The following is a 57,671-nucleotide window of genomic DNA, read 5'->3' as shown; positions in this document are numbered from 1 at the left end:
GTCGCGCCCCGCCCGTCGGCCGTCACGTTGGCGGCCGGTCAGCTCCAACAGGACGGCCAGCAGCACACCGCAGACCAGCGAACTGTCCGCCAGGTTGAACACCGGCCAGACCTGACCGTACGGGTCGAAGAGGCTGATCATGTCGACCACGTGCCCGTGGAACGGGGACGGCGCCCGGAAGATCCGGTCGACGAGGTTGCCCAACGCGCCACCCAGCACCAGGCCGAGCGAGACCGCCCAGGGCAGCGAGCGCAGCCGCAGTGCCATCCAGACGATCCAGCCGACCACACCGATGGTGATCAGTGGGAAGACCCAGGTGTGGTCCGCGCCGATGCTCCAGGCCGCGCCGCTGTTGCGGGTCAGGCTCAGGTAGACGAACCCGCCGAGCAGGCGGACCGGCTCCCGGTCGGTCAGCGCGGCCAGCGCGAGGTGCTTGGTGACCAGGTCGGCCACCAAGGCCACCAGGGCGACTCCGGCGAGAATCGCGACGGCCCGGGGCCGGCGGGTCCCGCCGCCCGGATCGGTGCGGCCGGGTTCGGCGGACGGTACTGCGGTCATGCGCTCCCCATCGACAGTCTTGGCGGTGATCGCTCACCGTCTCATCGCCGCCGGGGAACGGACCTCAGCGCCGCTCCTCCAGCTGCTTGCACGTCACACACAGGGTGGCCGACGGGAAGGCGGCGAGGCGCTCGACCGGGATCGGGTTGCCGCACCGCTCGCACCAGCCGTAACCACCCTCGTCGAGGCGCTCCAGCGCGCGCTCCACCTGCGTGATCCGTTCCAGAATGCTGTTGGCGAGAGAGATCTCCTGCTCCCGCTCGAGCGTCTTGGTGCCCGTATCGGCCTGGTCGTCCCCGGCCGAGTCGGTCAGCCGATCGCGCTGCAGCTCGGTGATCTCACTCAGCGTCTGATCGTACTCGGCGCGAAGCTCGTCCCGCCGCGCCGCCAGCGCCGCCCGGATCTTCTCGGTCTCCGCGGTGCTGCGGGTGGCCTTCGCTGCCGGCTTGCGCCCGGCGGTCCTGGTGTCGGATGGCTTCGCCATGGGTCGCTCCCTCGGCCGGGGAGCCGCGCGGTCCGCGGCGCCTGGTCAGGGGGCGCCGACCAAGGCGTCCCCTATGTACGAAAAGGGGCGCACGGCGACGATGGCCGCGCACTCCGGAGATTGGCAAGAATACGGAACGTACAGGCGTCCGACAACGTGCCGCACCGTCGCTCCGTCTAACAGCCCCTAGCCCTGCCTAACTGGGGCAAAGGGAACGCTAGCAGATCAGTTGGGCACCTCATCCCCGTACTCACCAAACCATCGGGCCAGACGACCCCGCCGACTGACCGCCCGCAACCGCCGTTCCGCCGCGTCCCGCACCCCGGCGGTCGCCACGATCAGCAGACTGTCGCCGGTCTTCAACCGGGTGTCCGGCGCGGGCACGAAGCCCACGCCGTCGCGCAGCACCAGGGTCACCGACGCGCCCAGCGGAAGGCGCAGCTCGTCGACGTGCACGCCGGCCAGCCGCGAGCCCGTTGGCACCTCCACCTGGAGCAGGTCCGCCCGCATTCGCTCCAGCGGCGCGGTCTCCACGTGGATCTCGGCGGCCTCGGCCGGCGCTGTCACCCGCAACCGGCGGGCGAACGGCCCCAGCGTCCCGGTCTGCACCAGCGTGAAGATCACCACCAGCACGAAGACCACATCGAAGAGCCGCTCCGCGCCGGGCACCCGTTCGGACAGCGGAATGGTGGCCAGCACGATCGGCACCGCCCCGCGCAGCCCGGCCCAGGACAGGAACGCCTGTTCTCGTAGGCCGACCCGGAACGGCAAGGCCGACACGGCCACCGACAACGGCCGGGCCAGGAGCACCAGAGCCAGCCCCGCGACCACAGCGGGCAGCACCGCCGCGTCCAGCCGGCCCGGCGAGGCCAGCAACCCGAGCAGCACGAACAATCCGATCTGGGCTAGCCAGGCCAGCCCGTCCGCGAAACCGAGGATCGCCTGCCGGTGCGACAGGCGGGCATTGCCGAGCAGCACCCCGGCCACATAGACGGCGAGGAAGCCCGAGGCGTGCAGAACGGCCCCCGCCGCGTACGCCAGCACGGTGATGCCCACCGCGGCGATCGGGTAGAGCCCGGCCGAGGGCAGCGCCGCCCGACGCAGCGCCCAGGTGCCGGCGACACCAGCGGCGACGCCCACCGCCACGCCGACGCCCAGCTCGTAACAGACCAGCGCGGCCTCGTACCACCACGGGTGCGCGAAACCCTTGTGGGACAGCAGCACCACCAGCAGCACCACCGGGGCGTCGTTCATCCCCGACTCGGCCTCCAGGGTTGCCACCAGCCGGGGCGGCAACCGCAGCCGGCGCAGGGTGGCGAAGACGGCCGCCGCGTCGGTGGACGAGAGCACCGCGCCGTAGAGCAGCGCCAACCGCCAGTCCAGCCCCAGCAGCAGGTGCACGGCCACGCCGACCACCACGATGCTGACGATCACGCCGACAGTGGAGAGCGCGGAGGCCAGCCCGAGCACCGGGCGCAGCGTGGTCCACCGGGCGGTGAGGCCGCCCTCCGCGATGATCACGATCAGCGCGCAGAAGCCGAGAGTCCGGGTCAGCTCGACGTCGTCGAAACGGATGCCCAGCCCGCCCTCGCCGATCGCCACGCCCAGGGCCAGGTAGACCAGGAGGCTGGGCACACCGAGCCGGGTGGAGAGTCGCACAGCACCGACAGCTACCAGCAGCACTGCCGCACCGAGCAGCAGCGCGATGTCCAACCCGGGCGTCACGGCTGCCTTGCCTGGGCTGTCCTCACTCGGCGGATCCGTCGCGCAGGCGGCGCAGCACCTCGGGCAACTCCGGGCTGGGCCGATCGACGAGGAAGAGCTTGTCCCGGCTGGCCGCGCCGGCACGCAGTGACACCGCTGCCGGTCGGACGCCCAACGCGCCGGCCAACGCCCGGCGGGCGGCCTCGGTTGCCCGACCGTCGACGGCCGGGTCGTGGACCGCGATCACGAGGGCGGGCCCGTGCGGGCCGTCGAACCGGCCACCCACCCGGTCGCGGGAGGCGCCGGGCTTCACCCGTACCGCCACGGTGAGCGTGTCCTGCGCGGGCACCGGCAACGCTTCAGATCGGCCGGGCGTCGGCGAGGAGAGCGGTCGCCGGCGCGCAGTGCGCGCACGGGGTGAAGCCGAGTTCCACGGCCTCGGCGACCGGCAACGTCTCGGGCTGCCAGCCGATCAGGTGGGGACAGCCGTCCAGGTGGTAACGGGGGCGGCCGTCGACGACCTCGACGGCGTCGAGCAGTCGGGCCACCCGGGCCGCCTCGGCGGCCGTGAGCTGCTGGGCGGCCGGCTCGTCGACCGCCGCGACCGCCGGGTCGAACACGTCGTCGGTCGACGCCGCGAACGGCGACGCCGGGCTGACCGGCCGGGCCCGCGCGGGTGCCTCGTCCGCCGCACTCACCAACGGCGTCGCATGGTCGACCGGCGTCGCATGGTCGACCGGCGGCGCATGGTCGACCGGCGGCTCGGGTGGTTGCCGCCACCCGGTGCCGCCGGTACCAAACGTCGTGGGCACGTGCTGGACCGGCACCTCCGGCTCGACCAGCGGCGGCCCGTACGCGACACCCGGTGTGGCCTGGCTGGCCGTGTGGGGTGCGTCGGGGTGCCGTCGGTCGGTCCGGCCGGGATCCGCCATGGCGCGGTTGGCGGCTGCCTGGCGGGCGCCCACCACCAACGCCACGGCGGCCAGCAGACTGGCCGCGATGGAGATGACCAACAAGAAGCTGGAACCACCGGCCAGGCCGAGCACCAGTAGCACCACCGCGACGAGGATGAGTAGGAGACTTGCGACTATCACGGCTCACCCCCGCCGCGTCGAACCGTCCAGGCCGGGCCGGCGACCGTCACCATTGGCGGACAGCGATCGCCGGCCGGTGCTCAGCGTCCGGCTTCGAGGGCGCCGGAACGCCCGCCGCCGCCGTACGAACCAGCGAGACCTGCTGCGGCCAGCCCGTTGCCGCCAGCGACCCGGCCGGCTTCGGAGCGGGTCATCTCGGCCTCGAGGCCCTGGCCACGACCGTCGAGGTCACGCAGCTGGCTCTCCAGGTACGCCTTGAGCCGGGTGCGGTACTCGCGCTCGAACTGCTTGAGCTCCTCGATGTGCTTCTGCAGAGCCGTGCGCTTGGCGTCCAGGCCGCCCATGGCCTCCTGGTGCCGCTGGCGGGCGTCCCGCTCAAGGGCGTCAGCCTTGGCGCGCGCCTCCCGGGTCACCTCCTCGGCCTTGCTGCGAGCCTCGGACAACAGCGAGTCGGCCTCGCGGCGAGCGTCGGACACGTGGTCGTCGGCGGTGCGCTGGGCCATCATCAGCACGCGCAGGGCCTGCTGCTCACCGTCACCGGTGACGCCGCCGGCCGGGCCGCCGGTCGCGCGGACCTGCTCCAGCTCGGCCTGCATCGCGCGGGCAGCCTGCTCGGCCGCCGACTTGTCGCGCTGCACCCGGTCCAGTTGGGCCTTGACATCGTTGAGCTCCGCCGCCAGTCGGGCGTCGCCGCCGGGGCCGGCGGGGGCACCGCCACGGCCGCCGCGCTCCACCTGGGCGCGCAGCTCGTTGTTTTCCTCGATGAGACGGGCGAGCTCGCGCTCGACCTCATCGAGGAAGGCGTCGACCTCCTCCTCGTCATACCCCCGTTTGCCGATCGGCGGCTTTTTGAAGGCGACGTTGTGGACGTCGGCCGGGGTCAGCGGCATCGAAACTCCTCGGGTCAGTTGCGGCCGCGAAAGCGCGTCGGTCATCAGGCAGATGCCCTGATCGACGGCCCTAACACGAACTCCATCAGCACGAACAGGATAACCAGGAGCACAAGGGAGGCCAGGTCGATGCTCACGGTACCAATTCGCAGCGGAGGGATCACACGCCTCAACGCGTTGAGAGGGGGATCAGTGACGCTCCACACGGATTCCAATCCTGCCGATGCTCCACGCCCCGGTTGCCAGCGACGGCCGTACTGCAGGACGGCGCTCAACACGAACCGGGACAGAAGAAGGAGCAGGAAGACATAAAGGATCAGATACAGCACTTGCAGTAAGATCGACAACACGGTCAGCGACGTCCCTCGGGTCGGGCGGGATCAACTCAGACTGAAAAAGCCGCCCTCAGCGATCTTGGCTTTGTCCTCTGCGGTGACCTGGACGTTAGCCGGTGAGAGCAGGAACACCCGATTGGTCACGCGCTCGATCGTACCGCGCAGGCCGAACGCCAGTCCGGCGGCGAAGTCCACCAGACGGCGGGCATCGGCCTCATCCATCTCGGTGAGATTGATGATCACCGGGACGCCGTCGCGGAAGTGCTCGCCGATCGTGCGCGCCTCCCGGTAGGTGGTGGGGTGCAGCGTGGTGATCTGGTAACGCTGCTCCTCCTCGGGCAGGGCCCGCTCACGCGACGTGACCTGCGGCGCGAGGGCCAGGTTGTCCCGAGTGTGGTAGGTCAGCGCACCGGAGGTGTCGCCCGCCGACGACCGGGTGATCGACCGGACGCTGGACCGCTCGATCCGCTCCGGCCGCTCGCCGTCCCCGCGCTCGGACTCGCTCAACCGCCCGCTCGACCGCTCGGAGAGTCGACCCCGCCCACTGTCGCGCGGCCGGGGAGCCGGCGGCTCCTCGGCGTCATCCTCGTCGTCGTCGGCGAACTCCTCGGCGTACCGGCTCTGCCGGTAACGCGAGTCGCGGTAGCCACCCTTGTCGTAGCCACCGTCGTCGTAGGCCCGCTCGTCGTCTTCTTCGACCAGACCGAGCCAGACCCCCGCCTTGCGCAGTGCACCCATCCCGCGCCCTTCCGTCCGCCGTGCGGCACGCGCCCCCGTGCCATGTCGCCCGTCGCGAGTGGACAACCATGCCCATCGGACCGGAACGGCAATCCCCCAGGCGCGCGATTCGCGTCGCGCGCCACTACCCCCGACTAGGAGACGCCCGCCCCTGAAACAACACTGATGTAATTTGCTTGTCTCGCGGTCAGGCTACCGCAGCGTGGGACGCATTCCGAGCAACGCGCTACCGACGCGGACATGTGTCGCGCCGTAACGGATCGCGATGTCGAAATCTCCGCTCATACCGGCGGACAGCGCGGTGGCTCCCGGATGGACGGCCCGAAACGCGTCGGCGACCTCCGCGAGCCGGGCGAACGCCCGCTCCGGCTCCCAGCCCAGCGGAGCGACCGCCATGAGACCGACCAGACGCAACCCCGGCGCGTCGGCCACCGCCTCGGCCACCGGCTCCAGGCCGGCGGCCGGATCCGCCGAGCCGGGCAGGGCTCCGCCCCGGGCCGCGTCGCCGTCGATGCTCACCTGGACCAGAGCGTCGAGCGGCTCCTGCCGGTCGGCGGTCGCGGTGGCCAACGCCCGGGCCAGCCGGACACTGTCGACGGAGTGCACCACGTCGGCGTAGCGGACCACCGAGCGGGCCTTGTTGCGCTGCAACTGGCCGATGAAGTGCCAGCGGGGACGCACCCCGGCGGCAGCCACCTCGGCGGCCTTGCCGGCTGCCTCCTGGTCGCGGTTCTCCCCCATGTCGGTCACCCCGAGCCCAGCCAGCGCCAACACGTCGCTGGCCGGGTAGGTCTTCGTCACCGCGATCATGGTTACCTCGGCACGGTCCCGGCCGGCCTGCGCGCAGGCGTCATCGACCCGGGACCGAACCTGAGCCAGACCGGCGGCGAGTTCGGCGTGCCGATCTGGACGTACCGTGGCTGAGCTGTCGGTCATCGGCGGTGCTCAGGACCCGTTCTTGAGGAAGTCGGGAACGTCCACGTCATCGAAGAGCACGCGACGCGGCGACTGGGCCGGAGTCGGGTTGGTGGCCGGCGTCGGCGCCGGGCTGCTCTGCGGTGCCGGCTGGTTGGTGTTGGACTTGCGGGTCGGCTCGGCCGCCTTGTACGCGGGCGTGCCGCCGTCGAAGCCCGCCGCGATGACGGTCACCCGCACCTCGTCACCGAGCGCGTCGTCGATGACCGCGCCGAAGATGATGTTGGCGTCCGGGTGGGCCGCGTCGGTGACCAGCTGGGCGGCGTCATTGATCTCAAACAGGCCCAGGTCGGAGCCGCCAGCGATGGACAGCAGCACGCCCCGCGCGCCGTCCATGCTCTGCTCCAGAAGCGGGCTGGAGATGGCCGCCTCGGCCGCCTCGACCGCGCGGTTCTCGCCGCGGGCGCTGCCGATGCCCATCAACGCGCTGCCGGCGCCGCTCATCACGCTCTTGACGTCGGCGAAGTCCAGGTTGATCAGACCCGGGGTGGTGATCAGGTCGGTGATGCCCTGCACACCCGAGAGCAGCACCTGGTCGGCGGTGCGGAACGCGTCCATCATGCTGATGTTGCGGTCGCCCAGGGCCAGCAGCCGGTCGTTCGGGATGACGATCAGCGTGTCGCACTGGTTGCGGAGTTCGTCTATCCCCGTCTCGGCCTGCACCTGGCGACGCTTGCCCTCGAAGGAGAACGGCCGGGTCACCACGCCGATGGTCAGCGCGCCGAGCTTGCGGGCGATGTTGGCCACCACCGGCGCGCCGCCGGTGCCGGTGCCGCCGCCCTCGCCGCAGGTCACGAAGACCATGTCGGCGCCCTTGAGCACCTCTTCGATCTCGTCGCGGTGGTCCTCGGCGGCGTTCTTCCCGACGTCCGGGTTGGCACCGGCCCCCAGGCCACGGGTCAGCTCCCGACCGACGTCGAGCTTGACGTCGGCGTCGCTCATCAGCAGCGCCTGCGCATCGGTGTTGATCGCGATGAACTCGACGCCCTTGAGCCCAACCTCGATCATCCGGTTGACGGCGTTGACGCCGCCACCCCCGATGCCGACGACCTTGATGACCGCCAGGTAGTTGTGCGGAGGTGTCATCTCCGGTCCTTTCCTTCGAGATTGGCTTCGGCCGACCGGTTACGGCGTGGCCAGACCAGCGGCCGACGACAGCTGTCACCAACGAGGATCAGGGGTAAACCCTAACCCTCTACTAGAGGCTTACAGTTATGTCAACCACTGAAGCTCTTCGAGGCAACGTAAGCGCCACTACGCGATGAGCCAAGGACCCGGACGGCGTGTCGCCGCGCGGAGCGCCACGGGTCACGTCCGCGCACGCTCACCGGTCAACGAAAGGTCACCACATCCGGCGCGCTCACGTCGATGCGGTCGGTGTCCTCGTCGAGCAGCGCGGTGGCCACCCGAGCCTTGTCCGTACCCCGGGTGGCGTCGCCCCAGACCACCGTCCGGTCGCCTCGCAACCGCAGACTGATCCGGGCCAGACCCGCCACGTTCACGTCCACCAGCTCCGCGCGTAGCTGCGGCGTCAGCGCGACGAGCACCTCCAGCGCGGCCCGGGTGCCCGGGTCGTCGGCGGCCGGTCGGGCCACAGTCACCTGTGGCAGGTCGGCGGGGCGTCGCTCCACCGTCCGAAACGCCACTCCGCTCCGGTCGATCAGGGCGAACACCTCGCCCTGCGGCACCATCGCCACAGCGGTCCGCTCGGTCACCCGCACCACCAGCGCGCCGGGCCAGTCCCGGGAGACGGTGGCCCGTTCCACCGCCGGCAGCGCGCCGACCCGACGGGCGACGGCGGCCAGGTCCACCCGGGCCAGCGGCACACCGTCCGGCACCCCGACCGCGTCGTGCACCTGCACCGGAGTGACCAGGTCGGCACCCTCCACGCGCACCTCCCGCACACCGAACAGCCCAGTGCCGAGCACCGTCCACGCGACCAGCCCGGCCAGGGCGAGCACCCCGGCGGCCACCGCCCACGGCAGCGCCGCACGCATGCGACGCTGCCGGGCACGAGCCATGAACCGGCGGGTCGAGGGCGGTACCGCGTCGCGGCCCGCCCGGACCAACTGCCACCGCCGGGCCGGACCGCGGCGCGGGGCGCCACCGTCGGCGGCGCTGGTCCGCCCTCGAGCCGGACCGGGACTCATCCGGCCGCGGGCGCCGAGCCGCCGGGCACGGCGGTGCCACCGAGAGCCGCGCCGTCGCCGCCGGCCGTCGCCCCACCCGGCACCGGATCACCGATCGCCGGGGTGGTGGCCACCGGGTCGACGGTCGCGGTCGGTGTCGAGCCGGCCGAACGCTCACCCAGGGCGGCCAGCAGCTCGTCGCCCATCAGCGAGATCGGCGGGGCGCCCATGGTGACCACCACGTCCCCGGAGCGGGCGCGACGGGCCACCTCGACCGGCGCCTGCTCCCACGACTCCACGAAGACCTTGCGGTCGGCGGGCAGATCCACCGCCGCGATCAGCGCCGCCGAGCCCTCGCCGGGCTGACGCAACTCACCCGGCCCGAAGACCTCCAGGAGCACCACCTCGTCGGCGATGGCCAGCGCCTCGGCGATCTCCGCCTGGTTGTCGCGGGTGCGGTACAGCCGGTACGGCTGGAAGACAACGATCAGCCGGCCGTCCCCGGCGACCTCGCGCAACGTCTGGTTCGCCAGGGTCATCGAGGTCGGGTGGTAGGCGTACTCGTCGTAGACCAGCACGCCGTCCGCGACACCCTTGCGCTCGAAGCGCCGTCGCACCCCGGGGAAGACCGCCAGCGCGGCCTCCGCCGCCTCCAGCGGCAGTTCCAGCAGGTACGCGGCCAGCACCGCGGCGGCGCTGTTCAGCCCCATGTGCCGTCCCGGCACCGGCAGCCGGAACTCGCCCAGCGACCGGCCGTCGATAGCGGCCAGGTAGCGCACCCCGCGCGCGGAGGACACCATCTCGGTCAACCGCAGGTCGGCGTCGGCAGCCTCGCCGTAGGTGAACACCCGTCGCCCCTCGGACCGCAGACTCTCGGCCAACCGTCGACCGCCCGGGTCGTCGGCGCAGGTGATGATGAACCCGTCCGGGTCGGTGAGGCGGGCGAACTCCACGAACGCCGCCTCCAGCGTCGCGTAGTCGCCGTAGGTGTTCAGGTGGTCCGCCTCGACGTTCGTGATGATCGAGACGTACGGGCGGTAGATGAGGAACGAGCGGTCGCTCTCGTCCGCCTCGACCACGAAATGCTCGCCGGTGCCGTGGTGGGCGCCCGAGCCGACCTCGGAGATCTCCCCACCGATCACGAAGGACGGGTCCACACCTGCCTGCTGGAGCACCATCGTCACCATCGACGTGGTGGTGGTCTTGCCGTGCGTGCCGGCGACGGCCACCGCCCGACGGCCGGTCATCGCCGCGGCGAGCGCCTCCGAGCGGTGCAGCACCCGCAGGCCGCGCCGACGCGCCTCGACCAGCTCCAGGTGGTCCTGGGGGATGGCCGACGAGTAGACGACGGTGTCGACGCCGTCCAGGTTGGTCACCTCGTGGCTGAGGTGGATGGTGCCGCCGAGCGCCCGCAGGCCGGCCAGCGAGGGCCACTCCCGCAGGTCACTGCCGGAGACCCGGATGCCGCGGGTGAGCAGCAGCCGGGCCACGCCGAGCATGCCCACCCCACCCACTCCGATCAGGTGGACGGCGCCCAGGTCCTCGGCGGTGAGCGTGCCGGCCGGGGTGAACTGCGCGGTCATCGGGCCACCGCCGCCAGCACGAAGGACCGCAGCGCCTCGTCGCCGTCGCGCCGGCCGTACGACCCGGCGGCGGCACCCATGTTGTAGAGCCGCTGTGGGTCGCGGATGAGGGGGATGACCGTGCGCTCCAGCCAGTCCGGGGTGAGCTCCGCGTCGTCGACCAACAGACCACCGCCGGCCTCCACCACCGGCAGCGCGTTGCGCCGCTGCTCCTGGTTGCTGTGCGGGTACGGCACGTAGATCGTGGGCAGCCCGATCGCGGACACCTCGGCGACGGTCATCGCCCCGCCCCGGGCCAGCATCAGGTCGGCGGCGGCGTAGCCCAGCTCCATCTCGGACAGGTACGGCAGCGTCACGTACGGCACCGGCAGGTCGGTGGGGATCGGCACCGGCTCGTTGCGGGCACCCATCACGTGCAGCACCTGCACGCCGTTGCGGGCCAACTCCTTGGCCGCCCCGGAGACCGCCAGGTTGATCGAACGGGCGCCGGACGAGCCGCCGGACACGAAGAGCACCGGCAGGTCCGGGCGAAGCCCGAAGTGGGCGCGGGCGGCGTTGCGCAGCGCGTACCGGTCCAGACCGGCGATGCTGCGGCGCAGCGGCACACCGACGACTGTGGCGTCCCGCAGCGACTCGGCCTGGCTCGGCTGGTTGGGGAAGCCGACGGCCACGTTCTTGGTGAACTTCATGCCCAGCTTGTTGGCAACGCCTGGCGGCACGTTCACCTCGTGGATCACCATGGGCAGCTCACGACGCCACGCGGCCAGGTAGGCCGGCACCGAGACGTACCCGCCGAAGCCGACGACCACGTCGGCGCGCACCTCGTCGATCACCTTGCCCGCGGCGCGCGCCGCGGTCCACATCCGGCCCGGGGTGCGGACCAGGTTCATGTTGACCGAGCGGGGCAGCTGGTACGCCGGGATCTGCCGCAGGTCGTAGCCCTGCGGCGGGATCAGGTCGTTCTCCATGCCCCGGGGTGTGCCGAGGCAGGTGATCCGGACGCCCGGGTCGTGTCGGCGCAGGCAGTCGGCGAAGGCGAGCAGCGGGTAGACGTGCCCCCCGGTGCCACCTCCCGCGAGCACCACCGAACGCAGCGGACCCATCAGCGTCTCCTCTCGCTCGCCGTACCCTTGCGGCTGCGGTCCTGTCGGACCTCGCGCGGCGCGGCCTGATCGTCATGGCGCCGCTCGCGGGACCGGGGCACGGACCCTCGGCCAGCGGGTGGCGTCGCCGGTCGGCGACGCCGGCCGGGAAGCGGCGGCAACGGGGCCCAGAGTAGTCGGACCCACCGGGCCGGCGGACGGGCATGCAGTGCTCTGGCCGCATCGGGTTCGGCGCGGGCGAAGGACGCCAGCATGCCGATGCCGGCCAACGTCACCACCAGGGCACTTCCGCCGTCGGAGATGAACGGCAGCGGCAGACCGGTGATCGGCAGCAGCCCGACCACCCCACCGATGTTGATCACGGCTTGGCTGACCAGCCAGGTGGTCACGGCGGTCGCGGCGAGCCGGCGGAACGGGTCGTCGACCCGCCGGGCGATCCGGAACCCGGTGTACGCGATGACCGCGAACAGGCTGAGCACCACGACGCACCCGATCACGCCCAACTCCTCGGCGATGATCGCGAAGATGAAGTCGTTGTGCGCCTCGGGGAGCCAGTCCCACTTCAGGCTGCCCTTGCCGAGCCCGACACCGAACCAGCCGCCGTGCTCGATGGCCAGCCGTCCCTGGTAGAACTGGAGGCAGTCGTTGAGTTTGCAGGTCTCCGGGTCTGGTGGGTTGAAGAACATGTCCAGCCGGGCGAGGCGGTAGTTGTCAGCGCCGCGCTCGCCGGAGCCGGCGCCCAGCGAGGCCACAGCGACGAGCAGGCCGATCCCGATCAGACCGGCCGTGGCGAGGGCGCCGAAGACCCGCATCCGCACCCCGGCGGCCCAGAGCAGGCCCACGACCAGGGCCAGCAGACAGAGCATCGTGCCGGTGTCGTTGTAACCGACCAGGACGAAGAGCAGGCCGACCACCGGGAAGAGCGGGGTGGCCAGTTCGCGCCACCAACCCAGCGCGGCACCCTTACGGGCGACCAGGTGGGCACCCCAGAGCACCATCGCGAACTTGGCCAGCTCGGATGGCTGAAGCTGGATCCCGCCGACGAACAGCCAGTTCAGCCGCGCCTCGACCGGCCCGATCCGCCCTGAGTCCTGATGGGTCAGCCTGGCGTAGGCGACCAGCAGGTTGAGCACCACCAGCAGGGCGACCGAGGTGAACAGCAGCGGCCGGCCCAGCGATCGGTAGGTGCTGGCCGGCAGGCGCTGGCAGACCCAGAACGCGCCGATGCCGATCACCGCGAAGATGGCCTGCTTGGTCACCGAGGCCGAGGCGTTGCCGTCCTCGGCGTAGTCCTTCACGCTGGTCGCCGAGAAGACCATGGTCAGCCCGATCAGCAGCAGCAGGCCGGCGCAGGACAGCAGCAGGAAGTACGAGGTCAGCGGCCGGTCCAGCAGGCCGCGCAGCGCGGCGAGCCCTCCGGCCGCGTCGATGCCGCGCAACGGGGTCGACGCCACGGCCTCCGGCTCGCGTCCCGCCGGCCCGGGCTCCCGCGCCCCCGGCCCGGATTCGCGGGCCGCCGCGCCGGGTTCCGGGCCGCGCGCCCCGGTGGCCAACGGTGTACGTCCCGACGCGCCCGGCGACCGACGCGCCCGCCCGCCTGTCCTGCCCTCAGTGCCGATGTCCTCCCCCACCCCGACATCATCACCGTTGAACACGCCCCACCGCCCCACAACGCCCCACCGGGCGTGTCGAACCCGTCCCCGCGCCGCCCTCCCGCCGCCCCCACGCCGCCCCACGCCGTCTTCCCGCGTCGATCTTGCACTTTCCGTGCCGGCAAAACACCCACAAAGGGACGTTTCGCCATCCGAAAGTGCAAGATCGACGGATGAGGGGGTGGGCGCGGGGCGGGCAGGCCCTGCGGATCAGGTCATGTTGGCGAGGAACTCGCTGTAGAACAGGCCCAGGGCGATGGCGACGCCGATGCCAGCGATGATCCAGAAGCGCACCACGATGTTGACCTCGCTCCAGCCGGCCAGCTCGAAGTGGTGCTGGAGCGGAGACATTCGGAACACCCGTTTACCGGTGGTCTTGAAGGAGATGATCTGGATCACCACGGACATCGTGATGATCACGAAGAGCCCACCGATGATCGGCAGCAACAGGATGGTGCGGGTGGACATCGCCATGCCGGCGATCAGACCGCCCAGCCCCAGCGCCCCGGTGTCGCCCATGAAGATCCGCGCCGGGGAGGTGTTCCACCAGAGGAAGCCCACACAGGCCCCCGCCGCCGCCCCGGCGATCAGCGCGATCTCCAGCGGGTCGCGAACCTCGTAGCAGTACGGCTGGGTGTAGTTCGGGTCGGCACACCAGTGCCGGTACTGCCAGAACGCGATCAGCGCGTACGCGGCGAGCACCATGACCGACGCGCCGGTGGCCAGACCGTCCAGGCCGTCGGTGAGGTTGACGCCGTTCGTCGCGGCCATCACCACGAAGATGAAGATGATCACCGCGCCGACCTTGCTGACCTCCAGGAAGTCGATGTCCCGGATGAAGCTCAGCGTGGTGCTGCCCACCGTCTCGGTGTTGGTCGCCAGGCCCGAACCGTTTGTCATCGTGCTCGGGAACCACAGCGCGATCACCCCGAAGACCGCACCGACCAGGATCTGGCCGAGCAACTTGCCGCGCTTGTTCAGCCCGGCGCTGTTGCGCTTGCGCACCTTGAGGAAGTCGTCGAGGAAACCCACAGCGCCGGAGAAGACCATCAGCCCCAGCAGCACCAGCGCCGTGATGGTCGGCTCCACCTGGGCGATCTGCTGGTCCGGCAGGGTGGTCAGGGCAAGGTGCCCGGCCACGTACGCGATCACAGTGGCCAGGATGAAGACCACGCCACCCATCGTGGGCGTGCCCTTCTTGCCCTGGTGCATGGCGGGGCCGTCGGACCGGATCGGCTGACCGGCCTTGAGCCGGGTGAACACCTTGATCGCGATCGGGGTGCAGAAGAGCGAGACGAGGAAGGCCACCCCGATGGCGACGATGACCGCCCTCATCGGGTCGGCTCCCCACCGGCGTCGGCGCGCAGGGCGTCGGCCACCTCCCAGGTGCGGTACCGGGAGCCCTTGACCAGGACGACATCACCCGGTCGTAGTTCGCTCCGCAGCACCTCGACGGCCGCCGCCTGATCGGTGAGCAGCACCGACTCTCCTCCCCAGTTTGCTACAGCTGTCGCGCCTTCGTGGATCGGCGCGGCCGGCTCACCCACCACGAGCAGCCGGTCGACACCCAGCTCGGCCGCGAGTTGGCCGACCTCGGCGTGGCCGTCGTACTCGAACGGGCCCAGCTCGGCCATGTAACCAAGCACCGCGACGGTACGCCGCCCCTGACCCATGCTGGCCAGCGCCCGCACCGCGACCGCCATCGAGGCCGGGTTGGCGTTGTACGAGTCGTCGATCACTGTCACCCCGTCGGGGCGGTCGAAGACGTCCATCCGTCGGGTCGAGACCAGCCCCAGCTCGCCGAGGGCCGTGGCCAGCTCGGTCAGTGGCATGCCCAGCTCCCGGGCGACCGCCGCCGCCGCGAGCGTGTTCCCGACCTGGTGGCGGCCGGCCAGCCGCAGCCGCACCGGCGCGCGCCCCTCCGGGGTGACCAGTGTGTACGACGGGTGCCCCCGCTCGTCGAGCGTGACGTCCTCGGCGCGCACGTCGGCATCGGGCGCCTCGCCGTAGCGGACCACCCGGGCCTGGGTGCGGCTCGACATCGCGTCCACCCGGGGGTCGTCGGCGTTCAGCACTGCCAGCCCGTCCGGCGGCAGCGCCTCCACCAGCTCGCCCTTGGCCAGGGCGATGGCGTCCTGCGAGCCGAACTCGCCGATGTGCGACGTGCCGACGTTGAGCACCACGGAGATCCGGGGCGGCACCAGCTCGCACAGGTACCGCACGTGCCCGACCCCGCGCGCGCCCTTCTCCATCACCAGGTAGCGGGTGTCCGGGTCGGCCCGCAGGGCGGTGTACGGGTGTCCCAGCTCGTTGTTGAACGAGCCGGGTGGCGCCACGGTGGCCCCGAGTCGGGCGGTGAGCTGACCGATCAGGTCCTTCGTGGTGGTCTTGCCGGACGAGCCGGTCACTCCGATCACGGTCAGCCCGGGCAGCCGGTCCACCGCCGCGCGGGCCAGTCGGCCCATCGCCGTCAGGGCGTCGTCGACCAGCACCATCGGCACCCCGGGCACCTCTCGGCTGCCGAGCACCGCCACCGCGCCGGCCTGGATCGCCGTCGCCGCGTAGTCGTGCCCGTCGACCTTCTCTCCCGGGAAGGCCACGAAGAGCGAACCGGGCCCCACCTTGCGCGAGTCGAACTCCACCGATCCGGTGACGGTGGCGGCCGGGTCGGCTGCCACCAGCCGCCCGTCGACCGCCGCGGCCACCTCGGCCAGGCTCAGCGTGATCACCGCTGACCCGCCAGGTCCCCGAAGCGGGCCCGCAGCGCCTCGGCCAACTCGATGCTGTCGTCGAACGGGAGCACCTGGCCCGCCACCTCCTGGCCGCGCTCATGGCCCTTGCCGAGCAGCGCGATCACGTCGCCCGGCTCGGCCAGCCGCACCGCCTCGTCGATCGCGGCACGGCGGCCCGCCACCTCGATGATCCGAGCGGCGGTGCCGGCCCGGTACGCCCCGGCCAGCACCTCGGCGCGGATCTCCCCCGGGTCCTCGGTGCGCGGGTTGTCGTCGGTCACCAGCACCACGTCGGCTCCCTCCGCCGCGGCGGCGCCCATCACCGGCCGCTTGCCCCGGTCCCGGTCCCCACCGGCGCCGATCACACAGATCAGTCGGCCGGCACTCAACTCACGCAGCGCGGCCAGCGCTGCCACTATCGCGTCAGACTTGTGGGCGTAGTCGACCACCCCGCGCACCGGCGCGGCCACGTCGACCAGCTCCAGCCGGCCCGGGACGCCTCCGCAGGCGGCCACACCTGTCGCCGCGGTCACCGGGTCCACCCCGGCCCCGACGAGTGCGGCGATGGCCAGCAGCGCGTTGGCCACGTTGTGCCGGCCGGGCAGCGCGACACCGGCGGACACTGCCACGCCGTTCGGGCCGTGCGCGGTGAACCGCTGCGCGTACCCCTCGCCGCCCACCCCGTCGGCCCACCAGGTCGCGCCCTGCTCACCGGCCGCCGAGTAGGTGACAGTGGTCGGCTTGAGCAGCGGCTTCAACGCCGGGTCGTCGTGGTTGAGCACCTCGACCGCGCAGCGCCCGTCGAAGAGCTGGGCCTTCGCGGCGAAGTAGTCGTCGCTGTCGGCGTGGAAGTCCAGGTGGTCGGAGCCGAAGTTGGTGTAACCACCGACGGCGAACCGCACACCGCCCACCCGGCCCATGGCCAGCGCGTGGCTGGAGACCTCCATGACCACGGCGGTGACCCCCCGCTCGCGGGCGGTGGCCAACATGGCGTGCAGGTCGGTCGCCTCGGGGGTGGTGCGGACACTGTCGATCACCAGATCACCGAGCCGGGTCTCCACGGTCCCGACCAGCCCGGTGGTGTGCCCGGCGGCCCGCAGCCCCGACTCGATCAGGTACGCGGTGGACGTCTTGCCCGCGGTGCCGGTCACCCCGATCACTGTGAGATCGGCGGTCGGGTCGCCGTAGACGGCCGAGGCCAGCTCGCCGAGCACGGCGCGCGGGTCGGGCACCACCAGGGTGGGCAGGCCGGTTCCCGCCGCCAACTCCGCGCCGGCCGGATCGGTCAGCAGCGCCACGGCACCCGCCTCGACGGCGCCGGTGGCGAACTCCGCACCGTGCCGACGGGCACCGGGCAGCGCCGCGTAGAGGTCGCCGGGGCGAACCTCCTGGCTGGCGTGGGTGACCCCGGAGACGACCACCGCGGCGGCGTCCGCCGGAAGGTCGACGGCGAGCCGGACGGCGAGATCACCGAGCCGGACTCCGGTCACGGTACGTGGACGTGGATTGCCGGGCACGGCGTCAGACCCTACCCGGTCGTCCGGTTCCGGCCGCACAGCCGCCCCGGTGGTTCGTCGGCACTCACCGATGATGTCCCGCCGTTGCTGCTCAGCGCGGATAGACCACGAACTTGGGCGCGGATCCGCCGGTCGACGGCGGCACCCGGTAGTGACGCAGAGTGAACTGCATCATGTCGCGGAACGCCGGATTGGCGATCGCCGCGCCCCCACCGTTGGGCGCGTAGACGAAGACGGCGATCACGTACCGGGGGTTCTCAGCGGGGGCCATCCCGATGAACGAGGACACCTCGCCGGGCTGCTTCTTGCCGTTCACCAGTCGCCACCCGGTGCCGGTCTTGCCGGCGACCCGGTAACCGGGGACAGCGGCGGTGACGCCGGTGGCGTGGTCGACGGTGGTGACCGCCTCCAGCATGGTGCGCAGGGCCGCGGCGTTCTGCGGGCTGAGCACCGACCGGGTCACCGGGGCCGGCCCGGGGGTGCGCTTGCCGTCCGGGCCGATCACCTCCTTGACCAGGTGCGGCTGCACGTACGTGCCGTTGTTGGCGATGGCGGCGTACGCGGCGGCCATCTGCAGCGGGGTGGCGTCGACGCTGTGCCCGATCGGCACCGACCCCTGCGAGGATTCGCTCCACTCGTCGGCCGGCAGCAGTCGCCCGCTGGCCTCCCCGGGCATCCCCTCGCCGGTGGGCTTTCCCAGCCCGAACCGCTTCTGGTAGTCGATCAGCCGGTCCGGACCGAGCTCGTCGGCGATGGTGATCGTGCCGACGTTCGACGAGAAGGCGAGCATCCCCGGCACGCTCATCCGTTTGCCGTTGGCGGGGTGCGTGTCGGAGAACCAGGTGTCGCCCTTCTTGATGCTGTTGGCGATCGGCAACGTGGTGTCCGACGTGATCACTCCCTCCTGCAACGCCGCGCCGTAGGTGATCGCCTTGTGCACCGAGCCGGGGTCGACCACGAAGCTGGTCGCGGCGTCCTCCCGGGCGACCGGGTCGCTGGGCGTCGGCTTCGCCGCGTCGTAGGTGGGGTTGCTGGCCTGGGCCAGCACCGCGCCGGTGGGAATCTCCATGACCACGGCGGCGCCGGTGCCGCCCGGCGCCTGGGCCATGCCCGCGCTGAGGATCTGCTGCGTCCGGAACTGCAGGTCGCGGTTGAGGGTGAGGGCGAGCGAACTACCCGGCTTGGCGGGAGTGGTCCGGCTGTAGCCACCCGGGATGGGCGCGGCGAGGTCGCCGAGGCCGGCCTCGTACACGCGCTTGCCGTCCTGGCCGGCGAGCACGTCGTCGTAGCGGGCCTCCAGCCCCTCCAACCCGTCCATGTCCTGGCTGGTGAAGCCGATCAGGTTGGCCGCCAGGTCACCGCCGGGCACCTCGCGACGCTCGTCACGGTGCACCCCGATGCCGGGCAGCTCCAGCGCCTGCACGCGCTTGGCGGTCGGGATCTCCACGCCCCGGGCCAGGTAGGCGAACGTGGACGACTTGCCGTTCTCGAGCTTGCGCGGCTTCATCAACTCCATCAGCTTCGACACCGGGATGCCGAGCAGCGGCGAGAGCGCCTTGGCGACGGCGGCGGAGTCCTCCACCTCGGTCGGGTCGGCGTACACGTACCGCGCCTCGACACTGCGGGCCAGCGGCGCGCCGGTGCTGTCGTAGATCCCGCCCCGCGGCGCCGGCAGCTCGACAGTGCGGAGCCGGTCGACGATGCCGCCCCCGGCGTACGCCGGAGCGTCGACCGCCTGGAGGAAGATCAGCCGGATCCCGATGGTGGCGAAGAGCGTCAGGGCGAGCACGGTGCCCAGCCGCAGCCGCAGCCGCGAGTCGGCCAGCTTCGGCGGGCGTCGTGGCTTGCGCGACGGCCGCCGGGCCGCCGGTCGGTCGGTGCGCCGCGGCGCGCGTGGCGTGGTCCGGCGGCGCGGCGGCGGCTCGTCCCCACCCGGGCCACGGGGGGCTCGCGGCGCGACGGTGCGCACCACCCCACCGCGTCCGGCCGCCGGAGCGTCGCGCCGGCCGGACCGGGCGGCGGCCCGACCGCCGTCGAGCACCTGCAACGCCGGCCGGAACGGGTCACCGGACCGGGTGCTGCGCGGCGTACGCCGCTGCTCGGCGCCCTGACCGCGCGCCGGCGTGCCGCGCTCCTCGCGGACGGTCCGACCCCTCGGGGTGTACGCCCGGGCGCCGGAGATGCCCCCGATGCCCGGCTCACCGGTGCGCGGCTCGCCGTCGACGGGCCCGGCATCACGTGCAGAACCGCGCCGGGACCCCGTAGGGTCCCGGCGCGGCTCGTCCGACCTTGGTGGCACCGGTCAGCCTCCCGCACCCTGGCTGGTCACCGACGGCTGGCCGTTCGCCGGCTGCGGCACACCGATGGTCTTGCCGTCCGGCAGCCGGATGTAGCCCGGCTCGCCGGCGTCGACCAGGCCCAGCCGCTTCGCGTTGGCGGTCAGGTTGCCCGGTGCCTCGGCGTCGGCGATCTGCTTGTCCAGTTGCTGCTTCTCCAGGTCCAGTCGAGCCTGCTGCTGCTGCAACCGCTCCAGCCGGAACGCGTTCTCATTGATCTTGGTGTTGACCGCCAGGATGCCCAGCACCCCACCGACCACCAGCACCACGATCAGCGCCGCGAACGGCGCACGCGGCACCGAGATCGGCGGTGGCGGCGCCACCCGCAGCCGCGGCGGCCGGGCGCTGGTCGCGCTGGCGGCCTTCTCGACCGGTCGCAGCGCGGCCGTGCCCTGAGTCGGGAACTCGCGCGCCCCCCGGGCGCGAGTCTCCCCCTGCCGATTCGTTCGATCGATGCGTGGCGTACCGTTTCCGAGGCGCGGAGCCCGCTCCGCCGCGATCCGGCCCCCCGACCGCGGTGCGCGCTGCCCGCCGCCGGTGACGTCCCGGCGGTCGCGCTTGTCAATGCTCATGTCCCCTCCCCCTCAACGTCCGTCCCTCTAGCCGTCCCGGTGCCCCTGACCCCCCACGGATCAGGCGGACCCCGTGCCCGGTTGGTGCATTCCCTTCACCCGTCGGCGAGACCGTTCGCGGTCGGTCCGCCCCTGCTCTGTCGCGTTCGGGTCGAGTCGCTCCGCGGCCCGCAGCCGCACCGAGGCGGCCCGCGGGTTCGCGGCGACCTCCGCCTCCCCCGGCAGTTCGGCGCCCCGGCTGAGCAGCCGGAACGTCGGACCGGACCCGGGAAGCTCGACCGGGAGGTCAATCGGGCCCTTACTGCGGACCCGGTCCGTGAGGGCCGCCTTGGTGAGCCTGTCCTCCAGCGAGTGGTAGGACAGGACCACCATGCGACCGCCCACGGTCAGTGCGTCGAGTGCGGATGGCAACGCTGTCTCCAGCGCTGCCAGCTCTCTGTTTACCTCGATCCGTAAAGCCTGAAACGTTCTCTTTGCCGGGTGCCCACCCGTTCGTCGGGCTGGTGCCGGAATGGAGTCCCGAACCAGCTCCGCAAGCAACGCGGACGAGGTGATCCGGGCCCGCTCCCGCTGCCGGATGATCGCCGAGGCGATCCGACCGGCGAACTTCTCCTCGCCGTAGACCCGCAGCACCCGGGCCAGGTCCGGATGGGCGTACGTGTTGACCACCTCTTCGGCGGTCACCCCCCGGGTCTGGTCCATCCGCATGTCCAACGGCGCGTCCTGGGCGTACGCGAACCCGCGGTCGGGCGCGTCCAACTGCAACGACGAGACACCCAGGTCGAACAGGATGCCGTCGATGGCCGGATAGCCCAGCCGGTCGAGCACGTCCGGCAACTCGTCGTAGACGGCGTGCTCCAGGTGCACCCGATCGGCGAACCGCGCCAGCCGGACCCGCGCGTGAGCGAGCGCCTCGGTGTCCCGGTCGAGCCCGATCAGGACCGTCTCCGGATGCGCCTCGAGCACCGCCTCCGCGTGCCCGGCGAGACCGAGCGTCGCGTCGACGTAGACCGTCCGGCCGCCTCGACCCAGCGCGGGGGCCAGCAGCTCGAGACACCGCTCGAGCAGCACCGGCACGTGCGTGCCGCGCAACTCCCCCATGATGACCCCCACTGGTTGAAACGTCCGTTCTTCTCGTGCGCCTGTCGTCGGACGGCGCTGCCGTCGTACCGCCAGATCCCCATCCGCTCCCGCCTGACACCGGACCGTCGCCCAATGACTGGATCGTGCGCCTGGCACCGGGGAAGTGATGCCAGGAACTCGAAAGCGGCTGGAGATCTCGCAGTACGTCGGGCGCCGTTACCGCCCTACAGACCGCCGGGCAGCACCCCCTCCTCGATGTCGGCGAAGTCGTCTTCGCTCTCGGCGAGGTAGGTCTCCCAGGCGACCTTGTCCCAGATCTCCACCCGCGTGCTCGCGCCGATCACCACCAACTCGCGGTCCAGCGCGGCATAGGCCCGCAGGTGAGCCGGAATGGTCACCCGGCCCTGCTTGTCCGGAACCTCGTCGTGCGCGCTGGCAAAGAAGACCCGGCTGTAGGCCCGGGCCGCCTTGTGGGTCATCGGCTGTGCGCGCAACTGCTCCGCGATCCGCTGGAACTCAGGGGTCGGGAAGACGTAGAGGCAGCGCTCCTGCCCTTTGGTGACCACGACACCCCCCGCCAGCTCATCCCGGAACTTGGCCGGAAGGATCAACCGGCCCTTTTCGTCCAGGCGCGGAGTGTGGGTGCCGAGAAACATCGGCCCAACCCCCTCGCCCCTGAGCGGCGTTCGCGGCGCCGCTGACCCCCCGGGCCGGTGAGCCCTCCCGGCCTCACCATTGGTCCCCACTCTACTCCACTTCCCTCCACCCGCAACCAAATACGCCCGCGTGGCGCGCCTGACCCGGCGACAAAACCGCACGTCACGAGGGGTGGAGCGGAGTGGAGGGCTCCGGCCGCCCCTCGGCGTGGTCCGCTTTCCGACATAGATCGACTCCGTCCGGGGGACGCCGACCCGGCCGCCCGCGCAGCCACCACGGCCGAACGGTTCACAGTCGGCGGCGATCTGGTGGGGCCGGCGGTCCGGTAACCTCGCTCGCGTGACGGACGCGAAAATGCCCCTACGGGCCAAGGTGGCCAGCTCCGTGTCACGGACCGCCGCGGCGCTCTCCCGGGCCGCCGGCCGTGGCGACGGTTCGGTGATCGGCGGGTGGATCGGCCTGAAGATCGACCCGGACCTGCTGGCCCACCTGTCGGCCGGGCGCGCTATCGCGCTCGTCTCCGGCACCAACGGCAAGACCACCACCACCCGGTTGACCTCCGCCGCTGTCGGCGTGCTCGGCCGGGTCGCCACCAACTCGTTCGGCGCCAACATGCCCAGCGGGCACACCTCGGCGCTGGCCAAGGCCGGCAGCACCCCGTACGCGGTGCTGGAGGTCGACGAGCACTACCTGGCCCAGGTGCTGGAGGCGACCGAGCCGCACGTGGTCGCGCTGCTGAACCTCTCCCGCGACCAGCTCGACCGCGCCAAGGAGGTCGCCATGATGGCGCAGCTCTGGCGCGCGGCGCTGGTCCGGCACACCAACGTACGGGTCGTGGCCAACGCCGACGACCCACTGGTGGTGTGGGCCGCCACCCCACCAGGCGACCCCACCCGGGGCATCAACCCGCCGCACGTGACGTGGTTCAGTGCCGGCCAACGCTGGCACGACGACTCCTGGGTCTGCCCGGAGTGCGGCTCCACCATCCAGCGCTCCGGCGAGCAGTGGTGGTGCACTGGCTGCCCGCTACGCCGACCGGAGCCGCACTGGGTCGTCGAGGACGAGGGCGTGCTCGACCCCACCGGCGCCTGGCACAAGGTCTCGCTCCAACTGCCCGGCAAGGTCAACCTCGGCAACGCGGCGACCGCGCTGGCGGTGGCCGCCGAGTTCGGCGTACGCCCTGTCGACGCGGTGTCCCGCCTCGGCATCGTCACGTCGGTGGCCGGCCGCTACGCACAGGTCGACAAGGACGGGCGCAACATCCGGCTGCTGCTGGCCAAAAACCCGGCCAGTTGGCTGGAGGCGTTCGACATGGCCGACGACGCGCCGACCCTGCTCTCCATCAACGCGCGCGACCCCGACGGTCTGGACACCTCCTGGCTGTACGACGTCGACTTCGCCCCGCTCCGCGGCCGGCAGGTGTTGATCACCGGCGACCGGGCATACGACCTGGCGGTTCGACTGGACGTCAACGACGTGCCGTTCCAGCACGTCCGCACGTTCGACGACGCACTCCGGTCGGTCCCGCCCGGCCGGCTGGAGGTCATCGCGAACTACACCGCGTTCCAGGACATCCGAGCGGAGTTGGACCGTGTCATCTGAGAGTCTGCGCATCGTCTGGATCTACCCCGACCTGCTCTCCACCTACGGAGACCGGGGCAACGCCCTGATCCTCGCCCGTCGCGCCCGTCAGCGTGGGATGCCGGTCGAGGTGCTGGAGGTCCGCTCCGATCAGCGGCTGCCCGCGACCGCCGACATCTACCTGGTCGGCGGCGGCGAGGACGGCCCGCAGGCGCTCGGCGCCCAGCGGCTGCTCGCCGACGGCGGCCTGCACCGCGCGGTCGCCCAGGGCTCGGTCGTGTTCGGCGTCTGCGCCGGCTACCAACTGCTCGGCACCTCGTTCTTCGCCAAGGGTGTCCAGTGCCGCGGGCTGGAGCTGCTCGACCTGCAGTCCGACCGGGGTGAGAGCCGAGCCGTGGGTGAGCTGGCCGGGGAGATCGACCCCCGGCTGGGCCTGCCCCCGCTGACCGGTTTCGAGAACCACGGCGGCCGCACCCACCTCGGCCCGGAGGTTTCCCCGCTGGCAAGGGTCACCGCCGGCGTGGGCAACAACGGTGCCACCGAGGGCGCGTGGCGCGGCAAGTTGCTCGGCACCTACTCGCACGGTCCGGCGCTGGCCCGCAACCCGGCCCTGGCCGACCTGCTGCTGCGCTGGGCCACCGGGGCACACCAACTCCCGCCGTTGGACGACACCTGGTCGGACCGGCTCCGCAACGAGCGCCGCTCCGCGGTGGCCGCCGCCCGGGCATGATCCGCGCCGTCCGGCGGCTGCTCCGGCAGCCGTCGGCCGCCCGGTTCGCCCTGCTCGTGCTGCTGATCGGCGGGTGTGGGTTACTGCTGCTGCTGGTGCCCCGGCCGGATCCGGCGCAGTTGCCTCTGGTCGCCGACCGGCTCGGCGACCTCGCCCCGGTGGCGGCGATCCTCGGTGGTGCGCTGTTGCTTGTCGCGCTGGTGCCCCGGACCTTCATCACGCTCGCCGCAGGTGCGATCTTCGGTCCGCTGGAAGGTGCCGCGTACGCCCTGGGCGCCGCGCTGGTGGCGGCGGCGATCGGGTTCACTGTCGGCCGGTTGCTCGGTCGGGAGTTCGTCGCCGAGCGGGTCCGCGGTCGCCTGGCCCGCCTCGACGGCTGGTTCGCCCGGCAGAGCGTGCTCGGTGTGGTCACCGTCCGACTGCTGCCGATCGCCGGCTTCGGCCTGGTCAGCTATGGCTACGGCACGACCGGCGCCCGGGTGCTGCCGTTCCTGGCCGGCAGCGTGATCGCGTCCGCGCCGACCGCCTTCGGCTACGCGGCGATCGGCGCGGCGGTCAGCTCCCCGGGGCACGTCAACTGGTACGCGGCCGCCCCGGCCAGCCTCGGTCTGATCGCCAGCCTGGTGCTCATCCACCAGTGGTGGCGCGCCGAACGCCGCCGCCGCTCCATGCCGGTCTGACCCGCTGCGGAGAGCCGAGCGGACCCCCTGCCACCTGCGGACGGTCGATGACAGGATCCTGTCGGTTCCGCGGTGGTAACGGCCGGACGACGATCCCGCCGGCAGGGCATCGGGCAGCGCCGGCGCGATCTAGCGTCTGCGGCCATGATGCCCTTGCCTCGAGCCAGGATCGGTTCCCGAGCCATCGCCCTCGTCGCGGCCCTCGCCGCGGCGCTGCTCGCGGCGTGCACGCCGGGCGACCCACCGGCCGCATCGTCGCCGCCCGCCACTGCCGAGGCACCGCCCGCGACACGGGTGACCGCCCCACCGCTGGCCGACTTCTGCCCGGTCGCCATGCCGCCGAGCTGGCAGGACGCGATCCGTGACAGTCGCCTTCCCCAGGAGCCCGGGGAACGATGGGCGGCGCTCACCCCGGCGCCGGATGGTCGCTCCGCGTTCGCCACTGTGCAGCGCGGCGGCTCGATGACGCTGGTCTGGCAGGAGAAGGACGGCCGACGGCGGGAGGTGGCCACCATGCCAGACATGTTCACCTTCCCCCTGTGGGGCGTCTTCGACGGGCGCTGGCTGGTGTACGCGCGCAGCAGCCTCATGCGAGCGGCACCCCACGGTGGCGGCGGCTCCGAACTGTTTGCCTGGGATGCGGAGTCGGGGACCGCACCACGGCAGGTGCTGGGCACCGCGGACTTCCTCTTCCGGCCCCCGTTGCGCGACGGGAAGCTCGCCGTCACCAGGATCCTCGGCGAGGACCGGAACGAGCTGACCCTGCACGACCTGGCTGCCGGGACGGTCCGCACGGTGGCCACCGGCCCGGTGGGCGGTGTCGGGTTCCACGGCGCCGACCTGCTCTGGTTCGATCGGGCCACGGGTCGCCTGAACGCTGTCGGTCCGGACGGTAAGGCTGGGTCCGCGCCGCAGCCGAGCCCGGGACCGGGCACCACGGTCGACGTGACCACCGACGGCCGGACCACTGCCTGGGTGTCCCGCGACGAGCGCACCCTTACCGTCTGGCGACCGGACTGGGCGGCACCGGTCCGCGCGTTCCGGGTGACTTCTCCGCCGGCCACGGCCGCCGCTACCTCGTTGCCACCGGGCACCAGGCCCCCGACCGTCGACCCCTTCCACACGGTTGCCACGCCCACTGCCGTCGGGGACCTGGTGATCTTCCAGTACCACCTGGGTTGGTACGTGGCCGACCTGCGAACCGGGTCGTACGTGCGGCTGACCGCCGATCACGCCCACGCGGTCGCCTCGGGCGAGGCGCTGCTGGTGGACCCGGACAACAACTCGGACCCCGCACAGCAGCATGCGTACTCGCTGCTGCGCCCGGACCGACTACCGCCACTGCCGCCCTGCCCGTGACCACCGGAGCGCAACGCCGGGCGGCTGGTCTGGCTGATCCGGCGACTGCACGAGCCGGCTGTGCGGCGGCCGGCGGAGATGCGCCGGAGAACGTTATGACTCAGAGGCATAAATATGCCTCTGAGTCATAACGCTCAACGCGGTGCCCACCTCCGTGGACGTCACGGTGCGTATCGCTCGCCGTCAGGCGACGACCGAGACCATCCGGCCCTTGACCACGATGACCTTGCGCGGTTCCTTGCCGTTCAAAGTTGCCGCCACCGCGTCCAGGGCCGCCGCGCGGACGCTCTCCTCGGAGGCGTCGGCCGGGACCTCGACGCGACCACGGACCTTGCCGTTGACCTGCACCGGGTAGGTAACCGTGTCGGCCACCAGCAGCGTCGGGTCGGCGGTCGGGAAGTCCGCGTACGTCAGCGAGGTGTCGTGGCCCAGCTTGCGCCACAGCTCCTCGGCCACGTGCGGGGCGAACGGCGCCACCATCAGCACCAGCGGCTCGGCCACCTCGCGGGGCGTTGCCGACAGTCGGGTCAGCCCGTTGGTCAGCTCGATCAGCTTGGCGATAGCGGTGTTGAACCGGATGCCGTCCATGTCGCCACGGACCCCGTCGATCACCTTGTGCAGCAGCCGACGGGTCGCCTCGTCGGCCGGGTCCTCGGTGATCCGCAGGGCACCGGTCTGCTCGTCGACGACGGCCCGCCACACCCGCTGCAGGAACCGGTACGAGCCGACCACAGCCCGGGTCTCCCACGGGCGGGAGACCTCCAGCGGGCCCATCGACATCTCGTACACCCGGAAGGTGTCCGCACCGTAGGCGGCGCACATGTCGTCGGGGGTCACCACGTTCTTCAGTGACTTGCCCATCTTGCCGTACTCGCGGTTGACCGCCAGGTCACCCAGGTAGTAGGCGCCGTCGCGCTCGAAGACCTCCTCCGCCTGCACGTAGCTGCCGCGCGAGTCGGTGTACGCGTACGCCTGGATCATGCCCTGGTTGAACAGCTTGCGGAACGGCTCGAACGACGACACGTGCCCCAGGTCGAACAACACCTTGTGCCAGAAGCGCGCGTACAGCAGGTGCAACACGGCGTGCTCGGCGCCTCCGACGTACAGGTCGGTGCCCCCGCAGTCACCGTCGGCGCGCGGACCCATCCAGTACCGCTCGTTCTCCGCGTCGACGAACCGCTCGCTGTTCGTCGGGTCCAGGTAGCGCAGCTCGTACCAGCAGGAGCCGGCCCACTGCGGCATCACGTTGGTTTCCCGGGTGTAGCGCTTCGGCCCGTCACCCAGGTCCAGTTCGACCTCGACCCAGTCGCGCCGCCGGGACAGCGGGGTCTCCGGGTTGCTGTTGGCGTCGTCGGCCTCGAACGTCTTCGGGGAGAAGTCGTCGACCTCCGGCAGCTCGACCGGCAGCATCTCCTCCGGCAGGGCGATGGCCGCACCGGTCTCGTCGTAGACGATCGGGAACGGTTCGCCCCAGTAACGCTGCCGGGAGAACAGCCAGTCGCGCAGCCGGTAGGTCACCGCGCCGGTGCCGTGCCCGTTCGCCTCCAGCCAGGCGATGATCGCCGCCTTGGCGTCGGCGACCCCCAGGCCGTTCAGGTCCAGGCCGCGCTCGGGCGCGGCGCTGTTGATCGCCGGGCCGTCCCCGGTGTACGCCTTGCCGTCGAAGCCCTCCGCCGGCTGCACGGTACGGACGATGGGCAGCTCGAAGACCTCGGCGAACGCCCAGTCCCGCTCGTCCTGCGCCGGCACCGCCATGATCGCGCCGGTGCCGTAGCCGGCCAGCACGTAGTCGGCGATGAAGATCGGGATCTGCCCACCGGTGACCGGGTTGGTGGCGTACGCGCCGATGAAGACGCCGGTCTTCTCCTTGCTGTCGGACTGCCGCTCGACGTCGGTCTTGGCAGCCGCCGCCTTGCGGTACGCCTCGACGGCCTCCCGGGGGCTGGCGTGCCCGCCGGTCCAGGCGTCCCTCGTCCCGTCCGGCCAGCTGGCCGGCGCCAGCGTGTCGACCAGCTCGTGCTCGGGCGCCAGCACCATGTAGGTGGCGCCGAAGACGGTGTCCGGGCGGGTCGTGAACACCCGCACCGGCGCCGCGCTGGTCGGGAAGTCGATGTGGGCGCCGGTAGAGCGGCCGATCCAGTTGCGCTGCATCAGCTTGATCGGCTCGGGCCAGTCCAGGCTGTCCAGGTCGTCCAGCAGCCGGTCACCGTACGCGGTGATCCGCATCATCCACTGCTTCAGGTTGCGCTTGAAGACCGGGAAGTTGCCCCGCTCGGAACGGCCGTCGGCGGTGACCTCCTCGTTGGCCAGCACGGTGCCCAGCCCCGGGCACCAGTTCACCGGCGCCTGCGAGACGTACGCCAGGCGGTGGTCGTCGACGACCTGGCGGCGCTCGGCGACGCTCAGCTCGGCCCAGGCGCGGCCGTCCGGGGTGGGCCGGTTACCGCCCTCGAACTCGGCGATCAGCTCGGCGATCGGACGGGCCCGGTTGGCGTCGCTGTCGTACCAGGAGTTGAAGATCTGCAGGAAGATCCACTGGGTCCAGCGGTAGAAGTCGGTGTCGATGGTGGCCACCGAGCGGCGCTCGTCGTGCGCCAGCCCCAGCCGGCGCAGCTGCGCCTTGTACCGCTCGATGTTCGCGACGGTGGTGGTGCGGGGGTGGGTGCCGGTCTGCACCGCGTACTGCTCGGCGGGCAGCCCGAACGCGTCGAAGCCCATCGCGTGCAGCACGTTGCGGCCGGCCATCCGCTGGTAGCGGGCGTAGCAGTCGGTGCCGATGTAGCCCAGCGGGTGGCCGACGTGCAGGCCCGCTCCGGAGGGGTACGGGAACATGTCCAGCACGTACAGCTTCTCCGCGCCGGCGCGTGGGTGGGTCGGGTCGGCAAACGGGCCGGTCGGGTTCGGTGCGTGGAAGGTGCCCTCGCGCGCCCAGATGTCCTGCCAACGAATCTCGATCTCGTCGGCCAGGGCCGCGGTGTACCGGAACGGGGGAATGTCGCCCGCCGGTGCGGCTGCCTCACTCATCGTCTCTCCTCGCTTCGCTTCGCTTCGTCTCGGCACCACCGGGCCGGGCCGGCGGCGGGCACAAAAAAGCCCCTCGCGCAGGAGGGGCCGCCGTGCTGTCGCTGGGTTCAGCGCATCAGCACGGCCCGGTAAGAAGCAGGAAGACTCCGGCCATGCCCCGCAGTGTACCTCTTCCACGGATCGCCCTGCCGGCCCCCGGGCGTTGTCGAACCCGTTCCCCCGAGCTGGCGAATATCGGTGCGTAACCGACGGACTACCTGCGGGGGTCGGCGATAACGACAAACATGGTTAGCCTGAGAGACTAGTGAGATTCCTGCGGCAAACGAGGCTCGACGTCGCGAACCCAACGGCGGGTCCAGGTGCTCTCTAGAGAGCTGCCGTGACGGCGACGAGGAGGAGGCCCGTGACACAACAGACCTGGGACGAGGTGGGCGGCCTGTTGCCGCACGACGAGTTCCGCGCCGCCAGCGAGGCCATCGTGGCCAACATCGAGCAGGTCATCGAGGGTAAGACCGCCACAGTGCGGCTCGCCCTGGCCGTCCTGCTCGCCGAGGGTCACCTCCTGATCGAAGACGTCCCGGGTGTCGGCAAGACCAAGCTTGCCAAGGCCCTCGCGCGGTCCATCGACTGCACGGTGCGACGGATCCAGTTCACCCCCGACCTGCTGCCCAGCGACGTCACCGGGGTCAGCGTCTACAACCAGGAGACGCACGACTTCGAGTTCCGCCCCGGCGCCGTGTTCGCCAACCTGGTGGTCGGCGACGAGATCAACCGGGCCTCGCCGAAGACCCAGTCGGCGTTGCTGGAGTGCATGGAGGAACGGCAGGTCACCGTCGACGGGGTGACGTACCAGCTCCAGACCCCGTTCATGGTGATCGCCACCCAGAACCCGATCGAGATGGAGGGGACCTACCCGCTGCCGGAGGCGCAGCGCGACCGGTTCACCGCCCGCATCGCGATGGGTTACCCGGACTCCCACGCCGAGCTGGCCATGCTCGACGGGCACGGCGCCACCGACCCGCTGCACGAGCTGCGCGCGGTCTCCGACGCGGCCATCGTCCGGCAGCTGATCGCCACCGTCCGCCAGGTGCACGTGGCGGACGCGGTCAAGCAGTACGCCATCGACCTGGTCACCGCCACCCGCGAGGCCCCCGACCTGCGGCTCGGCGCGTCCCCCCGGGCGACCCTGCAGCTGTTGCGCACCGCCCGGGCGGTCGCCGCCCTGGAGGGCCGCGACTACGTCCTCCCCGACGATCTGCAGGCCCTGGCGGTTCCGGTGCTCGCCCACCGGATCATCCCGACCGCCGACGCGCAGCTCGCCCGGCGCACCACCGACGCGATCGTCTCCGAGCTGGTGCACCGCCTGCCGCTGCCACACGACCGGCAGCGCAACCCGTACGACACCCGGCCCCCCGCCACCGGCAACGGTCGCGCGCCCTACGAGCCGCGGAGGCCATGACGTGCGTGCCGGGCTACGCGGGCTGACCACCCGCGGGCGGTCCTTCCTCGCCGCTGCGGTCGCGGCGGCGATCTCCGCCGGCATCCTCGGCGAGAAGGACCTGCTCCGGGTGGCTGTGCTGTTGGCCATCCTGCCGTTGCTGGCCGCCGCCTACGTCGGGCGGAGCCGCTACAAGCTGGCCTGCAACCGTTCCCTGGACCCGCACCGGGTTCCGGTCGGCGCCAACTCCCGGGTGGTGCTGCGCCTACAGAACCTCTCCCGGCTGCCGACCGGCACCCTGCTCCTGGAGGACCGGCTGCCCTACGCGTTGGGCAGCCGGCCCCGGGTGGTGTTGGAGCGGCTCGGCGCGCACCAGGCCAGCTCCGTGGCGTACACGGTGCGGGCCGACGTGCGGGGCCGCTACGACGTGGGCCCGCTGGTCGTCCGGATGACCGACCCGTTCGGCCTCTGTGAACTCACCCGCTCCTTCCCCAGCACCGACCACCTGACGGTCATCCCGCAGGTCACCCCGCTGCCGTCGGTCCGGCTCCCCGGGGAGTACGCGGGCAGCGGCGACAGCCGGGCCCGCTCGGTGGCGGTGCACGGTGAGGACGACGCCGCGACCCGGGAGTACCGGCGCGGCGACGACCTGCGCCGGGTGCACTGGAAGTCCACCGCCCGCACCGGTGAGCTGATGGTGCGCCGCGAGGAGCAACCGTGGGAGAGCCGGGCCACAGTCGTCCTGGACACCCGGGCGTACGGCCACCGGGGCGAGGGGCCGACGGCCAGTTTCGAGTGGTCGGTCTCGGCCGCCGCGAGCATCGCCGTCCACCTGCGGCAGGCCGGTTACAAGTTGCGCCTGGTCACCGGCTCGGGGGCAGATGTGGACGCCTCGGAGGCCGGCGGCGACGGCGCGCTGCTCGATCACCTCGCGGAGGTCCGACTGGATCAGCGCGCCGAGGTCACCGGCCTCGTGCAGCGGGTCCGCCAACGCGCCGACGGCGGTCTCATCATCGGCCTGTTCGGCACTGTGAGCATCGCCGAGGCGGAGCTGCTGGCCGGGCTGCGGGGCAACGGCGCCACCTGCGTCGGCTTCCTCCTGAACAGCTCCACCTGGCTCAGCCTGCCGGAGAAGGCGCGGGCCGAGGCGGAGCACGCCCACGCCGCCGCCGTCCTCGCCATGTTGCAGAGTGGCTGGCGGGTGGTCGGCGTCGACCACGGCGGCCGGCTGCCGGCGCTGTGGCCGCAGGTCGGTCGGGGTGCCCAGGGGTTCGCCCTGCGAGCCGCGCTGGCCGAGACGGTCGCCGGCGGTGTGCGATGAACGGAAGGCTCCCCTCATGATCAGCAGTCGGAACATCGGCATGGTGGCGGCCGCTGCCACGCTGCTGGCCGCCGCGCCGCTGTCGGCCATCTTCCAGGGCTGGACGTGGTTGATCGAGTCCATCATCGCGGTCGCCGTGGTGGCCGGGGTGGCCGCGCTGACCCGCCTCGCCCGGGCACCCTTGTGGGGTCAGGTGCTGGGCATGCTGGCCGGCCTGACGCTCGCCCTGACCTGGTTGTTCCCCAGCGGCCAGGAGCTGTTCGCGATCCTGCCCACCCCGGGCACGCTCGCGTACTTCGGCGACCTGCTCGCCGGCTCCATGCAGGACATGCGCTCGTACGGGGTCGAGGTCCCGGACACCGATCCGCTGCTGTTCATCGCCGTGCTCGGTGTCGGCGGGGTCGCCGTGCTGGTGGACGTGCTGGCCGTGGGCCTGCGTCGGCCCGCGCTGGCGGGGCTGCCGATGCTCGCCATCTACTCGGTGCCGGTCGCCGTCTACGTGGACAGCGTCCCCGCGGTGCCGTTCGTGGTGGGCGCCGCCGGTTACCTCTGGCTGCTGGTCACCGACAATGTCGACCGGGTGCGCCGCTTCGGACGCCGGTTCACCGGTGATGGCCGCGACGTCGACGTGTGGGAGGCCTCTCCGCTGGCGTCCGCCGGCCGTCGGCTCGCGGCGGTCGGGGTGGCCCTGGCTGTGGTGCTGCCGCTGGCGGTGCCCGGCATGACCAGCGGGCTGCTCGACTCGCTCAGCCGAGGGCCGGGTAACGGCACCGGCAACGGGTCCGGCTCGGGCGGCACGTCGGGTCGGATCGACCTGTTCGCCTCGCTCGCCGGTCAGCTCAACCAGTCCCAGGTGGCCGACCTGGTAAAGGTGAAGACGTCCGAGCAGAACCCGTTCTACCTGCGCTACGCGGTCGCCGACGAGCTGCGCCCCGCTGGTTTCCAGGCGCGCAACCCCAGCGGCCGGTCGGTCAACAAAGACCTACCGAACCCGGCCGACCGGGCCGGCCCAGGCGTGCGGCAGACCACCTACCAGGCGACCGTCGAGGTCACCAAGAGCCTGAGCATGTCGCTGATGCCCGTGTACGCCGAACCGACCAGCGCCGACGACCTCAGCGACAACTGGCTCTACGACACCAACCAGCAGGTCGTCTTCTCCAACCGGGAGAACTCCCGCGGTCGGAAGTACTCCTTCGACTACGTCCGCTCGACCTTTACGCCCGACGCGTTGCGAGCCGCGAAGCCGCTGCCGACCGAGCACCCCGTACGCCGACAGATGACCGCCACCCCCGGGCCGGTGCCCGAGGTGGAGGAGCTGGTCAAGGGGCTGATCCAGGGCAAGCGCACCGACTACGACAAGGTGCTGTCGATCTACCAGCACTTCTCGGCGGACAACGGCTTCAGCTACCGGTTGAGCACCGAGAGCGGCAGCAGCGGTCAGGACATCGTCAACTTTCTGACCAACAAGGTCGGCTACTGCCAGCAGTACGCCGCCGCGATGGCCTGGCTGGTCCGCTCGGCCGGCATTCCGGCCCGGGTGGCGTTCGGGTTCACCAACGGCAGCAAGCGCGACGGTGACACCTTCACGCTGACGAATCTCAACCTGCACGCCTGGACCGAGGTCTACTTCGACGGGGCTGGTTGGGTGCCGTTCGACGCCACCCCGGCGTACGGTGTGCCCGGCTCCACCCGGTCGGCCTGGGCACCGGACACTGACGCGCCGGAGGAGCCCAGCCCGAGCAGCGGCGCTACGAGCGCCCCGACTGACCCGGATGCCTCGACGGCGCCGACCGGCCCGGACAACGCCGACCAGGACACCGACGACGGGCTCTCTCTCGGCGGGACGACCCCGAACGAGCAGCCACCGGTCTGGCCGTGGTGGGCAGCGGGCCTGGTGGCCCTGCTGCTGTTGCTCGCGGTGCCCGCGCTGCGCCGGATGGCCCTGCGGCGCCGACGCAGTGGCCGCGCGGCGAGCGTGGCGATGCCCTCCGCGAGGGTCGACGGCGACAGCGAGCCGGGGGCACGTCCGGTGGTGGTCAGCGCGGACGCCGACCGGGCCCGCGCGGACGCGCACGCCGCCTGGGCGGAGCTGCTCGACACGCTTGTGGACTTCCGGGTTCCGGTCGATCTGACCGAGACGCCCAGGGCGACCGCGGACCGGCTTGTCCGGGACTCCCTCGACGATGATGACGCGATCGGGTCCGTGCGGCTGTTGGGCCGGGCAGAGGAGCGGGCCCGCTACGCGCGGGATCCGCTGACCGGTGAGCGGTTGCTGCCGGCGCTACGCGCGGTCCGTGCGGCACTCGCGGCACGGGCGGACCGACGGACCCGCCTGCTCGCCGCCGTGCTGCCGCCCTCGGTGCTGCTGCGTTGGCGCACCACAACGGCGGACAGGTCCGGCCGGATGGTGGCGCTCACCGGGCAGGCCCGGTACCGACTGCTGCGGTGGAACCCCCGACGGCTGCTGGCCGACCGGGCCGCTCGCTGACCGAAACCCGACCCACCCACTCCGCCACCACCTACCCGGCGCCGCCCATGATCACTTGATGACCAGTAGTTGCAGACCGCTTCTGGTAGCTACTCATCATCAAGTGATCATGGGCGCTCTGGGGTGGCGACGCGGGTCAGGCGCAGCGGGACCGTGTTGACGCGAGGTCGAAGACCGCGCGGTCCGAGTGGGGCCTCGGCTGAGGCGACATCGGGTCTGCGCTGTGGTGCGGTGACGTCGCGGTGTCCCGGACCACCCAAGGTCGTGCTCGATCCAGGGAGGAGGCCCTTCCCCTCGCACACGATGCCACTACTTCCAGGATCGAGCACGATCTTGCGGGAGAGGGCGGGCAGCGGTAGAGGGCGCGCGGATACGACGGAGGTCGCCGGGGGCTGTTGCCCGGCGACCGCTCGTCGCGGCGTACGGCCCGCCTCAGCGGCGGGACCGGCTCAGCGGTGCCCCTCCGGGCGCTGCCGCCACCTGTCCTCCATGCGGTCCAGGATTGACGACCGGCGACCGGATCGGCCACCGCGGGGACGACGACGACTCGTCGTGCCGCCCACCACGTGCAGGTCGGGTGACTGCGCCCGCCGGTGCGACTGCACCGCGAACGCGGCCGACGCCAGCATGACGACGAAGCCCGCCACCGCCAGTGGTGGAGTCTTGATCACCGCGCCATAGACCAGTAGAGCCAAGCCAGCGATGATGACGCCGGCGGCGACGAGCAGGCGACGCCGCGCATGGAAGCGCGGATCGCTGGCGCGCACGGCCGAGGCGAATTTGGGGTCCTCGGCAAGCGACCGCTCGATCTGCTCGAACAGCCGCTGCTCGTGCTCCGAGAGCGGCACGGCACTCCTCCCCGGTCACGTTGGTCGGGCCCACTCGGGCCGACAGACCGTGGCAGCCAACCGGCTGCTTACCCGCAAGTCTACGAGGGGGGTCGCGCGTCGGAAAGCGGGACGACCTATGGGCGGGGTGGATTTTCGTTTCGACGGGGATCACGGTCGGCCATCAGACTGGCCGGACCTATGACGGACCGCCCGAAACGGGCAGCGGCGGCGTCCGCGGCAGCTTCCGCTTCGCGCCAGCCATGCTCGGGCGCGCCGAGGGTGAGCTGCCGGTGAGCGCCCTGCGCCGGGGCGAGCCCTTCCACCCGGACACCGACGAGTCGGATCCGCTCGGCCGGGTCCAGCGCGGTATAGAGCGCCCAAACCGTGTCGAACATCTCGCGGGCGGTGTCGGTGGGCACGTCGAGGGTGCGAGATCGGCTGACGGTGCGGAAGTCGGCCAACCGGACCTTGAGTGAGACGGTGCGCCCGACCTGCCCGGAGCCGCGCAGCCGGACACCGACCTTCGCGCTGAGCGCGAGCAACGCACGGCGGATCTCCAACGGGTCGGCCACGTCGACGTCGAAGGTCACCTCGGCGCCGATCGACTTGTCGACGTGCTCGGGGCTGACCCCGCGCGGGTCGCGCCCCCAGGCCAACTCGTGCAGGTGGGAGGCCGAGGCGGCACCGACGGCCCGGCGGAGCATGCCCACCGGCGCCTCGGCGAGGTCCCCGACGGTGGTCAGGCCAAGCCGGCGTAGCGCCTCGGCGGCGCGCTCCCCCACCCCCCACAGGGCGTCCACCGGCAACGGGTGCAGGAAGTCGAGCACCTGCCCCGGGGGCACGACCAGCAGGCCGTCCGGCTTGGCGCGGGTGGAGCCCAGCTTGGCCACGAACTTGGTCGGCGCCACCCCGACCGAGCAGGTCAGCGCCTGCTCGTCGGCGACCCGGCGACGGATCAGCCGGGCGATGGTGGCCGGAGAGCCGAACAGCCGACGGGCGCCGGTCACGTCGAGGAACGCCTCGTCGAGGGAGAGCGGCTCGACCAGCGGCGTGACGTCCCGGAAGATCTGCATGACGGCCCGGGAGGCGGCCGTGTAGGCGGAGAAGTCCGGCGGCAGGTAGACCGCGTGAGGGCAGCGGGCCCGGGCCTGACTGGTCGGCATCGCGCTGCGGACGCCGTACCGGCGGGCCTCGTAGCTGGCCGAGCTGACCACCCCGCGCGGGCCGACACCGCCGACGACCACCGGCCGGCCGCGCAACTCGGGACGGCGGCGCACCTCGACGGCGGCGAAGAAGGCGTCCATGTCGACGTGCAGGATCGGGCTGGCCGAGTCGTCGGCGTCCGGCCCGAAGCGCGGATCGTCGCCCCGGGGCAACGACTGGCTGCGGCCCATCCCGGCAGGTTAACCCCGGGGTACGACACCACCATCGGCCGGCCGGCCGAACCGTCCCCGGGTCAGCCCCGCACGACCAGCAGCGGCACTGTCAGCTCCGCGGCGGTGTCCGACCCGTGGTAGGCCACCAACTTCGACGCCATCGGCCGCTCGGTGCGACTGGCCATGACCGCGTACGTGTCGTTGCAGGTCACCACCACGTCGCCGACCCGGCCCAGGTGCTCCTCGGGCACCGGCCCGAACCAGCCGGTGGCCACCACCTCGTCGCGAGTGCGTACCCGGGCCGCGACGCCCAGCACCTCCGACCAGGCGGCCCGCACGTCGTCGACAGCACCCGGCTCGACGTGCAGGTAGCGCACCCGGGCCTCGCCGGCCACCAGCCGCACACCGGCGCGCAGTCGCGGATCGGTGTCCAGGTCGAAGCGGTGCGCGGCAGGGATGTCGAGCTGCCCGTGGTCGGCGGTCACCAGCAGCGCCGCGTCCGGCGGCAGCCCGTCGACCAGTCGGGCGACCAGGGCGTCCACCTCGGTGGCGGCGACCCGCCAGGGTGCCGAGTCGACGCCGCTGACGTGGCCGTGCCGGTCCAGGTCGGCGTGATAGCCGGAGACCAGTGTGGGCCCGGTGCCGGCGGCCAGCGCGGCCAGCATGGCGGTGGCCACCGCGTCCCCGCCGGTGGCGCCCCGGAAGTCGCCACCCCGGTTGGCGGCCAGTGTCAACCCGCTGCCGCCGAACTCCGGCCGACTCACCACGGTCGTCGTCACGCCGGCGGCGCGGGCCCGCTCCAACTGGGTGGGCACCGGCTGCCAGCGCAGCGGCGACGGATCGGCGGCCCAATCGGTGTGGGTGAGCACCCGATCGGTGCCAGGCACCCGCACTGTGAAGCCGAGCACCCCGTGCGCGCCCGGCGCGACACCGGTGCCCAGTGACACCAGGCTGGTCGGGGTGGTGGACGGGAAACCGGCGATGAGCGGCCGAGCCACCGTCGCGGCGAGCCCGGCGAGGGTCGGCGCGTACGGCGCCGCGGTAGGTAGCTGGTACCAGCCGAGCCCGTCGACGAGCAGCACGGCGATCCGGCGTACGCCGCCCAGCGCGGGCCGGAGCCCGAGCGGGTCGGTCGAGCCGGGCACCCCGAGCACGGCCAGCGCGCTGGGCAGCACGTCGGCGAGGCGGCCGCCGCCGTGGCCCGGCCCGAGGATCTCCAGCGGCGCGGGCTGGGCGCCAGCCTCGGCGATCATGCCGGCCGGCGGGCGAACAGGTGCAGTTGGGCGGCCAGGTCCCGGTACGGCGGTTGGGCGGCCAGCGCACGTTCCAGCTCGACCACGGCGGCGGACTGCCCGTCGGCGACAGCGGCCGGCAGCAGGTCGGCCAGCACGCGTACCCCGTGGATCTCCTCGACCACCAGCCCGGCGGCGCCGAGCAGCGCGGCGGCGCCGGGGGCGTCGTAGCGTCGGCGCAGCGTGTCCCGTGGTCCGGCGGTGCCGGCCGAATCGGCGGCCAGCGTGGTCGCGACGTCGAGGTGGCCGTTCATCGCGCGGCCCAGCACGGCGGCGGCCCGGCCGGCCACGAGCACACTTGCCGCCCCGCCCGGACGCAGCGCGGTGGCGAGCGCGGTCACCACCGGCACCGGGTCGTCGACCACCTCCAGGACGGCGTGGCAGAGCACCAGGTCGACGCCGGCCGGCTCGACCAGCCCGGCGAGGGCGTCACCGTCGCCCTGCACGGCGGCGATCCGGTCGGCCACCCCGGCCTCGGCGGCGCGGCGGGTGAGCGCGGCGAGCGCGTCGGGGCTGGCGTCGACGACGGTGACCCGATGCCCGGCGCGGGCCAGCGGAACGGCGAAACCGCCGGTGCCGCCGCCCACGTCCAGGACTGTGAGCTCGGCGTCGCCGCGCCGGTCCAGCTCGGCGCGGAGCACCGACCAGATCACGGCGGTACGGGGTGTCAGCGGCGGCTCGGCGAACCGGCCTCGGGTCTGCTCCACCCGGTCGAGCCTAGTCACCCGGCCCGGTGGTGGTGCGGGCGTGTGGCGGGGGCGCCCACCACACGCCCGATCGGTGCGTGGTCGGCGGTCGGTCAGGCCTCGGTGCCCTCGGCCTCGTCCTCCGCCCGGGACCGGCGCTCGTTGGCCACCGGACCGTTCGTCACCTCGTACTCGCGGGGGTCGGCGAGGTGCGACGGCACCCAGCCGGTGCCCAGTCGGGTCCGCCGGGCGTTGGCGATTCCACCGGTGTACGCGTGATTTCCCGTCACTGTCGTTCCCCCTCACGAATCACGGGCCGCTCTGCCCGCTCGGGACGAGTCTCCCGCTCGACGGTTCGGGAAACCGTAATGTGGATCACTGAATCAGCGGAAGTCGCGGGATGCGGGGCTGACCGGTGGCTCGATGGCGTCCAGCCGGTCGGCGACCAGGTTGGTCACCCCCTCGTGCCGCTGCAACCGCCCCCGGACCACCAGCGCGGCGCTGGTCCGCGCCACCCGCCGGTAGCGCTGCCACAACCCCGGCGAACAGGTGACGTTGAGCATCCCCGTCTCGTCCTCCAGGTTGAGGAAGGTGACCCCGCCCGCCGTCGCCGGGCGTTGCCGGTGGGTGACGATGCCACCGACCCGGATCCGCTGCCCCGGCTCCACCCGGCCGAGCCGGGCGATCGGCATCGCGCCGAGCACGTCGAGCTGACCCCGGATGAACCGGGCGGGGTGACTCTCCGGCGACAACCCGGTGGCCCACACGTCGGCGACCAGCCGGTCCACCGCCTCCATCCCGGGCAGCGTGGGCGCCGCCGCGCCGGTCACAGTGCCGGGCAGCCGACCCGGCCGGTCCTGGGCCGCCGCGCCAGCGGCCCACAGCGCCTGCCGCCGGGACAGCCCGAAACAGGCGAAGGCGTCCGCGGTGGCCAACGCCTCCAGCTGCGCGGCGGTGAGACCGAGCCGCCGGGCCACATCCGGCATGTCCCGGTACGGCCCGTCGGCGGCCCGTTCGGCCTCGATCCGCTCGGCCACATCGGCGCCGAGGGTCCGCACACTGGACAGGCCGAGCCGGACGGCGGGGCCGCCCAGCCCCCAGGCGTGCGGCGGCTCCCCCGGCCCGCTGCCCCACCGGGTCTCCGGGGTGGACTCCAGCACCGCCAGCGCCCCGCTGGCGTTGATGTCCGGACGACGGACCTCCACCCCGTGCCGGCGGGCGTCGTCGACAAGGGTCTGCGGCGAATAGAAACCCATCGGCTGGGCGTTGAGCAGCGCGGCCAGGAACGGCGCGGGGTGGTAACGCTTGAGCCAGGAGCTGGCGTAGACCAGGTAGGCGAAGCTCATCGCGTGGCTCTCCGGGAAGCCGTAGCTGGCGAACGCGGTGAGTTTGCGGTAGACGTCGTCGGCCAGCTCACCGGTGATGCCCCGCTCGGCCATCCCGGCATAGAGCCGGTCGGCGATCCTGGTCATCCGCTCGACCGACCGTTTGGCGCCCATCGCCCGGCGCAACTGGTCGGCCTCGGCCGCGTCGAAGCCGGCCAGGTCGATGGCGAGCTGCATCAACTGCTCCTGGAACAACGGCACACCCAGGGTCTTCTCCAGGGCGTTGCGCATCAGCGGATGCGCGAAGGTCACCGGCTCCTGGCCGTTCTTGCGGCGGATGAACGGGTGCACCGAACCGCCCTGGATCGGGCCGGGACGGATCAGCGCCACCTCGACCACCAGGTCGTAGAACTCGCGGGGCTTGAGCCGGGGCAGGGTGGCCATCTGGGCCCGGCTCTCCACCTGGAACACCCCAACCGAGTCGGCCCGGCAGAGCATGTCGTAGACCTCCGGGTCGTCCAGGGTCATGTCGCCCAGGTCGAGCCGGGACCCGATCATGTCGTAGCCGTAGTGCAGGGCGGAGAGCATGCCCAAGCCGAGCAGGTCGAACTTGACCAGGCCCACCGCGGCGCAGTCGTCCTTGTCCCATTGCAGGACGCTGCGCCCGGGCATCCGCCCCCACTCCACCGGGCAGACCTCGATCACCGGCCGGTCACAGATCACCATGCCGCCGGAGTGGATGCCCAGGTGCCGCGGGAACGTCTGCAACTCGTTGGCGTACTCCACCACCTGCTCGGGGATGTTCTCGACATCGACAGTGGCGACCGAGCCCCACCTGTCGATCTGCTTGCTCCAGGCGTCCTGCTGCCCCGGGGAGTAGCCGAACGCCTTGGCCACGTCCCGCACCGCCGACCGGGGTCGGTAGGAGATGACGTTGGCGACCTGGGCGGCGTGCTCCCGGCCGTAACGGGTGTAGACGTGCTGGATCACCTCCTCCCGCCGGTCGGACTCGATGTCCACGTCGATGTCGGGTGGGCCGTCCCGTTCCGGGGCGAGGAACCGCTCGAAGAGCAGTTGGTGCCGGACCGCGTCCACATTGGTGATCCGCAACGCGTAGCAGACCGCCGAGTTGGCCGCCGAACCCCGACCCTGGCAGTAGATGTCCTGGTCACGGCAGAACGTGACGATGTCGTAGACCACCAGGAAGTAGCCGGGAAAACCCAACTCCTCGATCATGTTCAGTTCGTGGTCGAGCTGCGCGTACGCCGTCGGGTGCGCCTGCGGCGGCCCGTAGCGCTCGTGCGCCCCGTCGGCTGTCAGCTTCCGCAGCCAGCTCATCTCGGTGTGCCCCGGCGGCACCGGGTACGCCGGTAGCTGCGGCGCGACGAGCTGGAGGTCGAAGGCCAACTCGGTGCCGAACTCGGCGGCCCGCGCCACCGCACCCGGGTACGCGGCGAACCGGGCCGCCATCTCCGCGCCGCTGCGCAGGTGGGCGGTGGCCGCCGCGGGCAACCAGCCGTCGATCTCGTCCAGGCTGCGGCGGGCCCGGACCGCGGCGACGGTGGTGGCCAGTCGACGCCGGCCAGGGCTCGCGTAGTGCACGTTGTTGCTGGCCACCGTCGGCAACCCGGCCGCGGCGGCCAGCTCGGCGAGCGCGTCGTTACGGTCGGCGTCGATGGGATGGCCGTGGTCGGTCAGCTCCACTGCCACCGTCTCCGCGCCGAAGAGCGCTGTCAGCCGGTCCAACTCGCGGGCCGCCGCGTCCACCCCCTCGGTGAGCAGCGCCCCCGGCACGTGCCCCTTGCGGCAGCCGGTCAGCACCAGCACATGGTCACGCAGCTCGGCGGCGACCTCCTCCAGGTCCCCGTAGTCCGGGCGGCCCTTCTCCCCGCCGCGCAGTTGGGCGCGGGCGATGGTGGTGGCCAGCCGGGCGTACCCCTCGTGGCCGTGCGCGAGCACCAGCAGGTGCGCGCCGTGCGGGTCGGGCTCGCCGTTCTGCGGGCCGGGCAGGCCGAGGGACAGCTCCGCGCCGAAGATGGTCGGCAGGCCCAGCGTACGAGCCGCCTCGGCGAAGCGGACCACCCCGTAGAAGCCGTCGTGGTCGGTGACAGCGAGCGCGGTGAGCCCCAGCCGGGCCGCCTCCTCGGCCAGCTCCTCCGGGTGGCTCGCGCCGTCGAGGAAGCTGAAGTTGGTGTGCGCGTGCAGTTCCGCGTAGGGCACCACACCGTCGGGGCGGGTCAGCTCCGGTGGCTGGTACTGCTCGCGGCGGCGGCTCCAGGCCGGGGAGTCGCCGCCATCGGCGTCCACGGCGAGCGGATCCACCACGTGCAGGTGCCGCTCCTCACGCGACCGACCGCCGCCCGACCGGCCGGAGCCGCCACTGGCCCGCCCGGAGAGCACCCGCTCCAGCTCCGACCAGGGCATGTTCGGGTTGTGGAAGCTCATCGAGCCTCCACCTGCGACCCGGGGAGCACCGGCTCAGTCATAGATCGCCTCCACCAACCACTGCCCGGCCTCGACGGCCAGCAGCAGGGCGGCACCGTCGGCCAGGCTGACCTGGAACCGGGCCCGGCGGCGGGCCTCGACCGGCGCCCACCACCGCTCGTCCACCGGCCACGGGCCGGCCCAGCCCACGATCTCCGCCGGCTGGCCGGTGCCGACCACCAGCCGAGCCGGTGGGGCGCTCACCGCCAACCGCGCGCTGATCACCACCGGCTCACCGGCGGCGTCGTGCACCGTCGCCGCGAGCGGACTGGGCAGCACCACCGCCGGCGCGGGTGCCGGCAGCCGGCCCGGCCACGGCGGAGCCCCGACTGCACCCCGGCCGGTGGCCGGATCGGCGCCGGCATCGGCCGGCGGGCCAGGACGGGCGGGGACGCGTTCGTCGCCCCACGGCACCAGTCGCACCTGGTCGGCCGGGGAGCGCCCACCACCGAGCACAGCGGTGACCACCGCTTCCGGGCCGAGGATGCCCTGCACCCGGCTCAACGCCCGGTGCGCGCGTTCCCGTTCCTCGCCGGTCTCCCCCCAGAGGCCGGCCTGCAGACCGGCCTGGGCGATCACGCCGTCCGGGATCAGTCGCAGCCGGATGATGCCGGCCGTTGGTCGGGCCGGCCGGGCGCCGGCACGGCCGTTGCTGCCGGAGAGCCATCCGTCGAGCTGCCAGCGCACCCGGTCGGCGATGGCCGCGGCGGTGAGCAGGCCATCGTGCCGCCACACCCGGTGCAGCTCCTGCCCGTGCTCGGTCACCGCCTCGATGCCGAGCCGGGTGCAGGCCAGCCCGTGCCCGGCCAACCGTTCGTGCAGCCGCTCGGCCAGCGCCCGGGCCACGAACGCCGCCGCGTCGACCCGGTCGATCGGCTCGTCGTGCTCCGCGGTCACCGTCAGGTCGGCCGGCGGCCGCCGGACGGCGAGCGGGCGGTGGTCCCGCCCGGCGGCCAGCCGGTGGGCCAGCGCACCGTCGAACCCGAACCGGGCCAGCACGTCGCCGGCCGGCAGGGCGGCGAAGTCGCCGAGGGTGCGTACCCCCAGCCGACGCAGTAGGTCGGCCAGCGCCGACCGGCCGAGCGCCTCGACCGGCAACCCGGCCAGGAACTCCGGTGTCCCACCCGGTGCCACCACCCGGCCAGCGCGAGCGGCCAACCCGGCCGCGAACACCCCGTCGGCGATGCCGACCTGGCTCTCCACCAGGCACGACTGCGCCACGTGCTCGATGATCCGCTCAGCGGCCGCCTCCTCGCCGCCGAGGTAACGGCCCGGCCCCCGGGCGGCCACCGCGCAGGCACCCGGGCGGACCACCTCGACGCCGGCTACCAGTTCCTCCACCGCGGCGACCACCGGCTCGAACGCACGGGCGTCCCGGCCGGGGTCGTACTCCACGACGGTGAGCTGCGGGCAGCGCCCCTGCGCCTCCCGCTTGCGCAGCCCTCGACGCACCCCCTCGGCGCGGGCCCGCTCGGAGCAGGCGACCACCCGATTGGCGTGCAGCACGGCGACCGGGCCGGTCGCCGGCACCCCGTCGACGATCTCGGCGGCGAGCACCGGCCAGTCCGGGCACCACAGCAGCAGCGTGCGTGCCGGCGCGCCGGTCACCCCCGACCGACCAGCGCGAGTGGCGCGGCCGATCGGCCCGCGGGCGACGGCAGCGCACGAGGGATCACCCGGGTCAGCTCGTCCCCCGGGAGCCAGACCTTGATCTCCTTGGGCCGGGCGGCCGCGCCGCGCCCGCGCGCCGAGACGGTGATCTCCCGGCGGCGCAACCGCCCCCGGCCCAGCCCGAGACCCTCCCAGACTCCCCGGACCACCTGCAGCGTCACGTCCGCGCCGTCCCACCGGCCGTACGGGACGAGCACGCTGCCGCGCTGCCGGGCCCGAGCGGCCAACCGGGTGGCGACCGAGGCGGAGACCGAGGCCGGCACGGCGGTGACCACGACGTCCACCCCGTCGATCAGCGCGGCGACCACTGTGGCCCACTCGGGGCCGGGGTTCGGCACCAGGGCCAGCCGGTCCAGGGCGATGCCCAGCTCAGCCGCCGCGCCCGCGCCGAACGTCGGCACCCCGACCACGGCGCACCACGAGCCGGCCCGGGACGCCTCGGCGAGCAGGGCCAGCATCAGCGAGGTGCCACCGCTGCGGCGGGGCTGACCGGCGGCGACCGCTATGGTGCTGCCCCGGCGCAGGCCCCGGTTGGGCAGCAGACCGGTCAGCTCGGGCACCACCGGCAGCACCCGGTGGCCACCGACCGGGTCGGATGCGCTCGCCGGGCGCACCAGATCGGCCAGCGCGGCGGAACCGACCACCATGCGGCCCGCCATTGGACCAACTCCCCCGTCGTTGCTGTGGATCAGATCAGGACCGGCACGCCGTGCCACCGGCCGCCCGGCTCCCCCCGGTAGGGCGGCCGGTGGCAGGCGGGATCAGGCGGCGAGGCCGTCCAGGGCCGGTTGGTGGGCCACGCCGAGCGCGGTTTCCACCACAGTGACGAACTGTTCGGCGGCGCGGAGCAGATCGTCGGCCTCCCGGGCGCTGACCACCCGGGGGATGCCGGCCTCGGCGGCGGCGCGCTTGCTGGCCCCCGCGGCGAAGAACCGGGACCACTCGTCGAGCTCCGGAGCGACGGCGCAGAGGAGAACCCAGACGCTGGTGATCCGGTTGCGTCGACTCGGCGCGGGTCGGGCCCGGGCGGCGAGCAGGGCCGCCGCCGCGCGCAGGGCGGCCAGGTGGGCAGCCGCGTAGCGCAGACCGTCAGGTCGGGTCTGGCCGGCCTCGACCAGCCCACGGCGGGCCAACGTGAGGAGTTGGGCGGGGGTGCGGTGCGGCAGCACGTGCGCCGGCACCGTCGGTGCCTGAGCCGGGTTGGTCGGCATGGGTGTCTCTCCTCCACGTGGCCGAGACGTCACCGCGGCGGCTGATGCCGCCGACGAGACGCCGAGGTCGGGGTGGTGCGGAGGAAGACGCACCGGGTGTGGCCGGCCGGGTGTGGATGCTTCCCCACACCACACCCGGCCGGCGGACCGGCGGGTGCGTCGCCCGCCGCCCGGGGGTCGTGGGCGGCGGGCAACGCTCCTGCCTGTTGGGACCAGGCTCGCGACTGCCCGGAAACCCAGGTGCGGCCCGCGGAGCCGCACCGCCCGGAGGTGGCGCCGCGAAACGCCGCGCTCCGGCTGGTTGGAACGGGCGTTCGAGGCAATCGAACACTCGTTCTAACTGCTGCTGACAGTACACCTCCCCTCCGACGAAAATGCAACGTGTGACGCGCCGAGCGCGCCGGCCGGCTGAACCGGCCACCAGCGGACCCGGAAGAATGGCGGGATGCAGCCACACCCGAACGTACGGGCGGTGCAGGACGCGCTCACCGCCGCCGGCACTCTCGACGGCGCCGGTGAGCCCAGCATGGTCCGTCTGCTGCCCGACGCGGTGCACACCGCCGCGGCGGCCGCCGAGGCGCTCGGCGTCGAGGTCGGCCAGATCGCCAACTCACTGATCTTCGACGCGGACGACACCCCGCTGCTCGTCCTCACCTCCGGCGCACACCGGGTCGACACCGCCGGCCTGGCGGCATCGATCGGCGTCACCCGACTGCGCCGGGCCACCCCGGAGTTCGTCCGGGCCCACACCGGGCAGCCGATCGGCGGGGTCGCCCCACTCGGGCACCCGCACCCACTGCGCACCCTGGTGGACACGGCGCTGGCGGCGTACGCGGAGATCTGGGCCGCTGGTGGCGTACCCCAGGCGGTCTTCCCGACCACCTACCCCGAGCTGTTGCGGGTCACCGCCGGCACCCCGGCCGAGGTGGCGTGAGCGAGCGGAGCGAGCGAACCAGCGGGCCCAGCGGCGACGTCAGCGCGGCTCCGGAGCTGGTCACGCTGCACGTGTGGCGGACCTCCCCCGGCGCGCTGCCCCGGGCGCTGACCCGGATGGCTGTGGACCCCCGCCGGTTGCGGGCCCTCCCCGGCGTTCGGTTCGGCAAGCTGCTGGGCACCGGGACCGGCACCGACTTCGGGCCGCGGGACGCCGACCTGACCCGGTGGGCAGCGCTGACCGTCTGGGACTCTCCCGCCGCGGCGGCCGGCTTCGACGACTCGCCGGTCGGGCGGGCCTGGGCGCGCATCGCCCACGCCCAGGCCCGAATCGACCTCCGCCCGCTGACCAGCCGGGGCGAGTGGTCCGGCCAGCGGCCGTTCGGCGACCCGTCGGGCGGCCGAGTCACCGGCCCGGTGCTGGCACTGACCCGGGCCCGGCTGCGGGCCCGCCGGGCGGCCACCTTCTGGCGGGCGATCCCGCCGGTGGCCGCCGCCCTGCGCGACGCGCCCGGGCTGCTGGCCCGGTTCGGAGTCGGAGAGGCCCCGTTGGGTTGGCAGGGCACGGTGAGCGTGTGGCGCGACCCGACGGACCTGGTGGCGTTCGCGTACCGTCACCCGGAGCATCGGGCGGCGATCATGCGAACCCCCACCGCGGGCTGGTACGCCGAGGAGCTGTTCGCCCGGTTCGAGGTGCGCGACGTGGTCGGCGACCGGTCGGTGCTCGGATGGGCCGCCGACGGCGGCCCGGAAACGGTGAAGGGTGGACGGGCATGAGGTTGGTGCGCTGGACGCCGGACGATCTCGTCCGGCGGCTGGACGACGTGGTGGCCGTCTACGGCGAGGCGATGGGGTACCGCACCGACCTGCTGGAGGCCCGGCGCGGTTACATCGCCACCCACGTCCGCCGGCCGGGTTTCCGGGCGGTCGCCAGCCTGACCAGCGAGGGTCACCTCGCCGGCTTCGGCTACGGCTACCTGGGCGCCTCCGGTCAGTGGTGGCACGACCAGGTGCACCGGGCGCTGGACGCCCCGACCCGCACGCGCTGGCTCACCCACTGCTTCGAGGTGGTCGAGCTGCACGTCCGGCCACCGGCGCAGGGGCACGGCCTGGGCGCCGGTCAGCTACGCGCGCTGCTCGGCATGGCGGAGGGCGACACAGTGCTGCTGTCCACCCCGGAGGCCGACGAGCAGACCTCGCGGGCGTGGCGGTTGTACCGACGGTTCGGCTTCGTCGACGTGCTGCGCGACTTCCACTTCCCCGGCGACGAGCGACCGTTCGGCGTACTCGGTCGGGATCTGCCGCTCGAGCCACCGGCGTCATGACCCGGCGGATCTCCTGGACGCTGCTCGCCGTCCTGGTGCTCGCCCAGATCTGCTACCCGCTCACCACCGGCGCCACCCGGGCCGGGCTCACAGTGGCCACCGTCGTCCTCGGTTGGCTGCTCTCTGTCGGCCACGCGCTGCTCAGCCGGGGCCCACGGGTGGCGGCGGCGCTGGTCGCGGTGGCGACCGGCGGCGGGTTCGCGATCGAGGCGATCGGGGTGGCCACCGGCGTGCCGTTCGGCAGCTACGACTACTCCGGAGAGCTGGGCCCCAAGCTGGCCGGCGTGCCACTGATCATTCCGCTGGCCTGGACCTGGATGGCCTGGCCGGCCTGGCTGGCAGCGGTCCGACTGACCGGCGGCGGGGCCGCAACGGCCGGCGGCAGCGGGTCGACAGCCGGCGGCAGCGGGCCGACGGTGGGTCGCTGGGTGGGGCGGATCGCGCTGGCCACCGTGGGGCTGGCCGCCTGGGACCTCTTCCTCGACCCGCAGATGGTGGCCGAGGGCTACTGGGTCTGGCGCGACGCCACCCCGGCCCTGCCCGGCCTGGCCGGCATCCCGATCAGCAACTACCTGGGCTGGCTGCTCTTCGCGGTGCTGATGATGAGCGCGCTGCGCCCGCTGGCCGGGCCGGCAGTCGAACACACCGACCGGCGGGACGACCCGATGGTCGCGCTCTACCTGTGGACGTACTTCTCCAGCATCCTGGCCCACGCCGTCTTCCTCGACCTGCCCGCCTCGGCGCTCTGGGGCGCCGCCGGGATGTCGGTGACCGCCGTACCCCTGGCGGTGACAGTGCTCCGCGCCCGGCGCGACAGTCACCTCCGGCCGGCGGATCCCCAGACACACCGCCCCGGCGTCGACGCGACCCGATGACCGTTCTGCTCGCCCTGCTCGTCGCCGTCGCCACGTTGACCGGGCACACCTGGCTCAACGCCACCCGGTGGCTGCGCCGACCCACCGACCGGCCCGACGACGTCGACGAGCCCGTCACCGTGCTGCTGCCGCTGCGCGACGAGGCCACCCGGGTAACGCCCTGCCTGCGCGCCCTGCTGGCCCAGCGCGGCGTACCCGGGCTGCGCGTCGTGGTCCTCGACGACGGGTCCACCGACGGCACCGCCGACGTGGTCCGCGCGGTGGCCGGCGACGACCCCCGGGTCACGCTGCTCACCGGGGTCGCCCCACCGCCGGGCTGGCTGGGCAAGCCGCACGCCTGCTGGCAGCTGGCCACCCGGGCCGACCCGGACGCCACCGCGCTGGCCTTCGTCGACGCCGACGTGGTGCTCGCCCCGCACGCCGTGGCCGCTGCCGTCACCGAGTTGCGCGCGGCCCGGGCGACGCTGCTGTCGCCGTACCCCCGGATCGTGGTGGCGACGGCCGGCGACCGGTTGGTGCAGCCGCTGTTGCAGTGGCTCTGGCTGACCTTCCTGCCGCTGCGCGCGATGGAGCGCTCGTCGCGGCCGTCGCTGGCCGCGGCGGGCGGGCAGTTCCTGGTGGTGGACCGGGCCGGCTACACCGCGGCCGGCGGGCACGCCGCGGTCGCCGACAAGATCCTGGAGGACGTCGAGCTGGCCCGGGCGGTCAAGCGGGCCGGTGGGCGGATCGCCCTGGCCGACGGCTCCCGGCTGGCCACCTGCCGGATGTACGACGACTGGCCGCAACTGCGCGACGGGTACTCGAAGTCGCTCTGGGCGTCGTTCGGGCACCCGGGCGCCGCGGCGGCCGTGGTGGCGGCGCTGCTGCTGCTCTACACCGCCCCACCACTGATCGCGCTGACGGGTGCGGCGGCCGGCGCACCGAGGGTGGCCGCCGTGGGCCTGGCCGCGTACGTGCTCGGGGTGGCCGGACGGGTGCTCACCGCCCGCGCGACCGGTGGCCGGTGGTGGCCCGACGCGCTCGCACACCCCGTGTCGGTCGTGGTCCTCGGTTGGCTGACCCTGCGGTCGTACCATCTGCGAAAGCGACGCCGCCTGACCTGGCGGGGCCGCCCGGTCAGCTAGGGAGGACGCGGCATGGCGCGGATCGTGGTCGTCGGCGCCGGGGTGGGTGGCCTCGCCACCGCCGCCCGGCTGGCCGCTACCGGGCACCAGGTGACCGTCTTCGAGCGGGCCGACACTGTCGGCGGCAAGCTCGGCCGGTACGCGCACGACACCCCGGCCGGGTCGTTCCACTTCGACACCGGGCCGAGCCTGCTCACCCTGCCCGAGGTCTTCCACGACCTGTTCGAGGCGACCGGGGCGAAGCTCGACGAATACCTGGACCTCGTCCCACTGGACCCGATCGTCCGGCACGTCTTCCCCGACGGTGGCCCGACCCTGGACTCGTGCGCCGACCCGGCGGAGTTCACCGCCCGGATCGGGGCCGCGTTCGGTGACCGGGCGGCAGCCGACTGGCAGCGGCTGTGGCGGCGGGCGGCGCGGGTGTGGCAGGCCTCCTCACGGGACATCCTGCGTCGTACCGTCGACTCTCCCCGCGACCTCGCGTCGCTGGCCTGGCGCGTCGGGGACCTGGCTGCCATCGCCCCGGGCCGCAGCCTGCGCGGCCTGGGCCGCCGGCACCTGTCCGACCCGCGGCTGCGGATGATGCTGGACCGGTACGCCACCTACACCGGCGCCGACCCACGTCGGGCGCCGGCGGCGCTGGTCGCGGTCCCCTACGCCGAGTTGGCCTTCGGCGGCTGGTACCTGCGCGGTGGGCTGGGCACGCTCGCCGACGCGCTGCTGACCCGCTGCCTGGACCTCGGCGTGGTCGTGCAGACCGACACCACTGTCACCCGGATCGACGCCACCGGCGGCCGGGTCCATGGGGTACGCCTCGCCGGCGTCACCACCCCGGTGCCCGCCGACGTGGTGGTGGCCAACGTGGACGCGCTCACCGTCTACCGTGACCTGCTGCCGCACCCGCGTCGGCTGGCCGCGCTGACCGACCGCAGCCTCGCCGGCTTCGTGCTGCTGCTCGGCGTCTCCGGCAGCACCGGGCTGGCCCACCACAACGTCTTCTTCCCGGCCGACTACGACGCCGAGTTCGACGCGGTCTTCGGTGACCCCGGGCGGGGTGTACGGGCCCGGCCGGCGGCCGACCCGGCGGTGTTCGTCACAGTGGCCGACGACCCGATGGTCTGCCCAGCCGGACACGAGGCGTGGTTCGTGCTGGTCAACGCCGCCCGGCAGGGCACCGCGGCGGGCGCTGTCGACTGGCGACGCCCGGGGCTGGCCGACGCGTACGCCGATCGGATCCTGGACGTGCTGGCGCGGCGCGGCGTGGACGTGCGCGACCGGCTGCTGTTCCGCGAGATCCGCACCCCGGCCGACCTGGACGTGGCGACCGGCGCGCCAGGTGGCTCGATCTACGGCACCGCCGGTGGGCTGCTCCGCCCGGCGAACCGGGGCCCGGCGAACGGGCTGTGGCTGGTGGGTGGCTCCACCCACCCGGGCGGCGGGTTGCCGATGGTGACCCTCTCCGCGCAGATCGTCGCCGACGAGATCGGCCCCGCCTGGTAGACCCGGCCTGCTCCGGCCGGCGCCTGTTCGGCCCGCTCAGCCAGCGTCTGTCTCGGTCGGCGTCGGGCTGGCCCGGTCAGTCGGCGTCGAGCAGTGCGCGGCGGATGCTGGAGAGCAGTTGCCCCAGGCCGAAACCGGCCAGCAGCACCCAGACCGCTGTCGCCATGGTGATGGTGCCGGCGGCCAGGTCCGGCTCGATCAGCCCGGCCAGCCCGGCGACCAGCAGGCCGGCCAACGCCACCGAGACCCGGGTGGGGCGTTCCCCCACTGTCACCGCGCCGATCTCCCGCATGCCGGCGGCAACCGCCCGCGCCCGGACGTACTCGTGCAACCAGGACAGCGCGCCGCCCGCGACGACCAGCCCACCCGGCGCGCCCACCAGCCAGAAGGCCAGCAGCCACGCCACCTCACCGAGCCGGTCGGCGACCGAGTCGTAGACGTAGCCGAGCCGGGTGGTGCGGCCGGTGGCGACCGCCACCGCGCCGTCCACGCTGTCCGCCACGGCGGCGAGCAGCACGAACAGCGCGCCGAGGAACGGTCCGTCCCCCGGCCGGCCCACCAGCAACGGTACGCAGAAGCAGAGCAGCACCCCGGCCACGGTGACCGCGGTGGGGCTGACCCGCAGCCGACCCAGCACATATCCGACGTGGTACGCGAATCGCAGCCAGGCGCGCACCACCGGCGCCGCGACCCGCGGGTCGAACCCGCCGTGCAACCGCGCCCACGCCGTGGCGTACTGATCCCAGTTCAGCTGTGTGCCCACCACGGATCAACCGTCGTGCCGGGCAACAGGTGTCGCAGGCGCATCGTTCACACGCGGGCGCCGGCCTTCAGGTTCTGCCAGACCTCGCGGGTCGCAGTGGACCGGTTGAGGGTGATGAAGTGGATTCCCGGCACGCCTTCGTCCAGCAGTCGGCGGCACATCTCGCTGGCCTGCTCGATGCCGAGCCGACGGACGGCGTCCGGGTCGTCGGCGACGCGTTCGAAGCGGGCCGCCAACGCCGGTGGGAACGGCGCACCGGACAGCTGCACTGACCGCTCGATGGTGCTGAACTGGGTCACCGGCATCACGCCGGCCAGGATCGGGGTGTCACAGCCGGCAGCGGCCACCCGGTCACGTAGCCGCAGGTAGTCGTCGGCGTCGAAGAACATCTGGGTGACCGCGAACTCCGCGCCGGCCCGACACTTGCGGACGAACTGGGCGGTGTCGGTGGCCACGTCGGGCGAGCGCGGGTGCTTGTACGGGAAGGCGGCCACGCCGACGCTGAAGTCGCCGGCGTCGCGCACCAGCCGGACCAGGTCCTCGGCGTAGTCCACGCCCTCGGGGTGACGGATCCACTCACCGCCCGGGTTGCCCGGGGGGTCACCACGAACGGCCAGCACGTTGCGCACCCCAACCCCGGCGAGCCGACCGACCACGTGCCGCAGCTCGGCGACGGAGTGGTTGACCGCGGTGAGGTGGGCCATCGGCAGCAGAGTGGTCTCGGTGGCGATCCGCTCGGTCACCGCCACTGTGGTGTCCCGGGTCGAGCCGCCGGCCCCGTACGTGATCGACACGAACGACGGGCGCAGCGACTCCAACTCGCGGATGGCCTGCCAGAGCAGCTGCTCCCCCGCCTCGGTCTTGGGCGGGAAGAACTCGAACGAGAAGGTCGGCTGGCGCTCACGGATGAGCTCCCCGATCGCCGGCTGCGGATTGGGGAGTGTCGAGGGAAGACCAAGCGCCACGACCCGACTCTAGCGGTCGATGGCACCAGGACCCAGGCCCTTCCCATCCAGCGGCCGGCGTCGCCGGTCCGGTGGGCGGTGTCGCCCCGGTCTGCCGTGAGCCCGGGAGCGGCGTCGCCCGGTCTGCCGTGAGCCCGTGGGCGGCGTCGCCCGGTCTGTCGTGAGCCGGCGGGCGATGTCGCACCGCGCTCCCCGACCCGACGGCGGAAAGGCGTCGTACCTCCGAGGTAGGAAGGGACGGTGCGGGAGGGGCGGCGGGGGTGGCCCGGGTCCCGCGCGGGGGTCAGCAACCGAGCGGTGGCGCCGGTCCCGTCCGGTCGGGCGGGTGGGTCGCCACCGCACCGACGCCCGCCAGGAGGACAGATGATCCCGCTCGCATCGCCGCGCCCCGCGCAGCTCGGGCCGCTGCTGGCTCGGTGCCGACTGGAGCGGGGCTTGAGCCAACAGCGAGCCGCCGCCGAGTTGTGTGCCGCCGCCGGGGTGCCGACGCTCAGTCGGCACGAGATTTCCCGGTGGGAACGACAGCGTCGCGTGCCGGGCGGGTTCTGGCTCGGCTGGCTCGCCGTCGTCCTGGACGTGCCGCTGGTGGTGCTCGCCGAGGCTGCCGCGGCCACCCGTCGGGCCGGCTCGACGCGGGCCACCGGGCCGGGCCGCGCCACGGCGGCCGGCGCGCGACCGGCCAGGCGGACGGGGCCCGGCCGCACCGGCGGGACTACGCGTGGCGGTGGAGCACGAGCACGGGCGACCGGCTAGCGTCGGGGCGTGACCCACGCTGCTCCCGTGTCCCCCGTCGACCGCGCCGGCCTGCGGCAGCGGGTCGACAAGGCTCTCACCGAGTTCCTGGCCGGCCAACGGGTCCGGCTCGCCGCCGTGGACGACGCGCTGGGTCCGGTGGCCGAGGCGATCGAGGCGTTCGTGCTCGGCGGCGGCAAGCGGCTGCGTCCCGCATTCGCGTACTGGGGGTTCCGGGGAGCCGGCGGGCTGGACGGCGACCAGGTGCTGACCGCCCTGGCCGCACTGGAATTCGTCCAGGCCAGCGCCCTGATCCACGACGACCTGATGGACCGTTCCGACACCCGTCGCGGCGAGCCCGCGGTACACCGACGGTTCGCCACCCGACATCGGGAGGCCGGCTGGGGCGGCGACGCGGACGGTTTCGGCGACGCCGCGGCCATCCTGCTCGGTGACCTGTGCCTGGTCTGGTCGGACGAGCTGCTGCACTCCGCCGGCCTGGACCTGTGGTCGTTGGCCCGGGCCCGGCCGGTCTTCGACGAGATGCGCACCGAGGTCACCGTCGGGCAGTACCTCGACGTGCTCACACAGGTCACCGGGGACACCTCGGTGGAGCGGGCCAGCAAGGTCGCCCGGTACAAGTCCGCGAAATACACCGTCGAGCGTCCGATGCTGCTCGGCGCCGCGCTGGCCGACGCGCCGGAGGACGTGCGGACGGCCTACTCGGCGTACGGGCTGCCGCTGGGCGAGGCGTTCCAGCTCCGCGACGACGTGCTGGGGGTCTTCGGCGACCCGTCGCTGACCGGCAAACCGGCCGGCGACGATCTACGCGAGGGCAAGCGCACCTACCTGGTGGCGGCGACCGTGGAGGCCACCGACGACGCGGGCCGCGAGCTGCTGCTCGGCCGGCTCGGCGACCCGGAGCTGGACGAGCACGGGGTGGCTCGGCTCCGCGAGGTGATCTCGGGGAGCGGGGCGCTGGCCCGTACCGAACAGCGGATCGTCACACTCACCGACGCCGCCCTGGCCGCCCTGACCGCCGTCGGCCTCGACACCGAGGCCCGCCAAGCCCTGGTAGACCTGGCCATAGTCGCAACCCGCCGATCCGACTAACCCCCCACCCTGCCCCACCCCCACCCTCCTCCCGCCCCCGCCCCCGCCCGCCGGCGTTGATCATGAAGTTATTGCCACGACACGCCAAGCGGGCTGGCAATAACTTCATGATCAACCGAGGCGGGGGGCCGGGTCCGGGGGCCGGGTCCGGGGGGGGCGGGGTCCGGGAGGGCCGGGGGGCGGGGCCGGGGTTAGAAGCCTTGGGCTTGGGCTCGGCGTTTCACCTCTCGGGCCTGGTCGCCGGAGAGGGCGGCAGCGGGGGTGGCGCCGGGGAGGGTGTCGTCCGGCTCGTAGAGCCAGCGCAGGACAGCCTCGTCGTCGTAGCCGTTGTCGGCGAGCAGATTGAGCACGCCGGGCAGGTGCTTGAGCACTGTCTGGTTGGCGACCAGGTCCGCTGGGATCCGGCGGACGCCGTCGCGGCGGACCGCCAACAACTCGCGGTCACGGATCATCTGGTGCACCTTGCTGATCGACACGTCGAGGCGTTCGGCGACGTCGGGCAGGGTCAACCAGTCGGCCGGGTCGGTGGGGCCGGCGAGCTCCAGGCCGGGCGCGGCCTGGTCGGGTACGGGTTCGGTCACCCGACCACCCTGCCACGCCGCCGCCGCGACGGGCCACCGGCACCCCGGGCGACCCATCTGCGCCCCCTTCCCTGATCGCCGCTGACCAGCGGACAAGGGATGGGGAACCCGGCGGGACGGACCCGGTTCGGCATACGGCTGTAGCATCCTGTTCATCCCTCACCCTCTGGACACATAGACTGCCTGCCGATGGACACTCAGGTCGCCGACACGTTGCTGGGCTCGCTGATCGACGGGCGCTACCGCATTCGCGGTCGCGTGGCCCGTGGTGGCATGGCGACCGTGTACACCGCCACCGACGAACGCCTTGAGCGCACCGTCGCTGTCAAGATCATTCACCCGACCCAGGCCAGCGAGGCACGGGCCCGGATCGCCAACTTCGTGGCCCGGTTCACCGACGAGGCGAAGACCATCGCCCGGCTGACCCACCCGAACGTGGTGGCGGTCTACGACCAGGGCACGCACGCCGGCCTTCCGTACCTGGTGATGGAGTACGTCCGGGGTCGCACGCTGCGTGACGTGCTGGCCGAGCGACGCCGGCTCAACCCGGACGAGGCACTGGCCATCGCCGAGCAGATGCTCGCCGCGATCGCCGCCGCGCACCGGGCCGGCCTCGTGCACCGCGACGTCAAACCGGAGAACGTGCTGGTCGCGGAGGCGCCTACCGGTGGCGTCGCCAACCTGGTCGACAGCGTCGTGAAGGTGGCCGACTTCGGGCTGGCCCGGGCGGTCGAGGCGAGCGCCGACGAGGAGCAGGGCAACCAGCTGATGGCCACCGTGGCGTACGTCGCCCCGGAGCTGGTCACCGAGGGCCGCGCCGATCCGCGCACCGACGTCTACTCGGCCGGCATCGTGCTGTTCGAGATGCTCACCGGTCGGGTGCCGTACGACGGGGACCGCCCGGTGGACGTCGCCTGGCAGCACGTCGACCGGGACGTGCCGACGCCCTCGACGCTGGTGCCGGGCCTCCCGTCGGTCCTCGACGACCTGGTGCAGCGGGCCACCCGCCGCGATCCGGGAGCCCGGCCCGCGGACGCCGGCGCGTTGTTGGCCGAGGTGCAGGTGGCCCGGGATCGCCTGGGCGACGCCAACAGCCACACCGCCGTGCTCCGCCCGATCAGTGACGCACCGTCGCTCTCCCAGCCGACGATGATGGTCGCGACGGTCCAGCCGCCCAACCGCCCGTCGTGGGCACGACTGCCCGAGGGCGCCAGCAGCCAGGGGCCGGGGCGGCGTCGGGCCGCCCCGGAGCCGGCGGAGGGCCTGGGCGCCCGGCTCGCCGCGCTGCGCAGCACGGTGCTGAGCAACCCCCGTGGCCGCCTGGCCGTCGCGGCCGTGGTGGTGACGCTGGGCCTGGTGGCCGCGATCGGGGGTTGGTGGTTCGGTGTCGGCCGCTACACGGACGCTCCGCAGTTGGTGAGCCTGAGCAAGGCCGAGGCGCAGTCGCGGGCCGACCGCTCCGGGCTCCTCCTCACGTACGCTGAGCCGCGCTTCGATGAGAAGGCCCCGAAGGACAGCGTGCTGGAGCAGAGCCCGGCGTCCGCTGCCAAGATCGTCAAGGGTGGCACCATCACCCTGACCCTCTCCCTCGGTCCGGAGCGTTTCCCCGTACCGGACGTGATCGGCAAGGAGTTCGAGCTCGCCGAGGCGGACCTGGTCAACGTGAAGCTGGTGGTGGCCAAGGGCACCCCCCGTTATGACGACAGCCTGCCGGCCGGGGTCGTGGTGGACAGCTCCCCCAAGGTGGGCACCGAGGTCAAACCCGGTGCGAAGGTCACCCTCATTCTGAGCCGTGGCAGGGCGCCGGTGACGGTGCCGAACCTGGTGGGCAAGAGCCTGACCGACGCCCGGACGACCCTGGCCCAGCTCAACCTGGTGCTGAAGGAGACCTACAAGGACTCCGACAAACCGAGGGACGAGATCCTCGGCCAGAGCCCGGCCGATGGCGCTGGCGTGGAGAAGGGCACCGAGGTCAAGCTGGACGTCAGCAAGGGGCCACCGCTGGTCGCCATGCCGCGGGTGATCGACCTGCCGTGCCAGCAGGCCAAGCAGGCGTTGGAGGGTCAGGGCTTCCCGGTGACGATGGCGATCAACCCGAACGCCGTGGTCCGAATCCAGCTCC

At 72.7% G+C, this 57,671-nt stretch carries 49 protein-coding genes and 1 pseudogene (2 of these 50 only partly in view); 16 read left to right on the top strand and 34 right to left on the bottom strand.

Features of this window, described 5'->3' with window-relative positions:
• The 21 genes and pseudogenes from lspA to mraZ form a co-directional block, all read right to left on the bottom strand.
• A protein-coding gene (gene lspA / locus OG992_RS29890) for a signal peptidase II (protein WP_238686001.1) crosses the window boundary here: on the bottom strand, positions 1-558 show its 5' portion. It extends 57 nt beyond the left edge of the window; 558 of the gene's 615 nt are visible here — the first part of the coding sequence; it begins with the start codon at positions 556-558; its stop codon lies off the left edge, out of view.
• 64 nt (positions 559-622) lie between these two features.
• On the bottom strand, positions 623-1,042 hold the full coding sequence (locus tag OG992_RS29885; RefSeq protein ID WP_124854350.1) for a TraR/DksA C4-type zinc finger protein: 420 nt from the start codon (positions 1,040-1,042) through the stop codon (positions 623-625).
• A gap of 225 nt (positions 1,043-1,267) precedes the next feature.
• Complete coding sequence (locus tag OG992_RS29880) at positions 1,268-2,767, bottom strand: potassium/proton antiporter (RefSeq protein WP_238686000.1); 1,500 nt, start codon at positions 2,765-2,767, stop codon at positions 1,268-1,270.
• 22 nt (positions 2,768-2,789) lie between these two features.
• Complete coding sequence (locus OG992_RS29875) at positions 2,790-3,095, bottom strand: DUF167 domain-containing protein (protein WP_238685999.1); 306 nt, start codon at positions 3,093-3,095, stop codon at positions 2,790-2,792.
• A gap of 10 nt (positions 3,096-3,105) precedes the next feature.
• Entirely contained in the window at positions 3,106-3,804 is a 699-nt protein-coding gene (locus OG992_RS29870; protein WP_323181991.1) for a hypothetical protein, read from the bottom strand.
• A gap of 116 nt (positions 3,805-3,920) precedes the next feature.
• Complete coding sequence (locus tag OG992_RS29865) at positions 3,921-4,730, bottom strand: DivIVA domain-containing protein (protein ID WP_145795168.1); 810 nt, start codon at positions 4,728-4,730, stop codon at positions 3,921-3,923.
• 44 nt (positions 4,731-4,774) lie between these two features.
• Positions 4,775-5,080, bottom strand: coding sequence for a YggT family protein (locus tag OG992_RS29860; RefSeq protein ID WP_030334503.1), 306 nt, complete (start codon positions 5,078-5,080; stop codon positions 4,775-4,777).
• A gap of 30 nt (positions 5,081-5,110) precedes the next feature.
• Entirely contained in the window at positions 5,111-5,803 is a 693-nt protein-coding gene (locus tag OG992_RS29855) for a cell division protein SepF (RefSeq protein WP_266304890.1), read from the bottom strand.
• A 192-nt stretch (positions 5,804-5,995) separates the two neighbouring features.
• The gene (locus OG992_RS29850) at positions 5,996-6,739 is read right to left on the bottom strand and encodes a YggS family pyridoxal phosphate-dependent enzyme (RefSeq protein WP_266304889.1); all 744 of its coding nucleotides are present in this window, start codon (positions 6,737-6,739) and stop codon (positions 5,996-5,998) included.
• Positions 6,740-6,748: 9 nt separating this feature from the next.
• Positions 6,749-7,864, bottom strand: a complete 1,116-nt coding sequence (ftsZ, locus tag OG992_RS29845) for a cell division protein FtsZ (protein ID WP_266304888.1) — start codon at positions 7,862-7,864, stop codon at positions 6,749-6,751.
• A gap of 245 nt (positions 7,865-8,109) precedes the next feature.
• Positions 8,110-8,928, bottom strand: coding sequence for a cell division protein FtsQ/DivIB (locus tag OG992_RS29840; RefSeq protein ID WP_266304887.1), 819 nt, complete (start codon positions 8,926-8,928; stop codon positions 8,110-8,112).
• Positions 8,925-10,490 carry a UDP-N-acetylmuramate--L-alanine ligase gene (gene murC / locus OG992_RS29835; protein WP_266304886.1) on the bottom strand — a complete coding sequence of 522 codons (1,566 nt, stop codon included), beginning with the start codon at positions 10,488-10,490 and terminating at the stop codon, positions 8,925-8,927. The genes OG992_RS29840 and murC overlap by 4 nt, the downstream gene beginning before the upstream one ends.
• Positions 10,487-11,593: an undecaprenyldiphospho-muramoylpentapeptide beta-N-acetylglucosaminyltransferase gene (gene murG / locus OG992_RS29830; protein WP_266304885.1), complete on the bottom strand. Its 1,107-nt coding sequence runs from the start codon at positions 11,591-11,593 to the stop codon at positions 10,487-10,489. Before murG ends, murC begins: the two co-directional genes overlap by 4 nt.
• Positions 11,593-13,047: an FtsW/RodA/SpoVE family cell cycle protein gene (locus OG992_RS29825; protein ID WP_266305299.1), complete on the bottom strand. Its 1,455-nt coding sequence runs from the start codon at positions 13,045-13,047 to the stop codon at positions 11,593-11,595. Before OG992_RS29825 ends, murG begins: the two co-directional genes overlap by 1 nt.
• Positions 13,048-13,455: 408 nt before the next feature.
• Positions 13,456-14,580 carry a phospho-N-acetylmuramoyl-pentapeptide-transferase gene (mraY, locus tag OG992_RS29820; RefSeq protein WP_030334519.1) on the bottom strand — a complete coding sequence of 375 codons (1,125 nt, stop codon included), beginning with the start codon at positions 14,578-14,580 and terminating at the stop codon, positions 13,456-13,458.
• Complete coding sequence (gene murF / locus OG992_RS29815) at positions 14,577-15,974, bottom strand: UDP-N-acetylmuramoyl-tripeptide--D-alanyl-D-alanine ligase (protein WP_238685992.1); 1,398 nt, start codon at positions 15,972-15,974, stop codon at positions 14,577-14,579. Before murF ends, mraY begins: the two co-directional genes overlap by 4 nt.
• Complete coding sequence (locus OG992_RS29810) at positions 15,971-17,533, bottom strand: UDP-N-acetylmuramoyl-L-alanyl-D-glutamate--2,6-diaminopimelate ligase (RefSeq protein WP_238685991.1); 1,563 nt, start codon at positions 17,531-17,533, stop codon at positions 15,971-15,973. The genes murF and OG992_RS29810 overlap by 4 nt, the downstream gene beginning before the upstream one ends.
• Positions 17,534-17,585: 52 nt before the next feature.
• The gene (locus OG992_RS29805; protein WP_266304884.1) at positions 17,586-19,793 is read right to left on the bottom strand and encodes a penicillin-binding transpeptidase domain-containing protein; all 2,208 of its coding nucleotides are present in this window, start codon (positions 19,791-19,793) and stop codon (positions 17,586-17,588) included.
• Positions 19,794-19,796: 3 nt separating this feature from the next.
• Positions 19,797-20,402 (bottom strand): hypothetical protein, encoded by a 606-nt coding sequence (locus tag OG992_RS29800; protein WP_210785713.1) that lies wholly within the window; start codon positions 20,400-20,402, stop codon positions 19,797-19,799.
• 63 nt (positions 20,403-20,465) lie between these two features.
• Positions 20,466-21,503, bottom strand: a pseudogene (gene rsmH, locus OG992_RS29795) (16S rRNA (cytosine(1402)-N(4))-methyltransferase RsmH); the annotation flags it as partial.
• Between the two features lie 206 nt (positions 21,504-21,709).
• Positions 21,710-22,141, bottom strand: coding sequence for a division/cell wall cluster transcriptional repressor MraZ (gene mraZ / locus OG992_RS29790; RefSeq protein ID WP_030488958.1), 432 nt, complete (start codon positions 22,139-22,141; stop codon positions 21,710-21,712).
• 355 nt (positions 22,142-22,496) lie between these two features.
• Here mraZ and OG992_RS29785 point away from each other — a divergent pair, with 355 nt between their 5' ends.
• From OG992_RS29785 to OG992_RS29770, 4 genes are all read left to right on the top strand, one after another.
• The gene (locus OG992_RS29785) at positions 22,497-23,744 is read left to right on the top strand and encodes a MurT ligase domain-containing protein (protein WP_266305298.1); all 1,248 of its coding nucleotides are present in this window, start codon (positions 22,497-22,499) and stop codon (positions 23,742-23,744) included.
• The gene (locus OG992_RS29780) at positions 23,734-24,453 is read left to right on the top strand and encodes a type 1 glutamine amidotransferase (RefSeq protein WP_238682868.1); all 720 of its coding nucleotides are present in this window, start codon (positions 23,734-23,736) and stop codon (positions 24,451-24,453) included. Before OG992_RS29785 ends, OG992_RS29780 begins: the two co-directional genes overlap by 11 nt.
• Positions 24,450-25,133 (top strand): TVP38/TMEM64 family protein, encoded by a 684-nt coding sequence (locus OG992_RS29775; RefSeq protein WP_238682867.1) that lies wholly within the window; start codon positions 24,450-24,452, stop codon positions 25,131-25,133. The genes OG992_RS29780 and OG992_RS29775 overlap by 4 nt, the downstream gene beginning before the upstream one ends.
• Before the next feature lie 144 nt (positions 25,134-25,277).
• On the top strand, positions 25,278-26,492 hold the full coding sequence (locus OG992_RS29770; RefSeq protein WP_266304883.1) for a hypothetical protein: 1,215 nt from the start codon (positions 25,278-25,280) through the stop codon (positions 26,490-26,492).
• A gap of 183 nt (positions 26,493-26,675) precedes the next feature.
• On the opposite strand, the gene leuS is transcribed toward OG992_RS29770, so the two are convergent.
• Positions 26,676-29,516 carry a leucine--tRNA ligase gene (gene leuS / locus OG992_RS29765; RefSeq protein ID WP_266304882.1) on the bottom strand — a complete coding sequence of 947 codons (2,841 nt, stop codon included), beginning with the start codon at positions 29,514-29,516 and terminating at the stop codon, positions 26,676-26,678.
• A 403-nt stretch (positions 29,517-29,919) separates the two neighbouring features.
• Here leuS and OG992_RS29760 point away from each other — a divergent pair, with 403 nt between their 5' ends.
• From OG992_RS29760 to OG992_RS29750, 3 genes are read left to right on the top strand one after another with little or no spacing between them, the layout of a single operon-like run.
• Positions 29,920-30,975 carry a MoxR family ATPase gene (locus tag OG992_RS29760; RefSeq protein ID WP_238682864.1) on the top strand — a complete coding sequence of 352 codons (1,056 nt, stop codon included), beginning with the start codon at positions 29,920-29,922 and terminating at the stop codon, positions 30,973-30,975.
• A 1-nt stretch (position 30,976) separates the two neighbouring features.
• The gene (locus OG992_RS29755) at positions 30,977-32,275 is read left to right on the top strand and encodes a DUF58 domain-containing protein (RefSeq protein WP_238682863.1); all 1,299 of its coding nucleotides are present in this window, start codon (positions 30,977-30,979) and stop codon (positions 32,273-32,275) included.
• Between the two features lie 16 nt (positions 32,276-32,291).
• Positions 32,292-34,763 (top strand): DUF3488 and transglutaminase-like domain-containing protein, encoded by a 2,472-nt coding sequence (locus OG992_RS29750; protein WP_238682862.1) that lies wholly within the window; start codon positions 32,292-32,294, stop codon positions 34,761-34,763.
• A 449-nt stretch (positions 34,764-35,212) separates the two neighbouring features.
• Here the strand turns inward: OG992_RS29750 and OG992_RS29745 are convergent, their stop codons facing one another.
• The 9 genes from OG992_RS29745 to OG992_RS29705 form a co-directional block, all read right to left on the bottom strand.
• Complete coding sequence (locus OG992_RS29745; RefSeq protein WP_030334542.1) at positions 35,213-35,611, bottom strand: DUF3040 domain-containing protein; 399 nt, start codon at positions 35,609-35,611, stop codon at positions 35,213-35,215.
• 116 nt (positions 35,612-35,727) lie between these two features.
• On the bottom strand, positions 35,728-36,987 hold the full coding sequence (locus OG992_RS29740) for a DNA polymerase IV (protein WP_266304881.1): 1,260 nt from the start codon (positions 36,985-36,987) through the stop codon (positions 35,728-35,730).
• Between the two features lie 62 nt (positions 36,988-37,049).
• Positions 37,050-38,222 carry an alkaline phosphatase family protein gene (locus OG992_RS29735; protein WP_266304880.1) on the bottom strand — a complete coding sequence of 391 codons (1,173 nt, stop codon included), beginning with the start codon at positions 38,220-38,222 and terminating at the stop codon, positions 37,050-37,052.
• Positions 38,219-38,986: a methyltransferase domain-containing protein gene (locus OG992_RS29730; RefSeq protein WP_266304879.1), complete on the bottom strand. Its 768-nt coding sequence runs from the start codon at positions 38,984-38,986 to the stop codon at positions 38,219-38,221. Before OG992_RS29730 ends, OG992_RS29735 begins: the two co-directional genes overlap by 4 nt.
• A 74-nt stretch (positions 38,987-39,060) precedes the next feature.
• A complete protein-coding gene (locus OG992_RS29725; RefSeq protein ID WP_167492956.1) occupies positions 39,061-39,237 on the bottom strand; it encodes a hypothetical protein in 177 nt (58 codons plus the stop codon).
• Positions 39,238-39,330: 93 nt separating this feature from the next.
• Entirely contained in the window at positions 39,331-42,717 is a 3,387-nt protein-coding gene (locus tag OG992_RS29720) for an error-prone DNA polymerase (RefSeq protein WP_266304878.1), read from the bottom strand.
• Between the two features lie 33 nt (positions 42,718-42,750).
• Entirely contained in the window at positions 42,751-44,364 is a 1,614-nt protein-coding gene (locus OG992_RS29715; RefSeq protein WP_266304877.1) for a DNA polymerase Y family protein, read from the bottom strand.
• A complete protein-coding gene (locus OG992_RS29710) occupies positions 44,361-45,086 on the bottom strand; it encodes a hypothetical protein (RefSeq protein ID WP_238682856.1) in 726 nt (241 codons plus the stop codon). Before OG992_RS29710 ends, OG992_RS29715 begins: the two co-directional genes overlap by 4 nt.
• Before the next feature lie 102 nt (positions 45,087-45,188).
• Positions 45,189-45,638, bottom strand: a complete 450-nt coding sequence (locus OG992_RS29705) for an SAV_6107 family HEPN domain-containing protein (protein ID WP_007463070.1) — start codon at positions 45,636-45,638, stop codon at positions 45,189-45,191.
• A gap of 445 nt (positions 45,639-46,083) precedes the next feature.
• Here OG992_RS29705 and OG992_RS29700 point away from each other — a divergent pair, with 445 nt between their 5' ends.
• Genes OG992_RS29700 through OG992_RS29675 form a run of 6 tightly spaced genes read left to right on the top strand, consistent with a single transcriptional unit; the run spans position 46,084 to position 51,395 of the window.
• A complete protein-coding gene (locus tag OG992_RS29700) occupies positions 46,084-46,572 on the top strand; it encodes a YbaK/EbsC family protein (RefSeq protein WP_266304876.1) in 489 nt (162 codons plus the stop codon).
• A complete protein-coding gene (locus OG992_RS29695) occupies positions 46,569-47,348 on the top strand; it encodes a monooxygenase (protein WP_238682854.1) in 780 nt (259 codons plus the stop codon). Before OG992_RS29700 ends, OG992_RS29695 begins: the two co-directional genes overlap by 4 nt.
• Positions 47,345-47,896 (top strand): GNAT family N-acetyltransferase, encoded by a 552-nt coding sequence (locus tag OG992_RS29690; RefSeq protein WP_091407634.1) that lies wholly within the window; start codon positions 47,345-47,347, stop codon positions 47,894-47,896. Before OG992_RS29695 ends, OG992_RS29690 begins: the two co-directional genes overlap by 4 nt.
• Complete coding sequence (locus OG992_RS29685; protein ID WP_266304875.1) at positions 47,893-48,771, top strand: carotenoid biosynthesis protein; 879 nt, start codon at positions 47,893-47,895, stop codon at positions 48,769-48,771. The genes OG992_RS29690 and OG992_RS29685 overlap by 4 nt, the downstream gene beginning before the upstream one ends.
• On the top strand, positions 48,768-49,895 hold the full coding sequence (locus OG992_RS29680; protein ID WP_238682852.1) for a glycosyltransferase family 2 protein: 1,128 nt from the start codon (positions 48,768-48,770) through the stop codon (positions 49,893-49,895). Before OG992_RS29685 ends, OG992_RS29680 begins: the two co-directional genes overlap by 4 nt.
• Positions 49,896-49,907: 12 nt before the next feature.
• Complete coding sequence (locus OG992_RS29675; protein ID WP_266304874.1) at positions 49,908-51,395, top strand: NAD(P)/FAD-dependent oxidoreductase; 1,488 nt, start codon at positions 49,908-49,910, stop codon at positions 51,393-51,395.
• A gap of 76 nt (positions 51,396-51,471) precedes the next feature.
• Here the strand turns inward: OG992_RS29675 and OG992_RS29670 are convergent, their stop codons facing one another.
• On the bottom strand, positions 51,472-52,161 hold the full coding sequence (locus OG992_RS29670) for a CDP-alcohol phosphatidyltransferase family protein (protein ID WP_112582773.1): 690 nt from the start codon (positions 52,159-52,161) through the stop codon (positions 51,472-51,474).
• Between the two features lie 44 nt (positions 52,162-52,205).
• The gene (gene metF, locus OG992_RS29665) at positions 52,206-53,123 is read right to left on the bottom strand and encodes a methylenetetrahydrofolate reductase [NAD(P)H] (RefSeq protein ID WP_238682850.1); all 918 of its coding nucleotides are present in this window, start codon (positions 53,121-53,123) and stop codon (positions 52,206-52,208) included.
• Positions 53,124-53,486: 363 nt separating this feature from the next.
• Here metF and OG992_RS29660 point away from each other — a divergent pair, with 363 nt between their 5' ends.
• Together OG992_RS29660 and OG992_RS29655 are read left to right on the top strand one after the other, a co-directional pair.
• Complete coding sequence (locus OG992_RS29660) at positions 53,487-53,876, top strand: helix-turn-helix domain-containing protein (protein WP_238682849.1); 390 nt, start codon at positions 53,487-53,489, stop codon at positions 53,874-53,876.
• A 9-nt stretch (positions 53,877-53,885) separates the two neighbouring features.
• Entirely contained in the window at positions 53,886-54,968 is a 1,083-nt protein-coding gene (locus tag OG992_RS29655) for a polyprenyl synthetase family protein (RefSeq protein WP_238682848.1), read from the top strand.
• A gap of 191 nt (positions 54,969-55,159) precedes the next feature.
• Here the strand turns inward: OG992_RS29655 and OG992_RS29650 are convergent, their stop codons facing one another.
• A complete protein-coding gene (locus tag OG992_RS29650) occupies positions 55,160-55,549 on the bottom strand; it encodes an Rv2175c family DNA-binding protein (RefSeq protein ID WP_091408069.1) in 390 nt (129 codons plus the stop codon).
• 189 nt (positions 55,550-55,738) lie between these two features.
• Here OG992_RS29650 and pknB point away from each other — a divergent pair, with 189 nt between their 5' ends.
• Positions 55,739-57,671: the 5' portion of a Stk1 family PASTA domain-containing Ser/Thr kinase gene (gene pknB, locus OG992_RS29645; protein WP_238682847.1), read on the top strand. It continues 56 nt past the right edge of the window; only the first 1,933 of its 1,989 coding nucleotides appear in the window; its start codon is at positions 55,739-55,741; the stop codon falls past the right edge of the window.

Origin of the sequence: Micromonospora sp. NBC_00362, assembly GCF_026342155.1 — a bacterium.
In the GTDB taxonomy this organism is placed as follows: domain Bacteria; phylum Actinomycetota; class Actinomycetes; order Mycobacteriales; family Micromonosporaceae; genus Micromonospora; species Micromonospora hortensis.
This window is presented reverse-complemented; position numbering and strand designations above follow the sequence as displayed.

What these genes read in the sequence shown, in the direction of transcription:
- OG992_RS29885 (WP_124854350.1), bottom strand. Translation starts at nt 1,042, where the DNA reads ATGGCGAAGCCATCCGACACCAGGACCGCCGGGCGCAAGCCGGCAGCG.
- OG992_RS29865 (WP_145795168.1), bottom strand. Translation starts at nt 4,730, where the DNA reads ATGCCGCTGACCCCGGCCGACGTCCACAACGTCGCCTTCAAAAAGCCG.
- OG992_RS29855 (WP_266304890.1), bottom strand. Translation starts at nt 5,803, where the DNA reads ATGGGTGCACTGCGCAAGGCGGGGGTCTGGCTCGGTCTGGTCGAAGAA.
- OG992_RS29850 (WP_266304889.1), bottom strand. Translation starts at nt 6,739, where the DNA reads ATGACCGACAGCTCAGCCACGGTACGTCCAGATCGGCACGCCGAACTC.
- ftsZ (WP_266304888.1), bottom strand. Translation starts at nt 7,864, where the DNA reads ATGACACCTCCGCACAACTACCTGGCGGTCATCAAGGTCGTCGGCATC.
- OG992_RS29840 (WP_266304887.1), bottom strand. Translation starts at nt 8,928, where the DNA reads ATGAGTCCCGGTCCGGCTCGAGGGCGGACCAGCGCCGCCGACGGTGGC.
- murC (WP_266304886.1), bottom strand. Translation starts at nt 10,490, where the DNA reads ATGACCGCGCAGTTCACCCCGGCCGGCACGCTCACCGCCGAGGACCTG.
- murG (WP_266304885.1), bottom strand. Translation starts at nt 11,593, where the DNA reads ATGGGTCCGCTGCGTTCGGTGGTGCTCGCGGGAGGTGGCACCGGGGGG.
- mraY (WP_030334519.1), bottom strand. Translation starts at nt 14,580, where the DNA reads ATGAGGGCGGTCATCGTCGCCATCGGGGTGGCCTTCCTCGTCTCGCTC.
- OG992_RS29800 (WP_210785713.1), bottom strand. Translation starts at nt 20,402, where the DNA reads ATGAGCATTGACAAGCGCGACCGCCGGGACGTCACCGGCGGCGGGCAG.
- mraZ (WP_030488958.1), bottom strand. Translation starts at nt 22,141, where the DNA reads ATGTTTCTCGGCACCCACACTCCGCGCCTGGACGAAAAGGGCCGGTTG.
- OG992_RS29785 (WP_266305298.1), top strand. Translation starts at nt 22,497, where the DNA reads ATGCCCCTACGGGCCAAGGTGGCCAGCTCCGTGTCACGGACCGCCGCG.
- OG992_RS29775 (WP_238682867.1), top strand. Translation starts at nt 24,450, where the DNA reads ATGATCCGCGCCGTCCGGCGGCTGCTCCGGCAGCCGTCGGCCGCCCGG.
- OG992_RS29770 (WP_266304883.1), top strand. Translation starts at nt 25,278, where the DNA reads ATGATGCCCTTGCCTCGAGCCAGGATCGGTTCCCGAGCCATCGCCCTC.
- leuS (WP_266304882.1), bottom strand. Translation starts at nt 29,516, where the DNA reads ATGAGTGAGGCAGCCGCACCGGCGGGCGACATTCCCCCGTTCCGGTAC.
- OG992_RS29750 (WP_238682862.1), top strand. Translation starts at nt 32,292, where the DNA reads ATGATCAGCAGTCGGAACATCGGCATGGTGGCGGCCGCTGCCACGCTG.
- OG992_RS29740 (WP_266304881.1), bottom strand. Translation starts at nt 36,987, where the DNA reads ATGGGCCGCAGCCAGTCGTTGCCCCGGGGCGACGATCCGCGCTTCGGG.
- OG992_RS29735 (WP_266304880.1), bottom strand. Translation starts at nt 38,222, where the DNA reads ATGATCGCCGAGGCTGGCGCCCAGCCCGCGCCGCTGGAGATCCTCGGG.
- OG992_RS29720 (WP_266304878.1), bottom strand. Translation starts at nt 42,717, where the DNA reads ATGAGCTTCCACAACCCGAACATGCCCTGGTCGGAGCTGGAGCGGGTG.
- OG992_RS29710 (WP_238682856.1), bottom strand. Translation starts at nt 45,086, where the DNA reads ATGGCGGGCCGCATGGTGGTCGGTTCCGCCGCGCTGGCCGATCTGGTG.
- OG992_RS29705 (WP_007463070.1), bottom strand. Translation starts at nt 45,638, where the DNA reads ATGCCGACCAACCCGGCTCAGGCACCGACGGTGCCGGCGCACGTGCTG.
- OG992_RS29700 (WP_266304876.1), top strand. Translation starts at nt 46,084, where the DNA reads ATGCAGCCACACCCGAACGTACGGGCGGTGCAGGACGCGCTCACCGCC.
- OG992_RS29690 (WP_091407634.1), top strand. Translation starts at nt 47,345, where the DNA reads ATGAGGTTGGTGCGCTGGACGCCGGACGATCTCGTCCGGCGGCTGGAC.
- OG992_RS29685 (WP_266304875.1), top strand. Translation starts at nt 47,893, where the DNA reads ATGACCCGGCGGATCTCCTGGACGCTGCTCGCCGTCCTGGTGCTCGCC.
- OG992_RS29680 (WP_238682852.1), top strand. Translation starts at nt 48,768, where the DNA reads ATGACCGTTCTGCTCGCCCTGCTCGTCGCCGTCGCCACGTTGACCGGG.
- OG992_RS29675 (WP_266304874.1), top strand. Translation starts at nt 49,908, where the DNA reads ATGGCGCGGATCGTGGTCGTCGGCGCCGGGGTGGGTGGCCTCGCCACC.
- OG992_RS29660 (WP_238682849.1), top strand. Translation starts at nt 53,487, where the DNA reads ATGATCCCGCTCGCATCGCCGCGCCCCGCGCAGCTCGGGCCGCTGCTG.